The organism is Mycobacterium sp., from assembly GCF_965277065.1.
Taxonomy (GTDB): Bacteria; Actinomycetota; Actinomycetes; order Mycobacteriales; family Mycobacteriaceae; genus Mycobacterium.
The window spans coordinates 1-57,671 of sequence record NZ_CBDIBT010000012.1 but is presented as its reverse complement, the minus strand read 5'-3'; the positions used below and the strand labels follow the sequence as shown (position 1 = coordinate 57,671).

At 64.5% G+C, this 57,671-nt stretch carries 46 protein-coding genes and 2 pseudogenes; 14 read left to right on the top strand and 34 right to left on the bottom strand.

Features of this window, described 5'->3' with window-relative positions; genetic code table 11:
* Window positions 1-901: 901 nt before the first annotated feature.
* On the top strand, window positions 902-1,231 hold the full coding sequence (locus tag ACQY5A_RS01995; protein WP_428338699.1) for a hypothetical protein: 330 nt from the start codon (window positions 902-904) through the stop codon (window positions 1,229-1,231).
* A gap of 8 nt (window positions 1,232-1,239) precedes the next feature.
* Window positions 1,240-1,545, top strand: coding sequence for a hypothetical protein (locus tag ACQY5A_RS01990; RefSeq protein WP_428338698.1), 306 nt, complete (start codon window positions 1,240-1,242; stop codon window positions 1,543-1,545).
* A gap of 1,234 nt (window positions 1,546-2,779) precedes the next feature.
* Here ACQY5A_RS01990 and ACQY5A_RS01985 read toward each other — a convergent pair.
* The 29 genes and pseudogenes from ACQY5A_RS01985 to ACQY5A_RS01845 form a co-directional block, all read right to left on the bottom strand.
* Complete coding sequence (locus tag ACQY5A_RS01985; RefSeq protein WP_428338697.1) at window positions 2,780-3,646, bottom strand: hypothetical protein; 867 nt, start codon at window positions 3,644-3,646, stop codon at window positions 2,780-2,782.
* Window positions 3,647-3,836: 190 nt separating this feature from the next.
* Complete coding sequence (locus ACQY5A_RS01980) at window positions 3,837-4,466, bottom strand: hypothetical protein (protein WP_428338696.1); 630 nt, start codon at window positions 4,464-4,466, stop codon at window positions 3,837-3,839.
* A 3-nt stretch (window positions 4,467-4,469) separates the two neighbouring features.
* Window positions 4,470-8,612, bottom strand: coding sequence for a LamG-like jellyroll fold domain-containing protein (locus tag ACQY5A_RS01975; protein WP_428338695.1), 4,143 nt, complete (start codon window positions 8,610-8,612; stop codon window positions 4,470-4,472).
* The gene (locus ACQY5A_RS01970) at window positions 8,609-9,925 is read right to left on the bottom strand and encodes a baseplate J/gp47 family protein (protein ID WP_428338694.1); all 1,317 of its coding nucleotides are present in this window, start codon (window positions 9,923-9,925) and stop codon (window positions 8,609-8,611) included. The genes ACQY5A_RS01975 and ACQY5A_RS01970 overlap by 4 nt, the downstream gene beginning before the upstream one ends.
* 62 nt (window positions 9,926-9,987) lie before the next feature.
* Complete coding sequence (locus ACQY5A_RS01965; protein ID WP_428338693.1) at window positions 9,988-10,464, bottom strand: hypothetical protein; 477 nt, start codon at window positions 10,462-10,464, stop codon at window positions 9,988-9,990.
* A complete protein-coding gene (locus ACQY5A_RS01960) occupies window positions 10,464-10,838 on the bottom strand; it encodes a hypothetical protein (protein ID WP_428338692.1) in 375 nt (124 codons plus the stop codon). The genes ACQY5A_RS01965 and ACQY5A_RS01960 overlap by 1 nt, the downstream gene beginning before the upstream one ends.
* Window positions 10,835-12,610 carry a hypothetical protein gene (locus tag ACQY5A_RS01955; RefSeq protein ID WP_428338691.1) on the bottom strand — a complete coding sequence of 592 codons (1,776 nt, stop codon included), beginning with the start codon at window positions 12,608-12,610 and terminating at the stop codon, window positions 10,835-10,837. The genes ACQY5A_RS01960 and ACQY5A_RS01955 overlap by 4 nt, the downstream gene beginning before the upstream one ends.
* The gene (locus ACQY5A_RS01950) at window positions 12,601-13,023 is read right to left on the bottom strand and encodes a hypothetical protein (RefSeq protein ID WP_428338690.1); all 423 of its coding nucleotides are present in this window, start codon (window positions 13,021-13,023) and stop codon (window positions 12,601-12,603) included. The genes ACQY5A_RS01955 and ACQY5A_RS01950 overlap by 10 nt, the downstream gene beginning before the upstream one ends.
* The gene (locus tag ACQY5A_RS01945; RefSeq protein ID WP_428338689.1) at window positions 13,020-13,529 is read right to left on the bottom strand and encodes a hypothetical protein; all 510 of its coding nucleotides are present in this window, start codon (window positions 13,527-13,529) and stop codon (window positions 13,020-13,022) included. Before ACQY5A_RS01945 ends, ACQY5A_RS01950 begins: the two co-directional genes overlap by 4 nt.
* A gap of 105 nt (window positions 13,530-13,634) precedes the next feature.
* Entirely contained in the window at window positions 13,635-16,157 is a 2,523-nt protein-coding gene (locus ACQY5A_RS01940) for a hypothetical protein (RefSeq protein ID WP_428338688.1), read from the bottom strand.
* A gap of 655 nt (window positions 16,158-16,812) precedes the next feature.
* Window positions 16,813-19,389, bottom strand: coding sequence for a hypothetical protein (locus tag ACQY5A_RS01935; RefSeq protein ID WP_428338687.1), 2,577 nt, complete (start codon window positions 19,387-19,389; stop codon window positions 16,813-16,815).
* A gap of 26 nt (window positions 19,390-19,415) precedes the next feature.
* A complete protein-coding gene (locus tag ACQY5A_RS01930; protein ID WP_428338686.1) occupies window positions 19,416-19,598 on the bottom strand; it encodes a hypothetical protein in 183 nt (60 codons plus the stop codon).
* Window positions 19,599-19,602: 4 nt separating this feature from the next.
* Window positions 19,603-20,013 (bottom strand): hypothetical protein, encoded by a 411-nt coding sequence (locus tag ACQY5A_RS01925; RefSeq protein ID WP_428338685.1) that lies wholly within the window; start codon window positions 20,011-20,013, stop codon window positions 19,603-19,605.
* A 17-nt stretch (window positions 20,014-20,030) separates the two neighbouring features.
* On the bottom strand, window positions 20,031-21,341 hold the full coding sequence (locus ACQY5A_RS01920; protein ID WP_428338684.1) for a hypothetical protein: 1,311 nt from the start codon (window positions 21,339-21,341) through the stop codon (window positions 20,031-20,033).
* A 208-nt stretch (window positions 21,342-21,549) separates the two neighbouring features.
* Window positions 21,550-22,284 carry a hypothetical protein gene (locus ACQY5A_RS01915; RefSeq protein WP_428338683.1) on the bottom strand — a complete coding sequence of 245 codons (735 nt, stop codon included), beginning with the start codon at window positions 22,282-22,284 and terminating at the stop codon, window positions 21,550-21,552.
* Between the two features lie 709 nt (window positions 22,285-22,993).
* Window positions 22,994-23,320: a hypothetical protein gene (locus ACQY5A_RS01910; protein WP_428338682.1), complete on the bottom strand. Its 327-nt coding sequence runs from the start codon at window positions 23,318-23,320 to the stop codon at window positions 22,994-22,996.
* A 171-nt stretch (window positions 23,321-23,491) separates the two neighbouring features.
* Window positions 23,492-24,205: a helix-turn-helix domain-containing protein gene (locus ACQY5A_RS01905; protein WP_428338681.1), complete on the bottom strand. Its 714-nt coding sequence runs from the start codon at window positions 24,203-24,205 to the stop codon at window positions 23,492-23,494.
* 1,147 nt (window positions 24,206-25,352) lie between these two features.
* Complete coding sequence (locus ACQY5A_RS01900) at window positions 25,353-27,422, bottom strand: hypothetical protein (protein ID WP_428338680.1); 2,070 nt, start codon at window positions 27,420-27,422, stop codon at window positions 25,353-25,355.
* Window positions 27,423-27,593: 171 nt separating this feature from the next.
* Window positions 27,594-28,073: a WD40 repeat domain-containing protein gene (locus ACQY5A_RS01895; protein WP_428338679.1), complete on the bottom strand. Its 480-nt coding sequence runs from the start codon at window positions 28,071-28,073 to the stop codon at window positions 27,594-27,596.
* Window positions 28,036-29,694, bottom strand: coding sequence for a WD40 repeat domain-containing protein (locus tag ACQY5A_RS01890; protein WP_428338678.1), 1,659 nt, complete (start codon window positions 29,692-29,694; stop codon window positions 28,036-28,038). Before ACQY5A_RS01890 ends, ACQY5A_RS01895 begins: the two co-directional genes overlap by 38 nt.
* 203 nt (window positions 29,695-29,897) lie before the next feature.
* Window positions 29,898-29,984, bottom strand: a pseudogene (locus tag ACQY5A_RS01885) (hypothetical protein); the annotation flags it as partial.
* Between the two features lie 157 nt (window positions 29,985-30,141).
* Window positions 30,142-31,053 carry a hypothetical protein gene (locus ACQY5A_RS01880; protein ID WP_428338677.1) on the bottom strand — a complete coding sequence of 304 codons (912 nt, stop codon included), beginning with the start codon at window positions 31,051-31,053 and terminating at the stop codon, window positions 30,142-30,144.
* A 261-nt stretch (window positions 31,054-31,314) separates the two neighbouring features.
* Window positions 31,315-31,692, bottom strand: a complete 378-nt coding sequence (locus ACQY5A_RS01875; RefSeq protein WP_428338676.1) for a hypothetical protein — start codon at window positions 31,690-31,692, stop codon at window positions 31,315-31,317.
* A gap of 49 nt (window positions 31,693-31,741) precedes the next feature.
* A complete protein-coding gene (locus ACQY5A_RS01870; RefSeq protein WP_428338675.1) occupies window positions 31,742-33,634 on the bottom strand; it encodes a phospholipase D-like domain-containing protein in 1,893 nt (630 codons plus the stop codon).
* Window positions 33,635-33,849: 215 nt separating this feature from the next.
* Window positions 33,850-35,994, bottom strand: coding sequence for a glycogen debranching protein GlgX (gene glgX, locus ACQY5A_RS01865; protein WP_428338674.1), 2,145 nt, complete (start codon window positions 35,992-35,994; stop codon window positions 33,850-33,852).
* Window positions 35,995-36,244: 250 nt separating this feature from the next.
* Window positions 36,245-37,576: a serine-threonine protein kinase gene (locus ACQY5A_RS01860; RefSeq protein WP_428338673.1), complete on the bottom strand. Its 1,332-nt coding sequence runs from the start codon at window positions 37,574-37,576 to the stop codon at window positions 36,245-36,247.
* 23 nt (window positions 37,577-37,599) lie between these two features.
* Window positions 37,600-39,537 (bottom strand): S8 family peptidase, encoded by a 1,938-nt coding sequence (locus tag ACQY5A_RS01855; RefSeq protein WP_428338672.1) that lies wholly within the window; start codon window positions 39,535-39,537, stop codon window positions 37,600-37,602.
* Window positions 39,538-40,084: 547 nt separating this feature from the next.
* Window positions 40,085-40,273 carry a hypothetical protein gene (locus ACQY5A_RS01850; protein WP_428338671.1) on the bottom strand — a complete coding sequence of 63 codons (189 nt, stop codon included), beginning with the start codon at window positions 40,271-40,273 and terminating at the stop codon, window positions 40,085-40,087.
* A 96-nt stretch (window positions 40,274-40,369) separates the two neighbouring features.
* Window positions 40,370-40,534, bottom strand: coding sequence for a hypothetical protein (locus tag ACQY5A_RS01845; protein WP_428338670.1), 165 nt, complete (start codon window positions 40,532-40,534; stop codon window positions 40,370-40,372).
* 309 nt (window positions 40,535-40,843) lie between these two features.
* Between ACQY5A_RS01845 and ACQY5A_RS01840 the strand changes: the two genes are divergently transcribed.
* The 4 genes from ACQY5A_RS01840 (at window position 40,844) to ACQY5A_RS01825 (ending at window position 46,060) form a co-directional block, all read left to right on the top strand.
* Window positions 40,844-41,734 carry a site-specific integrase gene (locus ACQY5A_RS01840; RefSeq protein ID WP_428338669.1) on the top strand — a complete coding sequence of 297 codons (891 nt, stop codon included), beginning with the start codon at window positions 40,844-40,846 and terminating at the stop codon, window positions 41,732-41,734.
* 262 nt (window positions 41,735-41,996) lie between these two features.
* Window positions 41,997-42,164, top strand: coding sequence for a hypothetical protein (locus ACQY5A_RS01835; RefSeq protein ID WP_428338668.1), 168 nt, complete (start codon window positions 41,997-41,999; stop codon window positions 42,162-42,164).
* On the top strand, window positions 42,161-44,716 hold the full coding sequence (locus tag ACQY5A_RS01830; protein WP_428338667.1) for an AAA family ATPase: 2,556 nt from the start codon (window positions 42,161-42,163) through the stop codon (window positions 44,714-44,716). The genes ACQY5A_RS01835 and ACQY5A_RS01830 overlap by 4 nt, the downstream gene beginning before the upstream one ends.
* A gap of 39 nt (window positions 44,717-44,755) precedes the next feature.
* A complete protein-coding gene (locus tag ACQY5A_RS01825) occupies window positions 44,756-46,060 on the top strand; it encodes a serine/threonine protein kinase (RefSeq protein WP_428338666.1) in 1,305 nt (434 codons plus the stop codon).
* 175 nt (window positions 46,061-46,235) lie between these two features.
* Here ACQY5A_RS01825 and ACQY5A_RS01820 read toward each other — a convergent pair whose 3' ends face one another.
* Both ACQY5A_RS01820 and ACQY5A_RS01815 read right to left on the bottom strand, forming a co-directional pair.
* Window positions 46,236-46,880, bottom strand: a complete 645-nt coding sequence (locus tag ACQY5A_RS01820; protein ID WP_428338665.1) for an RES domain-containing protein — start codon at window positions 46,878-46,880, stop codon at window positions 46,236-46,238.
* Window positions 46,881-46,886: 6 nt separating this feature from the next.
* Entirely contained in the window at window positions 46,887-47,834 is a 948-nt protein-coding gene (locus ACQY5A_RS01815; RefSeq protein ID WP_428338664.1) for a hypothetical protein, read from the bottom strand.
* A 688-nt stretch (window positions 47,835-48,522) separates the two neighbouring features.
* Between ACQY5A_RS01815 and ACQY5A_RS01810 the strand changes: the two genes are divergently transcribed.
* The 3 genes from ACQY5A_RS01810 to ACQY5A_RS01800 all read left to right on the top strand — a co-directional run bounded on the left by ACQY5A_RS01810 (window position 48,523) and on the right by ACQY5A_RS01800 (window position 50,131).
* Window positions 48,523-48,879, top strand: a complete 357-nt coding sequence (locus ACQY5A_RS01810) for a type II toxin-antitoxin system prevent-host-death family antitoxin (RefSeq protein WP_428338707.1) — start codon at window positions 48,523-48,525, stop codon at window positions 48,877-48,879.
* A gap of 13 nt (window positions 48,880-48,892) precedes the next feature.
* A complete protein-coding gene (locus tag ACQY5A_RS01805) occupies window positions 48,893-49,546 on the top strand; it encodes a zeta toxin family protein (RefSeq protein ID WP_428338663.1) in 654 nt (217 codons plus the stop codon).
* Between the two features lie 162 nt (window positions 49,547-49,708).
* Complete coding sequence (locus tag ACQY5A_RS01800) at window positions 49,709-50,131, top strand: hypothetical protein (protein ID WP_428338662.1); 423 nt, start codon at window positions 49,709-49,711, stop codon at window positions 50,129-50,131.
* Here the strand turns inward: ACQY5A_RS01800 and ACQY5A_RS01795 are convergent.
* Together ACQY5A_RS01795 and ACQY5A_RS01790 are read right to left on the bottom strand one after the other, a co-directional pair.
* A complete protein-coding gene (locus ACQY5A_RS01795; protein ID WP_428338661.1) occupies window positions 50,125-51,558 on the bottom strand; it encodes a hypothetical protein in 1,434 nt (477 codons plus the stop codon). The two genes, ACQY5A_RS01800 and ACQY5A_RS01795, sit on opposite strands and share 7 nt — an antisense overlap.
* Window positions 51,555-51,818 carry a hypothetical protein gene (locus ACQY5A_RS01790; RefSeq protein ID WP_428338660.1) on the bottom strand — a complete coding sequence of 88 codons (264 nt, stop codon included), beginning with the start codon at window positions 51,816-51,818 and terminating at the stop codon, window positions 51,555-51,557. The genes ACQY5A_RS01795 and ACQY5A_RS01790 overlap by 4 nt, the downstream gene beginning before the upstream one ends.
* Window positions 51,819-52,247: 429 nt before the next feature.
* Here ACQY5A_RS01790 and ACQY5A_RS01785 point away from each other — a divergent pair.
* The 5 genes and pseudogenes from ACQY5A_RS01785 to ACQY5A_RS01765 all read left to right on the top strand — a co-directional run bounded on the left by ACQY5A_RS01785 (window position 52,248) and on the right by ACQY5A_RS01765 (window position 57,214).
* Window positions 52,248-53,639: pseudogene (locus ACQY5A_RS01785) on the top strand (peptidase).
* A gap of 191 nt (window positions 53,640-53,830) precedes the next feature.
* Entirely contained in the window at window positions 53,831-54,277 is a 447-nt protein-coding gene (locus ACQY5A_RS01780) for a DUF4333 domain-containing protein (RefSeq protein WP_428338659.1), read from the top strand.
* A gap of 220 nt (window positions 54,278-54,497) precedes the next feature.
* A complete protein-coding gene (locus ACQY5A_RS01775) occupies window positions 54,498-56,330 on the top strand; it encodes a serine/threonine-protein kinase PknH/PknJ (RefSeq protein WP_428338658.1) in 1,833 nt (610 codons plus the stop codon).
* Window positions 56,331-56,568: 238 nt separating this feature from the next.
* The gene (locus tag ACQY5A_RS01770; protein ID WP_428338708.1) at window positions 56,569-56,859 is read left to right on the top strand and encodes a hypothetical protein; all 291 of its coding nucleotides are present in this window, start codon (window positions 56,569-56,571) and stop codon (window positions 56,857-56,859) included.
* A complete protein-coding gene (locus ACQY5A_RS01765) occupies window positions 56,801-57,214 on the top strand; it encodes a hypothetical protein (protein ID WP_428338657.1) in 414 nt (137 codons plus the stop codon). The genes ACQY5A_RS01770 and ACQY5A_RS01765 overlap by 59 nt, the downstream gene beginning before the upstream one ends.
* 206 nt (window positions 57,215-57,420) lie before the next feature.
* On the opposite strand, the gene ACQY5A_RS01760 is transcribed toward ACQY5A_RS01765, so the two are convergent.
* A partial coding sequence (locus ACQY5A_RS01760) for a hypothetical protein (RefSeq protein ID WP_428338656.1) occupies window positions 57,421-57,671 on the bottom strand: 251 nt, incomplete at its 5' end.

The following is a 57,671-nucleotide window of genomic DNA, read 5'->3' as shown; positions in this document are numbered from 1 at the left end:
GAATTGTCCTCGCGTTGCGCGTCCGCCCACGAGATTAACCCCAACAACGAAGTGTGGACCGTGACATGAAAACCCTTAGTTGCATGAGGGAGTCTCCCACTATCAAATTGAACTGGGCTTATCACCCGCTACTTCGTTACCGTATCTCGCTGCGGTATGGGGAAGCGAGTTAACGATGAATTCGGCCATCGCGGCTAAGTCCTCGGATAATTTCATGACAGCGCTTCTTCGACACAGAAGCCAGATGAGCAGCCTTTTTGCTGCCGAATCAGTCCAAACGCCGCTGGCCTGCCCTCCGCTGATCACCTTCCATACATCGCCGCCTCGCTACTGGTCTTGACGGAGGCGAGCCTGCTTGAGCACCATGATCTGGCTCCCCCGCCGCGATGAATACTTCTAGGTAGGGGTGCGTGTGGCTGTCACTATGCGCTTATGGCTTCGGTGGCCGGCCGCGCATGAATAATCAACACCAGTCGACTCGCTTAGCCTTGCCAGCGGCCGCCTCAGCAGGTGAAAATGAGAGCCTGGCCATTATTCATGTGGTCTGCCGGCGTGCTCACCCAATGGCGTCGGGAGGGCCACGTGGCCATAAAGACCATCGCCTTTGGCGGCTTGGGCAGCCGCGCATGCGGCCTGAGCCAACGCAGGTGCGATAGTCACCACATGATTTTTGTTGCTTAGCCGTTGTTTGCGCCACAACAACGGCCCTGAAGTATGAGCTCAGCAGTGCGCGAGGTGAACGCGACGCTAATTGATCGTTTACAACGAGCTCCGCCAGGTTGATTTCGAGCGAACGGACATCGGAAAAATGCGATACCGGGGAAACGCCGCGCTGTATTCGTCTGCCTGCTAGCGTCAACTCCTATGTCCGAGTTTTTCGCTACCGCCTGCAGGGAGAGATATGGCATTCGCCGATGACTTTGCAGCACAGCTGACCCAGCGCGGAATCCAGACTGCCGCAAGCGCTTTACCGTCGGATTCTGGCACCGTCGGTACGGAGCTGCAGAAGGCCAATGACTGGTTCTTCAGCTTGGATGCCGCCGTCCGGGAAGGGTTTGATGAAGGGTCGGCGCAGGAGCCCGTGTGCTCGGTGTTGGCTTCACCTGAGCTGAACGTCACCCCGGACCTCGGTGGCCTTTTCGAGGCATTCGACGCCACTTCCGGCAAAACATTTTCCGAGAGGCTGTCCATCGCCCAGGAAGCCTTTAGCGCTGCTCAAGGCCAAGTGTAGGAGTACCGGTGTCAGTCGATGACTTTGGCAACTGTTTCGCCAACAAGATTGGAACGACGGTCGACGCAATCATTGACGACCTCAAGAAGTTGGGTGCCGACGGAATACAGGCGGTAGTCAACTGGTGGAATAACTTGGACGCCAACTCGAGGGGGCTGGTGACGGTACTTGCACCTTTCGCAACGACCACTCTGGGCGTCATTTTGACTAAAGCCCTCAACGCTACAACTGCGGGTGCGTTGATCGCGTTTCTCGGCGGCGCCTCATGGGCGTTGCTCATGAAATCTTTTGCCGATTGTGTTGGCCAGCTCTGAATTGATCGGATCGCCAACACAGAGGCATCGGTAGCGCGCATGGTCGGCGTTTGAAGTGTGTTGGCAGCCGAATTTTGTACAAATCTCGACGACGACTGCGAGCGAACATCACCAAAGCCTGCTGGATCGTAGTGGCCTTCGCAAAATGAATCGGACACGTGGGTCCTCAGCGGAGGAGAATGCGGTGTCTAGTGCAGTGAACTGGATTTCAAGTTAGGTCTCTGTCGCCCTGCGGAGTCATAGCTTGCGTACACGTTCGCCAGTACAGGCGCAACCACGCTGGCAGGGTCGCCCTCGATCACATGCAAGTACGGCCTGAAATTGCCGTACACCAAGACGAGATACTGTCGTCAGCGAGCAGTCCATCCAATTACCCTTCTTATGTTTTCAAGCGACTGTTTGCGAGCGATCGTAGGCGTCGTTAGGGAGTGACTTGTCCAACCAGATTTGACGGGTGAGTGATCTGGTCAGAGGACGAACTGAGGCCACTCTCACTCGTCCCAATGTTTGCCGGTATATCTGGATTGCCTGCAAGAAGTTCAGCGAATCGCGCACACCCAGGTTAGAGCAGTATGCGCCAAGGAAGAGTTTGGGCACGAGCTCCGCCAATCAGCGGACCGGGTGCCGGGGTCCAGAATCCGGCGCAGCTCTAATTGGCGGACAACAGTTTAAGCCAGCCCCCCCTGATCAGAACTACTTGCCGGGGTGATCGCCCGTGGAGATTATCGGGGATTGGACCACGGCACTAACTGTCGGGAACCGCAACACCGTTGGCAACCAGCCCGAGAAGGATGGCTCTGGCGATGATGAACGCATACCGCGATATATTCAACGATTGCCCGTATTTGGGTTGAAAGCCGGACTCCGAAGTGGTCGCGGCTTCCGCACGACTGATCTCGCCGACCGAGCGGTCTGTCCGGCACCCGGTGGTCGGTCGTTCCCAGAGCCCAAGCGCCCGGTAAGCGCATCCATGTATCGGTGAGGCCGTCGTCGCCCACGGACCACCCTACGTCGGCCTCCGCGAGCCGACCATCTCGCCGAGGGCTGCCGTGACCTGGCCAGGCAGGAGTTGCGGTGGAAGGTCTCCCGGGCGAGCCGATGGGCCTGCGCCTCGGCGATGCGGACAGTTCAGGCCGTCGACTACCTGTTGCCAGCGCGACATCCTCGCCAAACGCGGCAGTGCGGCAGATGGCCGGTCCGTCCGTCAGAGGCGCGCCGCGCGCGATGCGACAGGCTATCGCGGTTTACCGGTGACCAGCACGTACACCCGCGCCGCGCCATACCGGACGTTGGCCTTGATGTCCGTGGTCACGATGTCGAACGCGTAAGCCTCGCCGGGCTTTTGGCCCTTCGCCTCCAGCGTCACGTACAGGTGTGCACGCGCGCCCGGCTCCACGTGGACACTTGTGTGGTTCCCACGACCTTCGCGTTCATGGACGATATCCAGATGAGCGAGCGGGTCGCCGTCGGGCCGTCGGAGTTCGGTGAGCGCATGAATGCGGGCAGCCTGTTCGAGTACCGGCACACGCTGAAGCGCACCATCCGCACCCTCCCGTAGTTCGGCACGCAGGACCTCGACGCGCGCGTCCAGCGGGCGCTCTCGGGTCGCGGCCACCATGAAGGGAAATCGGATCTGCTGTCCGGCCCCGACCGTGACGATCTGGACGTTGCGCTGCCCGTACCTTCGGTCGCAGGTGGGATCGAGAAAGCCAGAAACCACAGGTCCACCATCGGCCGGGGCGTTGGCGGTTGGGTCGTTGTAGACGTTGACCGCCACACAGACATGGCCGCCGTTGATGTTGGTCTGGGAGACGGTCGGCGTCCACATCGGTGCACCCGTCAGCACCAGCACGTTCCCGGGCTGCAGGTCGGTGGCGTCGTCAGCCCCGCTGAACTGGACGGGGTTGTGACTGGAATCCAGGATCGCCGATCCCGGGCCGACGCCGCCCGCCGTATAGTCCGACACCCACCCATCGAGGTGCAACGGCGCGGCCCGAACACTCGAGTCGGTATTGCGGACCCTGACCAATAGCGTGTATCCAGTGCCCACGTCCACGTGGCCGTCCCACGGGATGTCCCAGCTGGCGTTCGCGGGGTTCATCAGACCGGCCACATCATTTGGCGCGGCGAGGCGGACGTTGGGGCTGGTCCAATACGCGTCGGCTGCCGGTAGCGGCCGGACACCGTTATCAGCGGGTTGGTCTTGCCAAGCAACTAAAATGCCCGGCGTCTCTCCGGAAGGGTTATTGCAGGTCATTATTTCTTCTCCTCACTCATGAGCGGTGGATGCCTCACCGGGCTTGGTAGAGCACCTGGAAGCCGGTGAGGAAGACGTTGTCGGCGGCCCCGGCATTATCTAGGCGCGCGAGGATGAAGTAGGACGAATCGGGGTCGATGAAATCGCGACCGGAGCCGCCGACGGGATTCTTCGTGATGTCGAATGGGGCCTGCTGGGCGTTGATAGTGATGCGCACGACGGGTGCCTGACCCTGGCCGTCGAGGCCCTGACCCATCAAGTCGAGGAGGATCGAACCCGTTCCCGCATTGTTACCGAGAGCCCGAAACGCCGTGATCTGGGCACCCGCTGGCAGCGCCACGGCCACGGCGCCGTGAGCGCTGGTGGCGGTCGACGGCTTGCGAGCAACGCCGGGGCTCGAGGTATCCCAGCCCGTCGGGCCCGCCGCGGCGAGCACCGGCGCGATGCTGACCGTCCGTGCGATTCCTGTGCCGAGCGCTGAAACTTGCTGCTCCAGCGTCCCGAGCTGAGTGCCGACTTGATTGAAAACGCCTGAGACGACGTCGAATTCGGCCTCCACGCTATGAAAGCGTCCGTTGAAGCCGTTGTCGCCGCCCGCTTGAACCCGGTCGACGTTGTCGACCCAGTCGGTGTGGGCGAAGGTTCGCGTGTAGGAGATGGTCATGATTCAGTCCTCACGAGGTCGGATCGGTGGGCCCGGCTGAAGTACGCCGGGGTTGCGGAAAACGGGGAAGGTGTAACCGGGAAAGAGGTCGCCGAGCTCCGCCAGCTCGACCACATGGGTCCTTAGACGGTCCGTTCTCACCTCCACCCCGATTGGGTGAAACCAATTGAGGACGTTCATCACTAGGTCGTACTGGTCTTTCCGGATGGTCACGCGGGCCTGGCCTTCCAGACTCGGGTTTAGGCGCACCGCGAATTGGTAGGGCAGGTTCCCGTCACCCCGCAGATAACTGGCCCGGATCAGTGCCGCGCCCGGCGCCAAACCGCGGACGCGGGTGTGGGGTCGGACAAGGGAAGCCAGTTCAACCCGGCCCCGGCTGAGCGGAACGGTGGACCAGGACAACTGTTCCCCGCCGCCGGCGCCGAGAACAAGCGAGTATGCCACTCGCGGAGGCCGCGGCGGCACGCCGGCCAAGGGGTCGGGGTCGCCAAGGGTAATCGTCCCGGCGTCCGCGGAGGCCGCCAACAGGCAGGTCTGATACGGGGCCGACGACGGGCTCACCGCCAGCGCGCTTGAGGTGCCGCCCGGGTTGAAGATCTGAGGCTTCAATGTGTCGGTGGCCAGGTCGACCACGTGCACACGCCCCGTCTGGTCGGCCGTTTGACCGACAGTCGCCACATACAGGTACTTCTGATCGGCCGCCACGGTCAGCCGGACCGGCTGGGTCTGCCTGGGGAAGCCGGTTATCACTGCCACCTGGGTGTTATTGCCGGTCGTGTATGCCCGGATCGTGCCGCTTTGGTTGCCAGGGTCATCGGCGGCACAGGCCACGTAGAGTTTTTTGCCGTCCGGTGTGACCACTGCGCTGCTCGGTTTCGCCCCCGTGGCGAAAGGCGCCCCGGTCAGCGTGAGGTTGGCCCGGTTGACCTGGCAGATCCGGTTGTCGACGGTGGCCACGTAGAGCGCGGTGCCGCCGGGAATCGGGGCGATGCAGGTCGGGATGGCGGGCAAGACAAGGCTGCCCACCTGGCCGTTGCTCTGCGTGTCGTAGGCGCCCAACGTTATCGACGTCGGAACCGTGGTCCCGGCGCAGCCGACGAAGAGGCGATCGCCGTCGGCAGCGAGCGTGATCGGACGCGCTCCCGCGGCGAAGGACGTGGCTGTAGCCAAGGTGGTGGGGTCAAGCACCGCGATCACCCCCAGCTCACGATGAACGACGTACAGGTGGCCGCCGGCGACGGCGATCGCCACTGGATCCGGCAGGACCGCCGCCGAAGAGTCGGCGACGATCTGGGGAAAGGCGTTGGCCGGGCTGGCGGTGAGCGTGAAGGAGCTAATCCGGCTGCTGCTCTGCTCGGCGACGTAGGCCCGAGCGCCATCGGACGAGAAGCAGACTCCAATAGGTGCGGCTTGCGGCTCGACCGCTATGGGAATAGACGTCCCCACCTGGACCTCGCGCACTCCGTGCACGCCAATCAGCTCTCCCGCGGCCACCGCCGCTTGCACGATCTGGGGCGGGCCAGGCTCGATGCGCAGATAGTCGAATCCCGCCGCGAAGGCCCGCGCTGCCAGGGCGGAGGCGGAAAGACTCGAATGGCTCAGCCAAAGCGCCCGGCCCTGTTTAATAAGGCCGATGCCCGCGGGATCGTAAGCCTTGACCACCGAGAGGGTCCCTGGAGTGGCAGACAACAGCTTGATGAGCCGACTCAGCGCGTCGGCGGCACCCCGCTGCATGCGCCGGTTACCCGGTGCCGCCCCGTAACTGACTGCGGTGGAGAGGTTGTCGAACGACGTTGTCTGCAGGTACAGCTCGTCGAAGTCGGGGCTGGGCGCCCCTGCCGCGTCGGCCTCAGTGACGTTTCTGCGACCGTCGCCGCCGATCGTCTGGCCAGCGGCCAGACTGGTGTCGGCCAGCCCTATTCTGATCCGCCTGCTGCCTCCGGCGGTGTGTTGTTTACGGATCACCTCCAGATGCACCGAGACGTTGCCGGCCGCCAGCGCGTGCAGCTTGGGCCGGGGGCTGACCGCCAATGTGGCGTCCCCGAATCCACAGCGGACCAGTGACCAGCTCCCCTGCGCGTCGGCGACCCTGGACGAGCCTGGCGAAAGGATGTCGGGGTCGACGCCAAGATTCAGGTCGTTTCCCTCGACCACATCGGGCGGCTGGGGATCCTGGCCGGTCGGCAGCGGAGTGATGCTGAACACCTCGCCCACGGGTTGGGCCACCCGCGCCTGGCCGGTGCCTAGGTTGCGGGCCCAGCCGAACCCGGCCGCGTGGGCGTGGACAGCCAGGTCGCCGGGGCTGATGTGGTCGTGGATAAGTAGTAGAGCCCGGCCAACCCGTCGCAGGTCGGTGGCGGACGGGTCGTAGGCGCCGAGAACGGTGAGCGTGCCCGACACGCCAGCTATTCGGTCGAGCAGCGCGTCGAGGGCCTGGCTGACGACTCGCTGCATCATCCGGTTGCTGTCGGTGCCGTTGAAGCTGAGATGGGCTTGGTCAGGGTGGCGGCGCAGCCAGGCAGGGTCGAAGTCGTCGTCGGCCGCGCTGCCCACCGCCTGGGCCTCGGTGCTGCGCAAGTCACCGTCGGAGCTGACGCCCTGTCCTGGCTGCAGGCGTGCCGGAAGCACCCGCAGCGGCAGCGTCCCTATCACCGTCGGCTGCACAGTCTCATCCACGATAAACGGATGGGGGTCGTTGGCGACCGGACCCGCCAACTCGTTGATCGCCGCCTGGATTGCGTCGGGCGTCGGCAGCACCCAGCGCTGAAAGACCCGCAGGCGGCGCCGGTACCGGTCGTCACCCTCACCGACCACCGGGTTGAAGGTGTCCCGCGCCACCGCAGAGATGCGCACCTCATCGACCAGCCCGACGAATTGGGCGTCGGTGGGCGCCGCAGTCGCCAGCTCGAGCCCGTAGCCGATGCGGATCGGCTCGGAATTGCTCAGCGCGCCCAGGGTGTCCAGCGTCTGGCGAGCCACTTCCACCCCGTCCAGGTATAGCCGTGCCAGCGTGACGGCGGGCGGTCCGGCCCGGCGCTCAACGACCCCGGCCACGTGGTGGAAGATCCCGTCTCCGAGGTCGGCGTCGCAGAACAACTCGAGGTCGACCTCCTGGGCGCCGTCGGACAGGGACAAGCGCAGGTTGCGGTCGAAGCCCCGGAACGAGCCGATGGTCAGCGCCCAGCCGGGGTCGCCGACGGTATTGAGCGTCACTCGCTTCGCGATTACCGCGCCGGTGGCGGTAACCGCCCGGTCGGGCTTGATAATCGCCTCCACCGTGAAAGAGGAGCCCGCGGGAAGAGCGAAATCGGTGTGGTCCTTGATGAGCACGTAGCTTTGCGGAACTTCAAACCGGAAGGCCTGGCTGAACCGCCCGGGCTGAGCGCTGTGCCCCGGTTCGGCGCTGACCCCGCCCACCACCAGCTGACCGGGATGGCCGCCGGTCGGCTGGTAGCGGCTGCGTTCGTCGGACAACATGGGTACTGGCGACTGGGGCGTTGGCGGCAAGTCATCGAAGTGGTAAAGGGCCACGGTGTCGGGGTCCCACGTGTAAGGCGTGGGCGGAAAGCGGGGAACGCCCAGATCTCGACCAAGCAGGTCGAGACTGAACCCATGGGCGGCGGCGGCGTTGCGCTGGGCGGCGACGTCGACCATCTGGGCGGCCAGTTCTTCGTATTCCCAGCCCACCACCCACAGCAGCTTGGCCAGATTACCGAGCAGGACGGTGATGCCCCAGTCGGCGGCGTTGGGCGAGGCGGGGAGTTGGGGCTGAAAGCGGGTCAGGCGTAGCTGGCTGGTGATCCCGGACGCGGGCCCGGGGATCGGGATGGCGACGCCGCGGCCAGCCGACCACCCAGCCGGGATCGCGACATCCGCTGGCGCCTCGGCCGCGTTAGGGCCGGACTTGAACCAAACCCGGACTGTGAGCGGATCCGCCGTGGTGAAACCGGGTGTCAGCAGGTACCGAGGCGAGTCTGGCAGTAGACCGCCGTAAAGGTCGGCGTAGGCCTGAAAGTCGTACGCAGCGACGGAGGTACTGCCGTCACCGGCCTTATCGCCAAAGCCGAGTTCCAGTCGCTCCATGCCCCGGTTGTAAACCGGGGTCAGGCCCCGACTCATGACATCCAGGAATTCCACCGCCCTCATTGGTTCACCACTTGGATGTCACTGAGGGTCGAGTCGACGGTGAAGATGGCGATCTCGTCGGGACCCAACGTCAGGTTCTCGCCAACGGCTAACTCGACTGATTGGTCGAAGAACCCCCCGGAGAAGTTGATTCCTCCGAAGGCTGGCGGGCAGCGCCGCAGGTGCAGGTTCTGCACGTCGACCACCCCCGACGCACTCCGGGCCAGCAGCATGGCGTCGGAGTACCGGACTTGCCGACCCAACTGTAGGTTGTTGACGCGGGTGTGCAGGGAGTCAATCATCTGGCCCTTGATTGCGTCCGGGTCGTGACCGGGCTGCACCACCAATGTGGCCCGCAGGCCGACGTCGACCTGGTTGGCTTCGACGATGTTGGGGAAAATGGACACTGGCCGCCACTGTTTGACCACATCCAGCACGCCGTCGTAAACCCCGGCGATGCTGCCCGCGCTGGTGAGCCAGGGCCATCCTGGTTCGACCGCGACCACCACGTCGAAGTAGTACGGGGAACCGACCTGGCGCTCCAGCGCGAATGCGCGCTGCCCGAACAGGAACATATTGAAGTAGCTCTGGGAGACGTCCACTCCGCCCAGTGGGTCAAAGATGGTGGCGTCACGCACCCCGTCCAGGTCGAGGATCGCGGCCAGGAGAGCATCCTGGGTCCACAACGCGCGGGGCAGTCCGATCAGGCGAGCCCGAAAGTCGGAGTCGGCCTCCAGGAGTTCGCCGCCGCTGATCGCCTGAATGTTCGCGGCCTTGATGGTGGCCGCGCCCAGATTCAGGTGGAGGGTGGCCCAAGCGGGGTCCAGTTCGAGCGAATGATTAGCGGCCAGGTTCGACCCTGGGCCCCGCTGCACTGCTTGCACACCCACCGTGGCCACGGTATGGGCACCCATGGTGACCGGGTCGGTGGTGCGGAACAGGACGGGCGTACCGGCCACCACACGGATCACCGCGCCCTCCGGCAGGACGTAACTGCGTCCGGGTGGGTTGTTCGATAAGGTGAGCGTCACCTTGCCGGCGGCTTGCAGGTTGCGGCGGGCGATGCCCAGGTCGGTGCCCAACAGGTCCAGGCTTGGGCCGGTGGCTGTGGTGACGAAGTTCGCGTAGTACTGCCCCTCCAAGCTGCGCCACAGTTCCTGTGCTTCCCAAGCGACGGCGTCGATCACCTTGCGCAGGGCGCTTCCTGAGCTGAGGTCCAGGTTCACGTCGTCGCCGAACATGATCCGGGCGCGGGCCTGCTGGTCGGCGATGATGCGGTCGATCCCTTTGATGACGAATCCCTCTTGGGTTACGCCGAATTGTTGATCAGTCATTGGACCCTCTCGGCGTCGAGACGGGGTGACGGCCGTCAGGCCGGTGGTCGCAACCGCATAGTTCAGCCAAGGGTGGCCCCGGCTTCGATGGTCAGCGTGTCGTTGCTGATGGTGTCGATGACTACATAGACGGTGTATTCGCGGCTGGCCCGGGCCCGGGCGATGATCTGCTGCTGAGAAAGGGCGTCGATGGAGTGCAGTTCGAAGTAGCGAGGGTCGTCCCGGAAAAAGATTTCTCGGACGTCGCGGACGCGGCGGTCGCCGGTGACCGCCTTGACCAGCTGCATCTTGACGTATTCCTTGCGGGTGTGAATGTCGTAGGCGTACGCACCTACTGAGAGCTGGTCGAAACCGAAGCCGACGTTGATCCGGTCGGAGCCGACTTGCGTCTGGACCGCCAGCTGCAGGGCCTGGGACAAAGCGTGCTGTTCCCGCACGATGTCAAGGTCGCCTGTTCCCGGGTCGAAAACCAGGTCCCCGACGTTGAGCATCAAGCTCAGGCCCAGGCTGGGGGCGCCGCTATTGCCGGGAGTGGCCATTACATCGCCTCCAGTTTGGCCTGGCCGGCGCTGACGACGTTCCAGGTGCCGGGGGCGGCCGGAAGTAGCGCGGGCACGGTGGGTCCATTGGCCGAGTCGAGCAGCACCGGCAGATTGCCCACCGACAGTTTGGTGGATTGGCCGGCGGTGGCGGCCGAGGTCACACAGGGGGCCGGCTGGGGGGCGGGCGGCGGGGTGGTGGTGGTCTTGTTTGTGCACGGGGGGTGGGCGGCAGCGAAACTGAGGCCCGCCTCCATGCCGAAGGTGATCGCGCCGTTGCCGTCGACGCTGAGGCGTGCGTCCCCGGAGCCGAGTGTGAGCTGCCCTCCGTGGCTGCATCCGATGATGGCGCCCTCGACCAGCACGAAGCTCATGAGATCGACACCTTCCCGCTCCCCACCGTCAGGGTCGCCCCGCCGCACGCAAGGCTGACGCTCGTCCCTTTACCCTGCACCGCGACGTTGCCCTGGGCGTCGATCTGAATGGTGGTGCCCGAGGAGTGGCTGATCAGCAGGACATCGGCGTCTCCTTCGGTGGGTCGCTCCCCCACGGCTGAGCAGCTGTCCTTGCCCACCACCACCTTGAGTCCGACCGCCTCGATCACCCGGAGCCCCTTCGCGGAGACCAGGTCATTGACCCCCTTACCAGTTGGCAGCTTAGGGTCGCCGGACACCTCGGTCGGCAGGCAAAGCCACCAGTCGCCGTCGTTCGACTTGGGCCGATCCATCTTCGGTGCATTGTTGGCCCAGAGGAAGCCGGCGACAACTGCGTTGTTGCGCGAACTCTGGCCCTGGTTGAGGAGCGCCCGCATGCCTTCATATACGGGCACCGTGAGGCCGACCTTGTGCCAGGCGAAGGGGGCGGCGAGGGGTTTGCTGGACAGGACCGACTTGCTCACCTTCACGTCCAGGTCGACGCAGGGCGTGGACACGCCGGGGTTCCGCTCCTGGCCGAAGTAGAGGTCGGCCACCCGGTCGACGGGATTCGCCGTCTTCACCCGCCCCACATCCACTGAGGGAAGGGTTGCCTGGGCCTCCTTGATCGTCTTGACGATCAGATCCGCCACGGCCGGCGCGGTCGCCACCCGCGCCTTTTCGGTTGCCGCTCGGTTATTACCACCGGGGTCGAAGGTCGCTGCCCGCCCAGTGCAGACATAGCCCCTGACGGGAGAGAACGTGTGGGTGACCTTCAAGATCCGGAAGGCCTTGAACGGGTTGTCGTAGCCGTCGACGCTGGCGATCACCGGCTGCCCGGCCCGGAATGTGGCCGAGCCAAGGACGGTGAAATCGAAGCAGTCGACCACGGTCTGATCGGCCGGCTCGGTAATCACCCGCTGCTTGGCGGGGCTGCCGACAACGTACGGCTTGAACTCAGCCAGCCGCGCACTTTCCAGGTCCTTGGTGCGAATGAGCGCACTCTCGGCGGTCAGCAGTGATAGCACAACCGACGGATTGGGTGGAATTGTCGGCATACTCGTGTTCGCCGGCTCGACGATGGCGACACCGAATTGGGCGCCCCCATCTTGCACGAGGATCTCGGCATCGAGATAGTCAGCGAAGTTCTTCAGCAGGGCAAAGAGATTCGGTGCCTCGAGGTTGTAAGGCTTTGCGGGTGTCCCGTCTTCCGCGGCTGTACCGAAGGACCACGTCGTGGGCGTCACCTCGCCGACCGGCTTCAGGTTTACCAGGCCCAGGATCTGTTCGACCACGCCGGTCGGCGTCGCGGCCGGCTCAGCGATCAGGGCCAGCTTTGTGTCGGGGTCATATTTCGTTAGCAGTGCATAGGCCGCTTCTTCGTAGCCAAGCAACTTCAGGCCCAACGGGGGGAACCGGGTGCCGCCCTTCATGCTGTGGACACGGCCCTTGATCACGCGCTTCTGGCTTCCGGGATCATCAAGGTAGCCCAGCTTGATCTCCACTTCGACGCCGGACGGCGACCCGGTGCCAGAGTTCGCCAGCTTGTCCGCGATGGCCCTGTTCACATCCAGCGGCAGGTTCTTGAATTCGATGTTGAAGCTGGCCGGCGTGCCGATGTCGTATTCGACCTTGATCTCCGCGTCGTCGAGGTAGTCGCCGGAGTAGACGTCATTGGAGATCTTGGTCTTCAGCTCGGTGAAGTCGACCTGGTACCACAGGATCACGCCCATCGCTGCGCCACCCCGATCGTGATCTGCGAGCCGTAGTGCCCGAACCCGTTGAGGTTGCCTCGCGCGACCTTCGCCTGGACAACCTTGACTGCCAGCGCGCCGCCGTAGTGGATTAAGCCGGGTTCGGGCACCAATTTGCGCAGCAGGATGACCTGCGGGCCGGCCGGCGACGGAGCCGTCACCCTCAGCACCAGGTAGCCGACCGGGGAGAGCGGCTCGGCGGGGGCCTTGAAGGTGGACGGGTCGTATGTGGACAGGTCGTACATGGTCTCTGGTGGGTCGTCGTCGGGGACCGTGAGATTCGCGTAGAGGGCGAAATCGTAGCTTCCCGCGCCCACCGGGCAGGTGAACACCTGCGGCAGGCCCTCATCGGGGACTACGGGTAGCTGAAAGAACTGGAGATCCGCACTCACACTCCACCGCCCAGCTGCCGCTTGAGGGAAACCATGTTGCTGCTGCTGGGGATGGCCGCGGTGGCCCCGGCCAGCGCCATGTCCAAGGCCTCCCCAACGATCGCGCTCAGGCTGGAGCGAGGAACGTACTCCAGGGTGATGCTGACGTCGATCGCGTCGCGCTTCTGATTGCTCTGAGTGAACCGCATGCTGGTGATCTGCATGTCAACGCTGATGGTAAACCCGGAGACAACCGGCAGACCCGCCAGCTTCATGCCCGGCGCGGCCGCGGCAGCGAGGGCACGCGAGGTCAGGGCCATCGCCTCGAGCCCCTTCTTGACGATCAGCCGGGTAGAGCCCAATAGCACTGCTTCGATGGCGATGGTCTTGGTGGTGGGAGATACCAGTTGGGCCAGCGTGCTGCCCGCGATCCGAGCCACTTTGTAACCCTCGTTGAGGGTCATCGAGGTGACGGTGAAGAGCGGTACCACTCCAATCAGGACCGGGACGTTCACCCCAGCAGGCATCGGAAACCTCCGATCGAAACCGCCAGGGCCCCGCTCGCGGTGGGCCGCGCCGGCTTGGGGGGGATGGCGAGGCAAGCGTGGCGCTGGCTGTTCGAGGGCATCTGCTCAGGCTCCGTCGAGCGAGGTCGTTGAAGAGGGCGGTGGGTGGCGCTCTTTATCCACGGTCAGCCAGGCACCCGGCTCGTCCCGTTCCAGGGCGTCGAGAAGGCGACGCAGATCGGCGGCTTTCGCCGGACCGGTCAAACGCTTCTGAAGCTCGTGGATGGCTCGCAGATAAGTGTCCACGGCCTCGGCCTTCCCGCCGACCCGCCGATAGATGGCGGCGAACGTCTCCGCACCGACCTGAGTCAAGGTGTCCATGCGCGGAGCGCTGGCCGCCAGCAGCTCGAGCATGGGAGCGCGCGTTTCGGGTGTTAGCCGGTGCAGCGGGATGCGCTGCAGGGTGGCGGCAAACCTCGCGACCTCGCCGGCGGGGAGGGCGGCGACCACGCGACGGGACGCCTCGACCTCCAGTCCGTCCGGGCCCGCCAGACGCTGGAACAGCGCGAGAGATTCCTCGCTGAGCCCGCCGCTCTTGTCGGCCAGCGTCTTGAGCACCTCAGTTTTCGCCGCGGCGTCCTCGAGGGCGGCGTGCAGCTCGGGACCGTGGAACTCCAGCAGCTGACCCAGCCGCTGCACGTCGCCTTCGGGAAGGTGGGAGAGCAACTCGGCCGTCTCTTCGACGCTCCCGAAGGTCGCACTCCGATCGTTGAGCAGCGCCGCCAGTCGGGCCGCGCTATCGGCCTGGGCCTCGGCGTCCACCGCTTCGCCCGACCGGGCGTGGGTGCGTCCCGCTTTAGGCAGGGTCAGGGCTACCCCAGGCTCCACGACCGCGTCGGCCTCAGCGAACAGCGAGGCGACCTCCCAGAGCAGGCGCCACCTGATTCGCCCGAGCACGTACTCGTCCACGCCAAGTCGATCCGCACCGCGGAGAGCAGCCCGAGTTTTGTTGTCAACCCTGGCCAGCGTCCGGGCGATCTGCACGGCGGCCGCCTGATAGCCGGCGTTGGCCAGCCAAATGTTGACGATGAGCTCAGCCATTGCGTCGATGCCCAGCATCACCGTGTCGGGATCATCGAAAATACTCTGCAGGGTCGCTCCCAGCTCCGCCCCAACGCGGATCAAACCCATCGCCGCATCATGGGCCTCGACCAGCATCTCGGATGGAGGCACCGGCTTGGCCCCAGGCTCCGCGACGATCTGGGTCAGGTAACCGGGCGGGGCCTCGCTGACCATCCCCATGCTGTCAAGCAGCTCGATGAGGCCCTCGAAGGTAACTACTGCGTTGCGGTCCTGGGCGAATGATTCGCCCAGGGTGACAAGAAGGTCGTAAAGTCCGTAGTCGACGTCCTTGATGAACTGGTCGTAGCGTCCCGCCCGCTTCAGCTCGTCGATGACGGCGTCGATCTCGCTGTCGCTGCGCAGCGACGTGAAGATCGCGACGACGGCCTGCTTTCGCATCTGCCACGTCCAGGCTGCGAGCAAAACCTCGAGGTATTTGACCTTATGGTCCCACGGAACCAGCGCGAAGACGTTGGCGTCGAAGCGGCTCAAGTAATCGGCGGCTTTCCCGAGGCTAGTGTCGTCGCCGGCGAAGTATTGCTCCACGAGCCTGTCGACGTCGTTGAAGAGCAGCTCGCGAGCGTCAGTGGCAGCGGGGATTTGCACGCCCTGTCGAGCCGCTGTCTCGACGTCGTCCAGCGACTGCCGAGTAGGCGGCGCGTCGGGGTAGACGATGCGACGGTCCTCGGTCACCAAGCCGCGCAGTGTGTAGCTGCCGATTCCGTAGCTATCTGACGGCAGCAGGAGCGAGGGCACGTCGATGACGTCACCCTCGGCGGTCTCTTTCTGCGCGCCTTCCCATCCATGCACGGCGGCGTTGCCCAGGTCGGCGGAGTCGACGCTGGGCTCGGTTCCGAGCGTCAAATACTGGGTCGCGTTGCCTTGCCCCGGACCCTGCAGGATGGCGAAAGACGAGGCCTTGAACAGGTTTAGGCCGAACTGGTAGGCGGTGCTGAACGAGCTGGAGACGGCGTGATGCGGTGAACTCAGGTACACGTTGCGGTTGCCCGGCGTGACGGCGATCAGCGTGGCTTCCAGGCCGCTCGGGCCAACCCGGATACCCTCAGCCTGGGTGGTCGGCGTGGGGTGTTCTGGCTGTTCGATCCCGGTGGGCTCGCCCCGATCCTCCCACCAGGGAACCACCTGGGCTCCGACCGCGGGCCCGACCTGAGTGACCTTGAACGGCTCAGCGACCGCACCCATTTGGCCGGCTGCGATCAGGTGTTGGGTCCGCTGTGCCGCGGTGGCCGGGATGTTTTCCAGCAGTCCGGTCTCCGTGAGCTCCCCCCGATCGTCATCGCTGGGTTCGAAGTAGCCGCGATCGGCAGGTCCGACCCAGGCGAGGTCGGGCCATTCGCCGATCTCGCCGGACCGGCGAACCGTCAGATCTTGGAGTTGCCGCGCCGCTGACTTCGCAAGAGCCCGCCGCACGGCATGCTGAAGCGCCGTTTCGATCCGGCCGCGGTCTTCTTCAGAGGCGGGGCCCTCGAAGGTCACGCCGTGTGGGGGGTGAATCGTCACCGCCATCCGCCCGCCCCCTTGCCCGCTGCCTCCTGCACGCAAGGCGGGAGTCGCACGCGTGGAGTTGTGTCGCTCATGCGCTGGTGATCCTGCATTCAGGGGTACGACCTATTGCTGCGAGGAGTGCGCCCGCCACGCCATCCTGGGTGAATTTGGTCTCCGCCGTCCGTCACTTCGACCAGGGGCCAATTGCCCGTCACCGGGCCGGCCCACAAGTGCGTTCGCACAAACGAGGCAACGGTCGTCGACGCCAACCGGGAGCGTTGTCACCCGCTCCGCCAAATCCACACGGGGCCCGGTTGGTCGAAGCGCGACAATGACCAGCCGGGCGCCCGGCCCGCCACCGAGCTACGTATACGCATCGCGTGGCCATGAATCCTCCTCCGAAGCTCGGCGTATACCATTTCGCGTCGATCGGGCCGGTTCGGACAAGCGTGTGGTCCGCTGAGCGGACCACACGCAGCCGCCGGCGTGCGTCAAGCGGCGATCTAATCGACAACCTGGTGACGGTGAAATGTGTTACGGCCGAGAAGGAATCGCCAGCGAGCTACGCCACTGACGGTCGAACCACTCAACTACTTGCCTATTTGGGGAACGCTTCGGCAGACGCGGGGCGCGGCGGACCGAAGATCCGATGTTGTTAGTTCTGCCGGCTCGCCGATCATTGTGCAGTCCTAATGATCGCGTTGAGTACGTCGGCCGCCTTCTGTGAGCGGATGACGACCTGTGTCGATTCCTGTCCCGTTGTGATACCGATAAAAACGTCGTCCCCGAGGGGCGCGACAATCACATCCGCGTCGGACTTGCCTACCGACCCCAGGAATTGCTCGAACACGATGCCGCGCCGGTCGGCGCCGAGCTTCTGGAGATAGATTCGTCGGGTTGGCATTCCCGGGATGGGAACACTGAACGGCGGCTCCTCTAAAAATGCGTCCCAAGCTGCGCGATCCTGCCCTCCGCGCCGGATGTCCACGACGTCTCCAAGGTCCTCGAGTGCGACGTCCCAACCGTGCGTGTAGGTCATCCCGTGGAGGCCACGCTCGTCGACGTTCGGAATCACGCTGCGTTGCTTGCTCCGCATGTGGGCGTATTCCTCCGCCAGCTCCCTGTCCTCCGTGAGATAGAAGCCCTGGCTCAGGTCTTGGTGCTCGCCCCCCGCATGAGCGACGTTGATTCTGCCCTCGGTAAAGCCCGGTTGATCTGTGCCATGGAACAGCAAGAGCTTGTCTGGCGGAGGCTGCGTATCGATAGCCGCAGTCGGTATTTCGGCGCTGTCGCCGCCCTCTATCCCCTCTGTTGCGTCTCGCGCCCCGGGTGTTGGAACTTCGTCCGTTTGCGGTGCTACGACTTCACCAGTTTGGGCGGCCGCCGCGCCCGTCTCGGCCCGCCCCAGTGTGGTCGCTTCGCCGGCCACACCGGTTTCGAACTGTCCAAAACCCCTCGCAGTACTCGAGATTGAGTGCGCAATCGGCACACCGCCCGCAACGAGACCGACGGTTCCCCATAGGATGCCCACCTTGCTCGGCTCAGTCGTTCGCAGGCCGAGCTCAAACGCATCATCCTGGGCACCGTAGTCCTTCACGGCCTCGCGGAATCCCTGAAAACCTTCGATCGCGCCGTAGATTTCACCGATCACGGGTACGAAAATCAGCAGCATCTTCCCCAGCTCGAGCAGCTTCTCAAAGAGAGAACTGCCGTCCGACGAGCCCCACCCTCTCTTGATGATTTCGGCGTGGATCGATTCGCCGAGCCCAAGCTCGACCAACGTGTTTGCAACCACGACGTCGAAGTTGAAGACGACGTTCGGTTTTTCATCAAGGTTCTCGCGGACAAACTTTATCCGCTCGATCTGCTGGTAGATGCTGCCCCGCAACCTCTCGCCGAGGTCGTCCGGGGTTGTCGAGTTATGCGCCGATTCGAGAATGTCGGGATAGCTCAATGCGGGATCGCGTGCCAAAACCTCGGAATCGTTGTTGGCTAACGCCGAGAAAAGCGACTCCCGCTCCCGCCGAATGTGCATTCGTTCGCGTACCGTCTCCAACGCAACCTCGGCATATCGCAGCATCTCGAGCGTTATCTCAACTGCTCGGACCTGGAACCTGTCGCGAAACGCTCCGGCGGCTTCGTCCAGTTCCGAGGAGCGAGCGTATGCCTCCCCTTCAACGTCATCGCGTGATCCTCGACCTTCTCCGCGAATTGATTCGTACGCGGAGTCGAGACCGCCGAATTCGTCCATTCGTCCGACCTTTTCGATCGCGTGGTCCAATGCGCGCTGATCCTCCACGAACCGGGAAACCCACGCAGACAGCCCCTGCCAGTCACTCTGGGGCAGACCGATGCGCTGCAGTCGCTTCCAGTCGCGTTCGCTGATACCGGCGAGAATCTCTTGCACCTTCTGCATCCAGTACATCTGCTCAGGGTCGATTTCCTGATGTGGGGCCGCCGTGGGTAAGCCCGCGATTGTGACAAAGCGCCGCAGGTCCGCAGAGAACGGATCGTCATCGGGCTCACCCCCCGTGGCGATCGGATGCCGCTCCCGCAGTAGGGCGTCGTACTCCGATTTCCAGAGTTCACGGTAGGCGGCGTCGCGCGGATCGGTTTTCGAAAGAGTCCGATACTCGCCGATCTTCGCCCAGAATCGCTGATCGGCCTCGGCGCTGATTTCGGCAAGTTCGCCGGGTTCCAGAGCCACGTCGGAGATGCTGCCTACCGGCGTCTCCGCGGCGCGGTGAGCGAGCCTGGATTCGACCCAGAAGGGAATGGGATGGTTAACCCATTCGGGTCCGACGCCATAGGTCGATGCCCAGCCGTAGCAGCGAAGAGTGCCCGAATCGATCACCCGCTTGGCCTCGTCCCGTTCGAGGCCGAGGCCTTGCATGACCGCCAGGAAACAAAACTCTGCGGCGCTGACCGGTTCGTTGACGGTCACATGGATCAGGAATCGCTGACCCGGCGCCGCCGCCGCACCTGCGCTGGCAACTGGCTTCCTCGTTCCGGCCGGGCGGCGGGCAATCTCGTCGGCGCCCGCAAGGCCCGTGCTCGCCTCACCCCGCTGGTTCCCTGGCACGACGCCCGTGCCGGCGCGAGCACCCGGGTGCCGGTAGAGCTCTGTTTCCGCGCTCGCGATGCGCTCAGCCACCGCCCGCTCCACCTCGGCAGCGAGCTGGTAAAGCGCCTCCGCGCCAAGGTGCCCGGTGACGTGGACTGTGATCGGGAAGTGGCAGTGAACGGCGGCCATCAGACTCGCACCGCTGCACGGTCGTCTTAGGTGAGGGCCGAATACAGGCTGGACATGATGCTTGCCTCGATTTCGCTTGTGACGTCGTCGCTGTGTTCTCCGACAACGACCACGTGAACGGGGAAGTGGTAATGCACGTCCCGGCCTTCAGCGGTAACGAGCACCGCCTCCGACCCAGGCGTGGGCTCCTGGTTCTCGTCCTCGGCCATGACGTCAGACCGTGGTTTCCATGTCAAGGCAGATGCAATTGAAGCTCGCGTTGGGAGATTGGTCAGGCTGGATGGTGTTGTTCACCGAGGTGATGTAGCAGTCGCGGAATGCGACTTTTTGGAAGGTCCAGTCGGTGCCGCTGGCCTCGGATATTGCCACACTAAAAGACGTGTGTTTGAGGGCGATGTCGGTCAGGGTCGCTACCACCGGGCCGATCGCCTTGACCTGCATGGTGAAGGTGAAGGTTTGGGGCTGAACGATGTGGGCGACGTTGTCGGCCTCCAGCGAGTGCAGGGTCTGGACGGGCGTGGTGAAGGTGGGGTTGAAATTTTCGATGGGCGTCACCACCGTGGTGCCGACCATGACTGTGAGCCGGGTATCCCACTTGAGGGTGTCGGGTGCGGTTGATGGCATGAGCTCTCCTGTGCCTGCTACTTGAAGACCAGATCGATATGGAGCCGGTGGATTGCGCCGGCATAAGTGACGTTGATGGCCATATCAATTTTCCGGGAGGCCTGGGCGTCCTGGATCTCTTGCAGTTCGGCCGCGCTCAATGAGGCCGGGTCCTTACTAAGCAAGACCAGCAGACGGATGAAAACGGAATAATCCTCTATCACCGCCTGCGCCATCAGCGGCGAGAGGACCGCTTCAACCAGCGTTTCGATGGCCCGCAACCCGGAACGGCTTACGCGCAAGTTGCCCATGGCCTGAATGAGCTCGGCCTTCACGCGGAAGTTGATGTCGTCCAGGGTGCGCACGACGTCGATATATTTTTTGTTCCCCTGACCCGGGTTGGCGGTGTATCCCTCTCCGAGATAGACGCCGCTCCCGGGGATCAGGACGGGACTGGTGACCCAGTTGATGAAAGCGCTGTCGAGGGTGTCGATTTCGCTGTCGGAGAAACCGCGAGAAGGGTCCTGGTTGATGTTGATCGGCTTGAGGAGCACCGAGATGTGCGGTTGGACACCAGCGATCACACCCGCCGCCGCAGCGGCCACGTCCTCACTGGACCGGTGGGCGATCAGGAACATGCGTTCGTTCGCCACGGTGCCGGTGTTGAGGGCGGCCTGCGCGGAGGCGGTCAAGGACGAGTCGAGCATCGCGACGCCGATCCGCTCCTTGCCGTCGCCTCCGGTGTTGGACACCGTACTGACGTGGGTGGCGAGCTTGTCCACTGTCTGCGCGGTGGAGCTGTTCAGCGGTGTGTTGGCCAGTGCCACGATCTGGACGTCGAGCTTCGCGACTGCGGTCAATGCCGTGTCCCAATCGGGCGTGGTGGCGTCCACCTGAACACCCCAGACCCTCGTCGGCGGTGGGGACTGTCGGAACGCCATCGCGATCGCGTCGCCGAGGTCGCTGTGCTCGCCCGGGAGGCCACTTAAGGCGACGCCTGTCCCGGCGCCCGTCGACGCGGCGCTCAGTTCGACGCTCCCAGCGTTGGTGACCTTGACGATGGTCGTGCCGCTCAGGATCCCCGTACCGGTTACCGCACGGCCGACGTCTGAGGTAGCGAAACCGTTCGCCGCGGAGGTGACCGTGGTGCTACCGCTTTTTATGACTGCGTCCGCGACCGAGCGGGTGAGGTAGGCGGCGATGGGTGAGGCCGGGTCGGTGAACTCGTGCGGCCCCGACGCACCCGACGCGCCTACGCCCTTCCCGACGATGGCAATGTCACCGAAGGCTCTCGTCGCCGGAACAAAAAGGTCGCTTTTTGCCGTGACATCGATGTACTTGACAGGCATCGGTCATTTCCTTCCGTGGAATTTCCTGACCAGGCGAGACCGAAGCCGTTCCAGCTCGAGCAGGTCGTGTTGGGGCGGCGGGGAGAGCTCTACAGCAGGTTCAGCATCGTCTGCGGCGGACGCTGTCGCGGACGGGCTGACGTCGCCCTGCTCTCCGGCTTTGTCTGGAGTTTTGTCTGCCATGGTCAGCCTCCTGGTTGAAATCGGTTCAGATTGTGACGAACGCTGCAGCGAAGCTGTCGGCCGCGAAGAGGGTCGACACCTGGTCCTGGGAGATCCCGTTAGGTACGAACAAGCTGGTGGGAAACACACCCAGCCAAGCACTGGAGGACAGAACATCTCCTCCCTCGTAAGTGTCGGGATGAGAACGCAGCGCATCGAGGGCTTGGCGGCCCTGAACCATGCGGCGCAGAGCGCTCTCGATGTCGAGGGTGGGGAAAAACAGTACCGAGACGCGCAGGGCGTAAGTCCGTTTGACGGCGGGGTCGTCGGCGTTGAAGGCGGGCGGTTCGGCGTACTGGAGCTGGAACTTCTTGCCGAAGTCCCGCGGTGAAGACCCCGCGACATCGCTTGAGCTGACGGCGGCCAGGACGGGGGATGTGGCGGCGACTCGGACGTTGACGGTTGTATCCAGAGCCATGTCGACCCAGCTGGTTTGGGCGGGGATTGGCAAGCCGAAGCTGTAGTTCGCACGTTCGGGCGAAGGGCTGACCTTCTCCCACGTCCCGCGTACTGTGGCCGAGTCGACGGCCGGCACCTGGAAACTCTGGGACATCACGGTGACGCCGTCGACCGACTTCACGGTCAAAAGACCGGGGTCGTAGACCTGAGCTAGCAGCGCTCTCACCTGCTGCCGATTGGCGTCCGACGGAGGGACGAGAAGCTGGTTCAGCTGAACCGGTTCAAGATAACGGAACATCAGCTGGTCGCTGATGCTAGACATCGTCCGCGTCGCAAACGGTCGCTTCGGGCAAGTAACAGAATTTCCCGACGTCTCTGGCCGCAATGTAGCACCGGACTGAGCGCTGAAGCCGTTTAGCGTTGACCGTCCAGGCCGGGCTTATCGGCGCGTTCCGCTGCACCGGACGGAAGCCAAGTCGGCGCCAGCATGAAGACCGGATGCATGCTGTCGAGCTATTCGTCCGCCACTGCCCCGGCATGCATGTCCTTCCTTTAACTGGTGAAACCATTGGGCGTCTACACACTGGCTTGGGCAACAGTGCGGTCCGCTGAGTGGACCGGTCTCGTCGACGCCCGGCATGTCCCGCCGGCATGCTCGCTGCGCGTCGCGCCTCGCGTGCCAGCGACTAGCTGTCGCCGGGACTGACCAGGGATGCAACACATCTGTTCCGGGTGCTCACCACCTGGAAGTGTTGACGTCGCTGGAAGGGTGATGACGACAGACAGTCACGCGGCCCTGCTCAGCCGCCGGTTGCACGGACTCAGCAGCCAAGGTATGCCGGCGTGTAGCGCGGCCGGCAACGGACCGAGTTCCGCTGCGCGATGTGACGTATCGGCGGCCACATGACGAGGGCGAAATGTTTCGCGGCCAATGCAGCTCGGTCGAAGTTGTGAAAGGCTCGATGTTTCGCGCGCCAGCAAGCTCGAGACCGACACATTACCCGCGACGTCGCTGACAACGGCCCGCGGTTTCAGACGCCGGTACCCATAACGACGACGGTGTTACTCCATAGCAGGCCGTCGTCAGCGGCGGAGTCGGTCCGGTGGTCAGTGACAGCGATGTACTTGGTCCCGCTGATTGCGGCTTCGGGGAACGGTGCACACAGGCATCCGTTGGCATCGCTGACATAAGTGAGGTAGTCCACAATGTCTTCGCTGATGATGCGGAGGGTGACCGATTGGTTCGGCAGCAATCCGGTACCGGTGATCAAGATCTGCCCGCTGGCGGCACTGATGACCGGGCTGGCTGGTTGACGCGGCGGCGCATTCGCGTGTTCCCCCGTCGCGTCAGCAGGCATGCGCATCTCCGATCATGGTCGTCTCTACAACGCACGAAGAACAGCGAGACCAGCCCCTTAGTCACCCGATACCTACTTTGTGATGTGGGCAACTGGCGGGTCCGATGAGTGGACCGACGCACAGCCTCCGCCAGGCGCAGCGCGGCTGGGCGCCGGCAACCACCTATCCTGTTATTCGGCCCTCGCCCGCTGAAGTGAAGCCTCAATCCGAGCCGCGGTGCGCGACACTAGGGCGGCCAGTCCCACCGGTAGATCATTCGTGTGGACCGTGACGGTGACTGCGCCGGCGCAGATCGCATTCGGCCACCACACGGGCGCCGAGACACAACACACGCCAGCAACCGCTTCCTGGCGGTCGGCGACGGTCGCGCCCGGATCGCTGAGGGACGTCTTTAGGTTGTGCCATTCACGTGGCGTCCAGCAGTTGGGAAGCGCGACATCACAGGCGCGCTGGACCGCGTAAAGGATACGTCCAGTGGCGGTGCGGGCAACCGATTCTGCGTCGGCGGGGTCGGGAAGATGCGCGTGACCATGGGGCCCGGCAGCGCAGATAAACCGGAGCCGATGTTCGTGCAGAATCCTCAGCGACGCGATGGCGCGGGATTGCACGGCAAGGGCATGTACCGGCGCCTGCGCGGCAAGCCTTAGTAGCGGATTGGGTTGCCAGCGCTGCCCGATGCGCAACATCCGCGGCCCAACGTAATAGCGGCACTCAACACACTGCACCGCACCGAGTGCGACGAGTTGTTCAGCGAGCCGATGAGCGGACGTTTTGGCTAGCCCGGTCACGCGCGCCAGCGCGGTCAGGCCAAGCCCGTTGTCGGCGTGAGCAAGAGCGTCCAGCACAGCGAATGCGCCGTCGAGCACACCCCGCCCCGAAGCCACCTCCGGCGCCGCCCAGACCTGTACCGGAGCGGCGGATTCAAGACTCGGGTCAGGATCAACACTCGGTGAAGACGCGGATCTCGAGATATTCATATTCGCACTCGTTCGAGAAGAATTGCACAATACAACGTCGAGGTGGGCGCCGACTGCGGTTACCCTGTACCGCCGGCCTGTTGAAGCGGACGAAACATTGGCGCCATAGAGAACTAACTGCAATAACGGCCAAGAGCAGAACAGTCGTGAAGACTCCCCGCCGGAAAGTCACAACTATGTGCATGAGTGTGGCTATCGCATCACTCCCCGGCTTGCTGGTAAACCTTGAGGTGAAACTACACCAATTGCAATGCAGCAGAGAAAAATTCAGCCAGAACTTTCGTATCCATAATGCTGCCGTCACCCGTGGAGTTCGGCAAAGCGGCGGCAGCCCGTTAACCGGGCCCTTCCGGTTTAGCATCCGCGACCAGCGCTTCAAACAGTTCCGGCGACTAAATTCTAGGTGTCGGCGCACCGGTATCCTGCGGCAGCATCCAGCAGATCTTTGTGTGCGGCATTGTCACGACCTGTGGATTCAGCGGTCTCGGGCGACCTCGTTGTTGCGTATTTCTGTCGGTTCCGAGCGGGTGATGTTGACGGGCCGTTGGAGCGGTCCGTCTTGGCGGAAGATGGCGCCGACGCGGACCACGACGATCCCCAAATGCGGTACGTCGACCGCGCGACCCGGGGATGGGTGCGGCGCCAATCAGGTTGTAGGCCGCGGCGATACCGTGCCCTGGGCGAATCAATGCCTTTCGTGACCCTCGATAAAACTTCGACAGCACATAGAGGTCCTGAACTATCTTGTCTGGCGCCGAGGTCGACCTAAACGCCTTGACCGCGCTTGAGCACCGCCGATGTCCTCCGCGGTCTAGATCTGTTCAGCACGGCCGGGCGTATTGACTTGTGCAGTGCGACAAGGATGTTGGCCTCTTTGTGAATCAGCAGCCTCGTTCGCGGGCGATTGGAAAACCTCCTGGACCACCCTTCCAGAACCCGAAGCAACATTCCGGATCAGCACCGGGGCAGTCTTGCCGAGGCGGCGACAATCGCGCAGCACATCCGCCCAAGACTCGGTCGACTTGGTGCGTAACCGAAGACGCTGGCTACTGGGTCATTCGGGTAGTGCATAGAGGCGGGCCGTTTTGTCCTCGCTCGCGGTGGCCAGCATCAACCCCGCGTGATCGACACTGACGGCATGCACGGCGCCGTCGTGGCCGTAGCTGGCCAACGGCGCACCCGTGCTGGTGTCGAACACCCGCGCAGTGTGATCGGCACTACCGGTCACCAGCAGCGTGCCCGCCCGATACGCTAACGCCTCCACCGCCCCGTTGTGACCTAACAACCGGTGCAGCTCATGCCCCGAATCGCTCGCCACAATCAGGGCCGTGGAGTCGGCGCTGCCCAGCGCCAGCTGAGCACCGTCGGGGCTGAATGCCACCGCACGCACCGGCCCAAGACCGTCGACCCGCCACACCGGCGTGTCGCTATCGGTGCCGAACACCCGCGCCGACCCGCCCTCACAGCCGGTGGCCAGCCGCGTGCCATCAGCACTAAACGCCACCGCACGCACCGCGTTGTTAGGACCATGAGAGAAGCTGCGCAGCAGGTTGCCACTGGCCACCTCGGTCAACAACACAATGCCGTCATCCCCGCCGCTAGCCAACCGGGTGCCATCAGGACTGAACACCGCCGCCCGCACCGGCCCAGCATGAGAGAAACTGTGCAGCAGGTTGCCGCTGGCCACCTCGGTCAAATGCACAATGCCGTCATCCCCGCCACTAGCCAACGATTGCCCATCGGCGTCGACGCACACCACGTTGACCGCCCCGTCATGCGGCACCCGCACCCGCGCAACCGCCGGGGTGCCCACATCGAAGATCCGCGCAAAGTGATCAGCACTGGCCGTCGCCACCGACGGCTGACCAGGAATCCACACCGCCGAGTTGACCGGGCCGTCATGAGCGAACGTGACCAGCTGGCTACCCGCGGCCGCATCGAACACCCGCGCGGTGCTATCGCGGCTACCGGTCAACACCTGGGACCCATCGGGGCTAAACGCCACCGCACGAACCGGCCCATCGTGGAGCAACCTGAACCGCTCCCGCACCGGCAACTGCAACACCGTGGCGGTATTACCGGCGGCCACCGCCGCCGTCGCACCGGTGGGCCCAAACACCGCAGCCCCGATGCCATCGGCGGTGTCCTGCAACAGTGTGAACTGCTCAACCCCGGTAGCCACATCCCAAACCCGGGCATCGGTAGTGTTTTCTGCGCTGAGGGCCCAGCGGGAATCGGGGCTGAACCCGAACACCCCTGAGAATCCGTTGGGTAATTCGTTAAGCAGGGCGAAGGTGTCGGCTCTGAGCACGTCGATCGTCGGGTTGATTCCGTTGATGGTGACGCTGACTACACCGATCAACGTATCGTCTGGACTGAACCGTATCGATAAGACTTCGCGGAGGTTGCCGTGCTGCGGCACCGTCGGATTCGGAAGTACGCGCACCGCGTTGGTGGCTAGGTCCACGATGCCAATTTCGTCGTCGGTGCCGAACGCCAGCAAACCACGATCACCGGAAAACGACACCGCACGCACGGGGGCCGACCGTTCGACGTTTCGGCGTACCGCGCCTGAGGCGGCCTCGAGCAGCAGGATTTGATTGCCCGCCGCTTGTGTGTTGCCGCGGGTGGCGACCGCGACGGTGGCGGCATCCCCGCTCAACGAGGCGTCAGTGAATGTTTGGTTGGCCGGTACGGCGAACACCCACTGCTGGGTGCCGGTGTGCGGGTCGCGTGACTCCACTGCGGCACTGTTGGAAAGTACAGCGCGTGTGCCGTCAGCACTGAAGGTGCATCGTGTGTCAAAGTGTCCCTCCACTTTCCACGACTGGGTACCGGTCGCGGGATCGAACGTAAAAACGCTACCGGAGGGCAGCTCAGAGACGTGAGTTTGAGGTCGGTAACCGGTCGCGGCAACAAGACTGCCGTTGGGCGCGAATGAAACGTGTTGGAGCGGTTGATTGGCGGTCAGCGTGCTCACCAACGACCCGTCGGCTACCGCGCGGATCTGCACGGTGTGATCGTCGCTGGCGGTGGCCAGCCGTCGCCCGTCGGGGCTGTAAGCAAGCGTATTGATACGTGCAGCGTGGCTGAATTTGGCGATCACCCGCGGGGCAGGGGACATCTGTCTGGCTCACTCTTCGGTGCGGATTATGGCCAGCTCGGCTGGCGCTCGGTGGGTGTTTCTGTCGGCATTCAATGTGACGACGCTTCAAGGTTTCGGGTGGTGTTCGTGACCGGCACCTGTGGCCGGCAGCGCACCCGTCAGGGCTAACGCCACCGGGCGCGCCACCGGTCACTTGGGTAGTGCATAGAGGCGGGCCGTTTTGTCCTCGCTTGCGGTGGCCAGCATCAACCCTAGGTGATCGACACTGACGGCATTTACCGCGCCGTCGTGACTGTAGCTGGCCAACGGCGCACCGGTGCTGGCGTCAAACGCCTGCGCAGTGTGATCGGCACTTCCAGTCACCAGCAGCGTGCCCGCCCGGTACGCTAACGCCTCCACCGCCCCGGTGTGACCTTTCAACCGCTGCGTCTCAGTCCCCGTACCGCTGGCCACAATTCGCGCCGTGCCGTCGCCCCAGCCGATCGCCAGCTGCGCACCGTCAGGGCTGAACACCACCGCACGCACCGGCGTCGTTGTACTTTCCTGATGCGACACCAGCGCGCCGCTATCGGTGCTGAACACCCGCACCGACCCGTCAGCACAGCCGGTGGCCAACCATGTGCCATCAGCGCTAGGACGCCACCGCGCCCACCGCCTTCCCCTGAGCATTGACAAGGTCCTGCAACGTCGCCCCGCTGGCAGTGTCGAACAGGTGTGCGAATCCCTCATCGCCGGTGGCCAACAGCACCCGCCCATCCGGCAGCGTCCCGAAGGCCACCGCATGCACCTGCTGCGCATGAGAGAAACTGTGCAGCAGGTTGCCGCTGGCCACCTCGGTCAAATGGACAATGCCGTCATCCCCGCCACTAGCCAACCATCGTCCATCGGCGCTGACGCACACCACGTTGACCGCCCCGTCGTGCGGCACCCGCACCCGCGCAACCGCCGGGGTGCCCACATCGAAGATCCGCGCAAAGTGATCAGCACTGGCCGTCGCCACCGACGGCTGACCAGGAATCCACACCGCCGAGTTGACCGGGCCGTCATGAGCGAACGTGACCAGCTGGCTACCCGCGGCCGCATCGAACACCCGCGCGGTGCTATCGCGGCTACCGGTCAACACCTGGGACCCATCGGGGCTAAACGCCACCGCACGAACCGGCCCATCGTGGAGCAACCTGAAACGCTCCCGCACCGGCAACTGCAACACCGTGGCGGTATTACCGGCGGCCACCGCCGCCGTCGCACCGGTGGGCCCAAACACCGCAGCCCCGATGCCATCGGCGGTGTCCTGCAACAGTGTGAACTGCTCAACCCCGGTAGCCACATCCCAAACCCGCACATCGAGGGCGCGCCCGCGGTTGAGAGGGTTCGGATCGAAACCCGTGGGTTCGACGCTGAGGGCCCAGCGGGAATCGGGGCTGAAATCGAATACCGACGAGAAACTAGAAATCCCTTGGAGCAATTCGAGAGACTCGGCATTGAGCACTTCGATCCCCAAGTTCATTCCGAACGGGTGGCTGGCACTGACCACGCCAATCAACGTGTTGTCCGGACTGAACCGAATCGACAAGACGTCTCGAAGGTTCCCATGCTGCGGCACTGCCGGATTGGGGAGTACCCGCACCGCGTCGGTGGCCAGACCCACGATACCAACTACGTCGTCGGCGCCGAACGCGAGCAGATTGTGATCACCGGCAAACGAGACCGCACGGACACTGGTCTGCCGTTCCACACTGCGAACCACAGAGCCCGAGGACGCGTCCAGCAGTACGACCTGCCCGCCGGCCTCGCCACCGATTACGTTGCTGGTACGGCTGATACCGACTGCGACCGTCTGTCCGTCGAAACTCCACGCAGCGCCTTGGAGCAACTGGCCGGCCGACGCGTGAAAAAGCCACTGCTGGGCGCCCTTACGCGCATCACAGGCCCGCACCATCGACTCGTCGGAGAGCACAACGCGGGTGCTGTCCGGGCTGAAAACACAGCTCGTCACCGGTACCAGATTCCACAGCGGGTTGCCTGTGGCCGGATCGAACACGATCACCTTCGGAGGGCCAGCCCGAGAAGCTGTCGCCGCGGCGAGCGTGCCGTTCGGTGAGAAAGAGACGCCTTGGAGCGGAACATCAGCGGTCAGGGTGCTCACTAGCGACCCGTCGGCTACCGCGCGGATCTGCACGGAGCGGTCGTCGCTGGCGGTGGCCAACCGTTGCCCGTCGGGGCTGTACGCAAGCGCGTGGATCGTTGCAGCATGTTTGAATGTTGAGATCACCCGCGGGGTTGGGGACATCTGCTCCGCCTTCGTCGTGGCAGGCGTCGCCTACCGAGATAGCAGTGGCGTGACCGCAAGCAAACCAGATGCTGGTCACTTAGCACGGCGAATCGCTCAGGCAAATAGCCGGGAGATAAGTTTGCCGCACGGATTGGTACGCCGAGCAACGCGAAGACATCAGGTTGAGGGTGACCAGTAGCGACACCGGTTCAGCGTCCGCGGGGACTGCGGATCACGTCGGCCACCGGGACAGCAACCTGCTCGGCGTAGCCGCCCAGCAGTCTGAACGCCGAAACCCGGCCGTCTACGCTGCTACCTGTACTTACCACCGACGACTCTCGCTGCGAAGCCCTTCTACGGGTCCGGCTCCGGAGAGTTCGGACTCACCCGGGCCGTTCAGTGAGGAAAGCCCGAATCGGACGCCGAACTTTCCAAGACCCGCCAGTCTGATAGCAGCGTCAGGCGTCACAATGTTGCCACCGAGAGACTCAACAGCGCAGGCGAGGAGTTCGAGTTGCTCGAGGGCCCGACGGGCGTCGGCGTGTTCCATCGGCCGCCGACATCGTTGAGGGCGAGCGCGGACCACCAGAGCCTCTGGTCACCGGTGACGCCCCGCCACACCAGAATGTAGCCGAATCGCCACACGGTGATAGCCGGCCCGGCGATGGTCCTGATGCCGCCGTCTTGGGGTATGGCCTCGCGGGGGGTCTCCCAGTTCAGGCCATCGTTGGACCTCGACCAAAAGATTCGTTCATCACCGGGTACACCCTTCCAGGCCATCAAGTAGGTGCCTCCGCGCCAGCACAAGGACGGCGCGTCCCCGGTGAGCATGCCACCTTGCCGTGGATTCATGGGTTGCGTCTGCCCGGTCGTGGTCGCGCCCTCGATTTGGACGCCGTTATCCGTTTTCCACGCCAGCACGACGCGGCCGCCACCGGCCGCCACCGCCGGGCTGTGACTGGTGCGGCCCACCGTCACGATCGGGCTCCAGCCTGCCCCTGTATGTTGCGACGAGGCGAGCGCTCCATCAGGTTGGCGCCACGCCAAGGTGAGCTGACCAGCGTCGCTGCTGGTCACCGCGGGCCGTGTTGTCGTTTGAAACGATGACGGCACCGCTGGTCCAGGGCCGAGGCCGGCGGGATCAAGTCTTGCGAGTTGTACCGCCGACGGTGACCGCGGCCCCATGAGTGCCGCAAAGTTGGGGCTGGCCAGCGCGGGCGCGGCGAAGCTCTCGCCGTACACCCGAACGCTTGACCAGCCCGCAGGCGCAGCGCCGTCGAAGGTAGTCATCTCGGCGCGGAAGATCCGGGTGTCGCCGTCGACGCCGTGCCAGGCCAACACGACCGAGTTCAAGTTCTGGATGTTCGTCATCGTCACTGCCCTACCTATCGAGTGCTGCCGTTCACCAGGGTCGTCGGCTTCCCCGCGCCCTGTGCCAGTAGTCCGCTACTCAAATCTGCTGCAGCCCGAGTCGAGGAACATCCTCGCGGTCGACGCCCCGGCTCGGCCGTCCGCTGATTGTCAACCGTGCATCTTCGTGACCGTCAGCCGATCAGTGGGCCAAGGGCGCTTACCCGTACCGGACGGCGGTCATCACTCGAGCCGGAATGGGCGTTCGCATCCGATCCGACTTCGCGGTCAGCTCCGGGAAGCGAGGATGACCGGGATGTCGGTGTTTTCGTCGGTGTGGTAGCTGGCGCAGACCCGGTGGTAGCCGTCGGCGATTTGCAGCGCACACCCGCTCTCTAGGTCGCCGCGCACCGCCAGGATCGGTGAAAGTGGTTTACGCTGCTTGACTTTGGCCAGATCGGCCGCGACGTGCGGGTTGTCGATGGGCAGCAGCGCAAGCTGCGCGGCCCGCAGCAGATCTTTGGCCTTCTTGTGCACGAGTGTTCCGCCGCGCAGCCTGTCAACTAATACCGTCACTGTGTGCGGCTCGGCCAGTAGGTCCAGATAGTCTGCGGCGGCAGGGAAGTCGTGGTCTTCCGGCTTGTCTAGCCAGGTCACCGAATGCATGTTTGACCCTCTTTCTGTTTGTTCGTAGGTTCTCACTCGTTGGTCGCTGCTAGGCGTCGCCGGATCGGCCGGCGCCGGGCGTCGTGGCCGCCGGGACGGCCGGGCCGTCGCCGAACAGTCGCCGATCCATGTAATGCAGATCGTTGGGGTCGAAGTACTTGTCGGTCCACTGATCGGTGGTGCCCAAGAACCAACCGGCGGCTACGGCAGCCTCTTGGCGATTCGCCTGGGGCGGGCTCGCCGGCGCCCCGTTCGTTTGAGCGTTCTTACCGACACTGTCCAGGAAGTTGTAGTGATCGACCAACAGCAGCGCCTCGATGGTGAACGCGGTGGCCACATCGGCGTCGTGAATGGCCAGCAGGTTGTCGCCGTTGGCCTGTTCGCCCCCCAGCGCCAGGTTCGAGGATCCGCAGTAGACCACCGGATCATCGCCGTTGAAGCCACAAACGACGAATTTGTGGTGGATTTCGTGGCCGGCGATGGTGGGCACCTGGTCGAACGGCGGCGGAAGCACCGTGGTGCCCGGCTTGCCGGTGACCAGCACACCGGTTTTCGCGCCGACCGGATACAACGACACCCCTCCTGGTGCGTCCGATATGCCGAGGCTAAATGTATTCGGGTCGCTGTGCACGGCGTTCAGGGCGGTGTAGACCGGGTTGGCGCTGGTTCCGTTGAGCTCCATGACGGCGAAGAACACCGTCCCGACCGGCGTGCTCGTGGTCGCACCTTCGCTGGTGATGCGATCGACCAGACCTGTCAGGATCGTCTGGGCGACCGGCGCGGAATGCGGGGAGAACGTGATCGAGGTGCTTGGCACGCCCTGATCGTTCCCGCCGAACGTGAATGGCGCGGCGGCCCATTGGGACGCGGCGAACGGCGCGGCCTTGACGTCAGTATTCCAGGCTTCGGTGAACACGTTGGCGTAGGTGGCGGCGACCTGGCGGTCGTCGAACACCAAGACGTGGTTAGCGTTGACGTACAGTCCGGTCACCGAGAAGTTTGTGGAACCGGTCAGCACCGAACGCGGCCCGTTCTGGTCGGAGACGACCAAAACCTTGTCATGGGCGTAGCGGCCGAAATGACCGCGCTTGATCGCCGAGTCGCCGCCGGGTTGCGCCTTGAACGTCGCCTCGAACTGGTCCTCGGGTGTGGGTTTGGCGGTGTCGTGGTGCAGCGCCGCATCGTCGAGGATGATCCGGACCCGGTTGGCTTTTCCCAACTCGAGCAGCAGCGCGCACACATCGGGCTCGTTGAGGTCGTAGGCGAACACATCCAGAGTCAACGACGGATCGGCAGCCACCTCGTGCAGGATTTCGAACACTCGCTGGCGGGCGGTGAACCCCAACCAGTCGTACTCCTGGGCGTAGGTGGAGCTCTGCCCTGCGGCGTTGGTCGCGGCGGTCGCCGAGGTGTCAAAGAGTAGATCGTCCCCGGCCGGACGAATGTGCGCGGTCGGGCCGAAATGCCGGACGAACGACTGGGATTGGACATAGCCGCGGGTGAAGGCGAGGCGCAGCGCACCCTTGGCGAAGGGGCCGACGTCGATGTTCACCGACACGCTGGTCGAGGGGTCCAGCGCCTGCAACGCGCCGGCGGCGGTGAAATACCGTGGCGTCACCGCGTAGGTGTAGGTGCCGAACGCCGGCGTTCCACCCTGGTGCACCAGGCCGGGGACGTGGACCCAACGGAACTTGTGGATCGGTGCGTTCACGCTGGAAAAGGGGGTCTCCCCGGCGACCTGGGCGTGCGCGGAAGACTCCGCCAGACGCAGGTTGTTGTCGACGAAGTAAAAATCGCTTCCCGGCGGATGCACCTGAATCGTGAAGCCCGCCAGCCCGGTTCGCGCCGAGTCGGCAACAAGGTCAAACGCCAGCAGCGTCTTGGCGTCACCGCCATAAGCACTGACCTCGACAACGGTGTTGTTCGCGCGCACAACCGACATGAGCTAGTTCCCTTCCGCGACGCGGTGAGCCCGCGATCGGGCCTCCGACAAATCATGAGCTCTTCCCCGATATCGTGCACCCGCCTGGCGAAAAATACGTGAGTAGCGCGCTACTCGATTCGCAAGCCGTCCGCGGTGCCGACACGTCAGGCCTACAACACGATGTGCCTGGCCTCGGGGGGCATTGGACACAGTTCGGCAGCGCCGAACGGCGGCTATTTGGCCAGCAGGACGACCGTGGTGCGGGCATTCGCGAGGTAATGGCCTGCGGGCTCGATGGGCACTTCGGTGCCGACGGCAGCGAAATCCTCGCCGGCCGGCAGGCCGGTGTCGATGGCCCGATACCAGGCAGTGCCCTGCGGTAGCGGCGGAAGACTGAAGTCCTGCGATTCGTAGTGGGCGTTCAGGATGATATAGAGACGGGTCGCGGCGATATCCGCGCGGTCTCCGGCCGCGTCGAGCTGATAGCACAGCGTGCGCAGCTCGGCGTTGTTCCAGTCCGGAGGTCCCAAATCGGGACTAAACCAGGTCAGATCCGCGATACCGTCGTGGTCGAGGTCTTTGCCTTGGAAGAACTTGCGCTGCTGCAGAATTGGGAAACGTCGGGTGAACGCGATCAGCTTGCCGAAGAAGTCGACGAGATCGTGATTGCGCTGCGCCTGATCCCAGTCGTGCCAGCTGACCTCGTTGTCCTGACAGTAGGCGTTGTTGTTGCCGCGCTGGGTGCGGGCGAACTCGTCGCCTCCCAGAATCATCGGCGTGCCCGCGGCGAGTAAGAGGTAGCAGGCGAAGTTTTTCATCTGCTGCCGACGCAGGGCGAGTACCGTTGGATCATCGGTGTCGCCTTCGGCGCCGCAGTTCCACGAATTGTTGTTGGTGGAGCCGTCCTGGTTGCCTTCCCCGTTGAGCTGATTGTGTTTTTCGTTGTAGCCGACGAGGTCGTAGAGGGTGAATCCGTCATGGCAGGTGACGAAGTTGATGCTGTTGGAGGCCGACCGCCCGTCGTCACCGTACAGATCGGCCGATCCGGTCAGCCGCGCCGCCAGATCAGGCACCAGCCCGGCATCCCCTTTGCCGAACTTGCGGACGGTGTCGCGGAATTTGCCGTTCCATTCCGACCAGTCGACGGGAAAGTTGCCGACCTGAAAGGTTCCGGTGTCCCAGGGTTCGGCGATCAGGATGGTGCGGTGCCGGTTGAGCACCGGATCCTGGGCAGCCGCATCGAAAAACGGTGCCGACGACGTGAATCCGCCGCTGTCGTCACGGCCGAGCACGGAGGCCAGATCGAAGCGGAAGCCGTCCACTCTCATCACCTCGACCCAGTAGCGCAGCGAATCCATGGCCAGCCTGATTACTGCCGGGCTGTCGAAGCGCAGGCTGTTGCCGCAACCCGAGTAGTTCATGTAGTAGCGCCAGGATGCGTCGGCCGGCCCGGTGAGGCTGTAATAGGAGGGGTTGTCCAGGCCGCGAAACGACAGGGTCGGCCCCATCTCGTTGCCTTCGCCGGTGTGGTTGTAGACCACGTCGAGAATCACCTTGATGCCGGCGCGGTGCAGCTCGCGGACCAGGGTCTTGAATTCGGTGACCTGGCAGCCCGGGGAACGGCCCGTCGCATACGAGGATTCGGGGGCGAAAAACCCGATCGAGTTGTATCCCCAGTAGTTGGTTAACCCTTCGTCGCACAGAAAGTCATCAACGTAGTGCTCATGAACCGGAAGGAGTTCGACGGCGTTGACGCCCAGCCGGGTCAGGTGGGGAATCTTCTCGATGAATCCCAGGTAGGTGCCCGGGGGCTCGACCCCCGACGAGGGGTGCGCGGTAAAGCCCTTCAGATGGGTCTCATAGATGATCAGTTCTGCCAGATCCAGGGTCGGCGACGTCGTCTCCTGCCAGTCGAAGGCGTCGTCGATCACGACGGCCTTGGGGACAACCGCCGTGTCGTCGCGGGCATCGGCGACCAAATCCTGTCCCCCGGCGTTGGGATCGTAGCCAAGCAAAAGGTTATCGGCGTTGCGGAACTTTCCGGCCACGGCCTTGGCGTACGGATCAAGTAGCAACTTGGCCGCGTTGAACCGCAAACCCAACCCCGGCGCGTAGTCGCCGCCCATCTTGTAGTTGTAGAGCTGCCCAGGGCGCAGGCCGTGGACAAAGACGTGCCACACATCCCTGTCGCGGTGCGTCATCTCGATGATGTCGGTCGCGGCCCCGTCGGGAGTGTCGAACAGCAGTACGTAGGCCGCTGCGGCGGTTTTCGACTGGACGGCGAAGTTAACGCCTTGGGCCGACACGGTCGCGCCCAGGGGAAAATGGGCGCCGTCGCCGAGGACTTTCGTCGTCTTTTGTGCGAGTGGTTCGGGCACATGTCCTCCCCGCGGTCAGTCCTCGGCTAAATGCGCATCGTGCCATTGCGCGTCAAACCTAACCCGCGTATGTGGCAGCGAAGCGTCCGCGCCGTGAAGGTCGTTGACGACAGCAGCTAGCCGCGAGGGCGTGCTGTGACCGTGACAAGTAGCATCTGCAAGCCCCGAGGCGGCTCCGTCGAGCACCCCGGCCCACCCTTGCCTGCTGGTCGACTGCGCGGAGCTGCATCGGAACAGTGAACAGCGGCAATTACTTTCGCAGTCCGCCAGCGGCGGCGGCGACCCACGCGAGCTGAGGATAGAAGATGTCACTGTGTGCGCCGGACGGCGAATCACCCTGCGCAACCACCGCTGACGAATCAAGATTGAGAATCTGTCCCGTCTGGAATGGATACGTGGTGCCGACGGCCCCCAGTTCTTGGGTGGCGGCGTTGTAGGCGCCGTTGGAGCCCATCGCACGCCACCGTGCCAGCGGGTCATCAGCACCGGCCGCGTCATCGTCGGCGGCCGCGGATGCCAGGGGGTAGAAGACCCCCAGAGCCTTATCGTGACTGGAATAGCAAACTGCCATGGGTCCATCGATACGGGCGAGCCGCCTGGCCAGTGCACCGGCCCCTGTCCGGAAGGGCAGGGGGTCGGTGAAGGCGAACCGCGAATAGGCGCCCTCCAACAGCGTGACCGACTTGATCGGCGACGGTTGTGCGTCGGGCAGCCCGGCCAACGCGAAGGACACCACCCGGGCGCCGAAGCTGTGCCCGATGAGATGCACTCGCAGTCCGGGCACCGCATCGGCGAGCCGGCCGATCACCGGCCCCAGGCCGTGCTGGCCGATCGTGCCGGCGCGGTTCTTCATTTGCCAATAGGTGAGCTGGCGCAGCGCCTCCTTGGCGCCGTTGAGGATCTTATCGCCCAGCTCGCCGAGTCCGGCGGCCCCTCCGCCGCCGCCGAAGTCCACCCCGGCTTCGGCCAGCCGGTCCGCGAACCGGGTGAACACCTCGGCGGGAACCTGGTCAGGTCCAAGCATCCCGGGCACGGTAGACGGATCGGCTTCGCCGTCGTTGAATCCCGACGCGGTGGCCGAGCTGAAGTGCTGCATCGCGGTGAACAGTTGGGACAGTCGAGCCTCGGTCGGTTCTTGAGTGAACAGGCCCGCGATGGTGTCCAGCTGTGCCGCCCCGCTGGGAAACATGTCTTTGAGATCGGCGAGCTGCGCACGATCGATGGTCGGCGGACCGACAGCGACGGAGGCTGTCTCACCGAGAGCGGCGGCGCCGACCAAAGCCGGTGCCGGCGCGAAGTTCGGAATGGGTTCATCGCGCCATAGCTCCGAGGGCCAACGGATGCCGACAAAACCGATTTTGCGGCCGGAATCCACTTGGTCCGCCAACAGGGCGAACCAGCGTTGGTACAGCGCGGACGCGGTCGCCTCGTTATTATTCCAGCCGTGGGAGAACATCACTACGTCGGTGAGCGCGGAGTTCTTGACGCCGTCGGTCAGGGCGCTCACCGTCGCCGGATCGGGGTTGCCGTCGGCGTCGAAAATCAGTCGCCACAGCGGGCGCCCGGCAATGAAATCGGTCATGGGTAGGCCTTTCAGACGCAGTTCTAAACGGATTGCAGTGCGCGCATGAGGTCGACGAGGCCACCTCCCTGGAACGCGGGATCTCGGCCCAGCGACGTCGCCGAGGCGACCATGATGCGCTTGACTTCCTCGGGGTTGCCGATCATTTCCTTCCGCACAGACAACAATGCGGCGATGGCCCCGGACACATGCGGTGCGGCCATGCTTGTGCCGCTTTCCTCGACATACACGGCGGCACCGTCGATGCCCTCGGGGTGTGCTTCTTTGACGGCGAGCAGGTTCTTGCCCGCCGCGGCTGACGTGATGCGCTCCCCCGGAGCAACAAGGTCGGGTTTGGCGCGGCCGTCTCCGGTCGGGCCGCGGGAGGAAAAGTAAGAGACGCCAAATGTGTGCGGAGAATCCCGGTGGGTAGAGCCGACGGTAATCGCGCGCTCGGCGTTGCCGGGGTCGTTGATGGTGACCGCGGCACTGAAATGGGTTATGTCGCTGGCGAACTCGGGGTTCAGGGTGACATATCCGGTGTTGCCCGCGGCCACGACCACCACGACCCCGGAGCGCACCAGCCTGTCCACCTCGGTACACAGGGGGCTCTGCCCGCAGGCGTACCAGTCCGCGGCGAATTCGTAGCCCAGACTCAGGTTGACGCCGTGGATGAGCGGAACCTTGCTGCTTGAGGCGTTCTGTTCGCGGATGTAGGCCAGAGCGCGTATGACGCGGCTGACGCGGGTGGTCCACGTTCCTTCGGCGAGCACCTTCAGGCTGACCAACTTGGCGTGGGGCGCCATGCCGGCGAGTTTGTCGATGTCCTGCACCTCGCGGGGCTGCAGGACCGGAAAGTCGCCGTCGGGCGATCCGGCGTTGAAGCGCTTCTCCGTCGCGATCACTGCGCGATCAGCGGATTGCCACTTCTCCAGTCCTCCCGCGATGATGCCGGCCACATGGGTGCCGTGGCCGTCTTGGTCGATCAGGGCGAGCGTGGGATCGTCGCTGTCGCAAGTGAAGTCGCGATGAAGCGATTTCACCGTGTCGTCGGTCAGCGTCTGATACCCCAGGAAGTGCGGGTGATCAGCCTGAATACCGGAATCCACAACGGCCCAGACGATTCCATCGCCGAACGCGTTGAAGGATCGTTGCGCAGGCTGGGCCTTGATCGTCGACGACGACACATCGACGTGGCGATGAGTGTCGAAGTCGGGCCAGATGCGGTAGATCGCCCGCATCGGCCGGTCGCCGCCGGCGGTGTCCGCCGACACCACGCCCTCAAGCTGATCGCTGGTTAGTTCGCCGACCCCGTACTGATCGGCGAGCAGCACCGGCTCCTCGAAGCCGCCGACGAGTCGCCACAGATGCTCTACCCGCTGCATGGCCGCAGCGGGTCCCGAGTTGAATCGTGCGTTGAGCTCGATCATCACCGGCCATCGTGCTGGCGCGGCATCAGGTCCACGAGGCCGAGGATCATTGGCGATCTTCTGCCGCAGGGGCGGCGTCAACACCCCGGCGATCACCAGATCATTTATAGGACGGCGGTTGTCGGGAGGCGCTATCGACTTCTGTGTAACGGGCGATGCACCGGGCGTGTCGGCTCTTTCGCAGGCGGCGGCCACACCGCTTTGACCGTCAGCGGTCAACCGCAGCGTCGGGGTGACGTCCGCGGCGCGGGTATCCGTGGCGGTGCGGCCGCGTTTCGCCGACCCCGTCCTCGTGACGAGCTTGGCGGTGATCAGGCTGCTCACCGCATCGTCGACCCGCTGCTGCCAGTGCGGCTTGCCCTCTTTGTAGAGTCGATCACCCTCGTCGAACTGCGGTGCGAAGCGTGCAGCCACCATTTCCCGCACGACCTGCGGCGTCGCCGGAATCGTCATCGATGCCAGCGCACCCAGCGCGCAGTGCGCACGGTCGACCCAGGCTTCCTCGCCTGCGCTCATCGCTTCCACCCGATGTTGACCACTCAGAACCGCCACTTACGCACCTGTATTCAATACCAGCTGCGCTCGCGCGGATCTGCCGTATCACAATTTGCAGCCGCGTTCGCCAGCAATCGACGGGCACGAGCCACGCGGCGGCGCTAGTGGTCGATCGATCGTCGGTGTCGGTTGCGTCGGTGCACCGTTTTCTTTTATATGGTCCGCGACGCTCCGCAATTCGCCGACCATCGTCAGCTCCCCGGCGGCCGCTCCGGCTGCCGATCCAGCTTCACCGCAACCTACCCGTGCTAACACAACCAAGGCGATCGGCGGTTTGCTCTGCGCACCGACAAGGCCGCGTCGCGCAACCCGCACCGCGGCTGGTTCAGGATACTAGAGGCGCCGGCCAACAGCTCGACGCTTGTACTGGTCAAACCGCCAAGCCGGCACTGGCCACCGCCGGGGCCGCGGCATCGGTCGAGCGCTTACTTGGCTGACCCGGCCACGGTCGAGGCAGCGCGAACACGGTGCGCCAGAACATCGTCAACGCGGTACCCATCAGTTAGGACTGCGCGCGAGCATCTTGTCGTCGGGAGTCGCTTCGTCAGTCGATGGGCCCACCGACTGGGAGGTGCGGCAGCACGAAGTTGAAACCCTGCGCGTGATGCCCGCCGCCGGCCGGGCAGTGTCCCTTGTCGGGATAGCCGTCATAAAACAAGCCGTGACAGCGATTACAGAAACGCCACTGCGCTTGCGCCCCATTGGTTTCCGGCAGGTCGTGGTTGAGCAACATGTCGTCGGAATCTTGGCGATGGCTGCTCCCGGCTGGGCAGTGTCCTTTGTCGGGGTAGCCGTCATAGAACACCCCAAAGCGGGTGCCACAGAGTCGCTAGTGCGGTTGACCCACCCGTGTTTCGGGCTTGTTCACTGGCAGTTCGAACCGGTAGCCTTCGGCGTGATGCCCGTGGCCGGACGGACATACTCCCTTCTTGTCCGAGCCGTCGTAGAACATGCCGTGGCACTTATCGCAGTAGCGGCATTCAACAGTGGACATAAATAGCCCTCCAATCGTCGGAGCCCGCGACTTCGAGGCCAACCTATCGCAGGCGTGAGGAATCACCGGCCGATACGGCTATTTTGAAAGAATCTCGACCATGTCATCCGTATCGAGACCATTAGCGGAGCCGTCGCTCATGCAGGCAGCGTAGCGCCCGCATCAAAACAGGCGCGGCGGCCACGCGATGTTTCGTCACGGTCACACATCTCCCCTGGCAGATATCTCTGGAAAGTCACAGCTAGGCAACCGTTTTCGCCTACTGGATGGATAGGATATATTACCCATCTTATTCTGATACCGGAGCAGGTGTCCGACAATCGCGATGGTGCTCGCCCGGGGTCGGCCGACGGCCCGGATGCCGGTGAGGCCGATCCGTTCCCGGAGTGGTTCACTGCGTTCCTGCGCGACCGTCAGACCCGCAAACCTTCCGCGCACACCATGAAGGCCTACCGCCAGGACTTCATCGCCATCGCCAGTCTGATCGCCGACGGTGATCCGGCTGGCTTGAATATAGTTGACATAACTAGGGATTCGATGCGGGCGGCGTTCGCCGCTTACGCTCACGATCACGAAGCCGCGTTTATCCAGCGCTGCTGGTCGACCTGGAATGTGTTGTGCACCTTCCTCTATACCGGCGAACAGCTAGCCGCCAACCCTATGCAGTTGGTCGGTCGGCCTAAGCTGGCCAAGAGCCTGCCCAAAGCGCTCCCCCGCACCGCGGTCGAAGCGCTGCTAGAGTTCGTGGCTCAGGATTACGGCTCCAAGCGGCAAACCGATTGGGTCCAAATTGATCTCGCGATCATCCTGACCGCGTTGTTAGCCGGGCTGCGCGCCGAGGAGCTCCGAGGGGCCAATGTCAGCGACATCCGCACGACCGATGATGGCGCAGCTGTCATCTACGTCAAGGGTAAGGGCGGGAAGGAGCGCAGCGTCCCTATCGAAGCCGAACTCCTCGCGGTCATTCAGACTTATCTCGAAAGCCGCGCTATCCGCTTTCCGCAAGCCGAGAAGCACAGAATGACAGCAGGATCCGGTCTGGCTCGATGGTCTGCACGCTCCCCACTGTTCGTCGGCCGCGACGGCGAACGTATTACCCAGGGAACGCTGCAATCACGCATCAAGCGAGCGTTCAAGCGCGCCGGCCCCGACGCCCAGCCCGTGCCTGGCGCACTTGTGCACGAATTGCGCCACACCTAAGCCACCGAACTCGCCGACTCCGACGTCAACGTCTACACACTCATGAAGCTGCTGAGGCATGAATCGATGACTACCTCACAGCGATATATCACCGCCGCCGGTACCGAGACACGAAGCGCAGTAGCGCGAAATCCGCTGTAGGGGTTAATCCCTGCTCAACCAAGCTGAGAACGCGAATCGCCTCGCTGACGGTCACCCGAACGGTCGACGAAGTGCACGGGTTACGAAAAAGCCCGGGTGATAGCGGCTAGGCTGCCGTTCAATGAGCGAGCTGCTGCCCAATCTTGACGCCTTGCTGACCCACCTAGTCGGCGACACCGGCGGCGCGCGCGATGCCCGGACTCTCGCGGAAGCCGTCGCCGAGTCCACCACCGAGGATGATCTCGACCAGGCGCTCGACGCGGTGATCGCCACCTGGCGGACACTTTGACTGGCGGCACGACCGGGCCTCGCTTGGTCTCGCTGGAGATCCGCGGCTTCCGCGCCTTCGGCACTGAAGCCCGCACGTTGCAGCTCGATGCGCCGCTGGTGGTCGTTCACGCTGGTAATAGCCAAGGCAAGACCAGCCTCACTGAGGCTATCGAGTTTCTCATCAGCGGGCGAAGCAGCCGCCGCGAGATGCTGGGCGGTTCCAAGGCCGAGTATCACGACAGTCTGCGCAACGCGCACCTACCGGCCGCTGACACCGATGTGTACGTCCAAGCCCTGGTGCGGGACGCCGCCGGCACTACCCACGAGGTCCGCCGCGAGCTGCTGTCCGACTTCTCCCAGGGTGCCGAATGCGATAGTCGTCTCCTAGTCGACGGTGTGAAAGCCAACAACCTCGACCACGTGGGCCTGCCGTTGGCCGACCCCCCGGTCCGCGCGCCGGTGCTGTTGCAGCACACGTTGCGCCACGTGCTGTCGACCGAGCCAAAACAGCGGGTCGGCTATTTCAAGGCTTTACTCGAGCTGACTGATCTGGACTTGTTCCGGGAACGTGTACGCGCTGCACGTGGCCGCATCGACGCCGAACAACCAGGGAGTGCTTTCCGCCTGCTTAAAGCCTTGACCGGGACACCTGCCGGCTCGTCGGGTGAGAGCATTGCCGCCCTGGCCAAGAAACCCATCACCACCGAGGCGGCCAAGACCGCTATAGATTCAGCGCTCCTGACAGCAGGGCGCGCGGTGCTCGCGCTCGGTGGCGCTGAAGTCGATGACGTCGATGACGTCGATGCGCTGCGTCACGCGCTCGTAGCCGCGCTGGAAGACCAACGCGAGCAGGTATTTCCGTTATCAGCGTTCGCAACCGGACCGCTGGGAACAGTTCCCGAGTTTCCGAACCTCGATGAGTATCGCGCGGCGTTGGACGAGCTGGATCACCAGGCCGCCCAGCACACGCCGTTATTCGAAGCGGTTCTGGGCATTGAGGAATACGGCACGCTCGAGCAACCTGTCGACTGCCCGGTCTGCGGCACCAGCGATGCCCTGACCCCTAACCGGATCGGGGAGCTTCGGGACTACCTGCGCCGCACCCAGTCCCTCAGTTCGGCCGCACGATCGACGACCGCAGCGTTGGCCGAAATGCGGCATGGTCTTGACCGACTCGTCACGGCCGCTTCGGCCAGCGTGCCCGCGGCGGCCCGTTGGACCGTCGAACAAGTCACCCTTGCCAGCGACAATCTCCGTGGGCTCGGCATCGATGCCGCTTTGGCTGCTGGCGCCCGAACGCAGGCCACCGACATCGCGGTGGCCGCAACCGCGCTCACCACAGCCTGCGCGGCGCTGCGGGGCGCGCTTGAACAAGCCGGAGATGCCGTGGCTGGCCGCCACCCCGTGGCGACTGACCTCGAGATCGGGTACCGCAATGTTGTTGCCGCCGCGGACAACCTCAGCACGGCTGTCACGGAATACAACCGCTCAGCGACCGTGCTACGCACGGCCGTCGACGCGGCCTCTCGGGAGCGTGTGGCCGTCTCGGGACTTCGCGAGGTCGCCAACCTGGTGCGGTGCCGGAACGAGCTGATCACCGATGTGGTCAGCGAGGGCACGCGGCAACAGATCATCCGACGCCTCAACACAGCCGAGAAAGCGCTCAATGCGGCCGCCGGTGCCGTTCTGGACACCAAATTCACCCAGATGAGCGACACCATCACCAAATGGTGGGCCACCATCCGTCCCGACGAGCTTGTGGGGTTCGGCGGCATCAAGCGCCGCGCTGGCGGCGCCTTATTCGTCAACCTCGTCGCCGCGCTCCGCATTGCCGCGACCAGCACCCCCGTCGAACGCGAAGCCCTTGGCGTCTACAGCGATTCCCAGCTGAACGCTCTGGGCCTGTCAATCTTTTTGGCGCGCACCGAGCTACTTGGAACGCGGATTGTGGTGCTCGACGACCCCATTCCCGGCAGCGACTCTGATCATCGCCTTTCGTTCATCCAAACCACTCTGGGCCAGTTGCTCGCTTCAGACACCCAAGTCATTCTGACAACTTTTGACAGCAAGTTCGCGAAACTGACCCAGGCCAACCACGGTGGCGGCAACGACTACTTGGGTTACAAGCTCGACCTCATCAACATCCTTGACGGCACAGAGCCCACGCAGACGTGTGACGTTTTCGGTCAGCTCATGCTCGAAGCCCAGGAAAGCCTCTACGCTCCGACTGCCCGAGGTCGACGGCCTGCGTGCAACGTAATGCGCACCGCCGCGGAGCGGCTCGCCAAACAGATCGTGGCCTCCGGTCAAACCCACGCCGGCATAGCAACGACGGTCGAGGACATCGAAGCGAAGGCTTCGACTCTGGGCGCCCTCCTACCCCTAGTTTTGCCGCTCGTGGTGGACGGCAACGCCGAACGCGGGCTATGGCGGACCTTTCCCCAGGTACTCAACCCTGGCAGCCACGACGATGACGTTCCGTCAACCGCAGACCTCAAGGTGGTGTTCGGCAATTTGAACAAAATCGCGCGAGATCATCGAAAGCATTGGCCGGGCGGCCTTTTAGAGTGAAGAGCCTTCTGGACTGGACTGGCTCTCAGGAGGAATCGGATGGCCAAGCGATGGGAAGACCGCTGGATCCGCGTGCGCGCTGCGCCCATACAGGGCGGACAAGGGGACTCGTTCATCGGCAGACCGATCGACGGTGACGGTAAACCGAGCGTATTCATCAAGACACTGCATAAGACCCGGGTGAACGACCGCCGCGCCCGCGGCAGATTCAAGCGTGAAGTAACCGCCTACGAGACTCTGGCCGGCCTCGGGCCGCCGACCCTCATAGACCACAATGCCGAAATCTGGCTAGAACGCGGCACCCCCATGTACATGGGCATGGAACTCGTCGACGGAGTGGATCTCAGGACCTATAGGGTGCGGCGCAACGATGCCCCAGATGTCAACGCAGCCTTGGAGTGTGCGCGTGAGCTTGCCGAAGCTCTCACTCGATGCCATGAGAACAACGTCATTCACCGCGACATCAAGCCAGCCAACGTTGTATTGCGGGGCCGCGATTTGGTCAATCCAGTGCTGGTGGACTTTGGCCTATCGTTTAATAATGCTGCCGAGGACGACCTAACCCGGGTCAACGAAGAGATCGGAAATCGATTCCTTCGCCTACCAGAGCACGCTCGACCGGGTAGCCAGGATCCTGCAAGTGACGTCACTCAGCTGGCCGGGATATTCCTCTACACCATTACTGGACACGAACCTCGAGTCTTGACAGACGAGTCCGGGCGCATGCCACATCAGCGGCCAGAAACCCGCGCGGTCCTGGCCGCGGTTCTCGATGAACGCCAAATCCTCCGGATCTCGTCCGCCTTCGACAGGGCGTTCCAAAACGACCTTTCGCGGCGGTACCAAACAGGCCTAGAGCTTATCTCGGCATTAGAGAAAGCCATGCAACCCCATAAAGGCAGCGGCGACCTTGACGACCTCCTCGCGAAGGTCGACGAGGTCGTTGTTAGTCAAGGGATTTCAGATTTAGCAAGACGCCGGGAGGCGCTTGCTGCACTTATATCGTCGATCGCCCGGACCAACCAGGACTTCGCGAACGGGCGCGGCCTTCGCGTGCTGCAATCAGCGAACGAAGAACAGGTGACCGCCGACGAAGAATGGCACCAGACCCGCATAGCGGTAACTCTGCATGGCAACGTCATCCAAACAAATCTCATGCCGTTGTATCGCGTGGAACGCCGCGGTCCCGAATACCTCCTAATGATCGACGGCGAAGAGGTATGGCGCGGCGGCACATCGGCTGATCAAGACTTTCAAAAAGCCGTACAAGCGGCCGCAGCTACCTACTTCTTGAACTCTCAAAACGATCCCGGCAATTACGTTGTACGTCCGACCGATCACTGACTGGCGATGCCTGCATTTCGAGAACAAGCCGCCCATCGCCTCTGTGCGGCCCGGTCGTTCGCGCGCAGACTGCCGAAGCCTTTCCATTGATAACCGGGAATCACTGGCTAAATCTTGGTCGCCCCGGTAACCACTCGCTGACATTTCGAACCCTTTGAGAGTGCGCCTGCCGCGGTCAGGGCATCCGACCGGCGTACTTGAGGCCGAACCCGAGGTCGAGGGTGTCAACGACGAGCCTAGCGGCCGCTGGATCTTTCAGGATTTCGACTTCGCTTTGAACACTGACCGCCGGCGTGGCAGCGCGTGCAATCAGCATCAGGGCGACTTTGGACTCGCAATTGCGGCACGGGTAGGCCAGCGCGCGTGCAGCCGGGGTATTCAGCAGGATCTCGGTGCCCGCGGTGCGGGTGGCGCTGTAGGCACTGGAGTCGCGGCACAGGAAGGACGAATCCAGGTTCAGTTTGGCGGCGTGTGACCCGTAGGCAGCGGCCGCGGGAATGTCTTCGTTGAGGGTGAGGACCGCGAGCATCTTGTTGGACAACCACAATCTCGGCACCAGGCGGGATGCGGGAATGGGTTGGTTGCGCAATATGCCTTCGGCGACGGCGCCGAGAAGTGTTGGCGCTACATAGAGATAGCCACCCAGCACGGGGTCGGTGGGCTCGAAACGACCTTGGGCGGTGTCGTGCAGCGGCTTGGGTCTGGGATTGAACGAGTTTGCCGCGTAAGTAGCGCCGGCAGCGCGAATCCGATAGAGCGTGCTTCCTTTGGTGATGGGTTCCAGATCGGCAGCGGTGCCGTTGTAGACGTTGGTCGCCACCGACTTTCAGTCCATACCTTGCTGACTGCGGTCGATAGCGAAATCGACGACGTCCTCGCCTAATTCGTGTTGTTGCAGCAGGTCCACCGGGCGCCGGCCGCCGAGACCTTCGTCTTCAGAAAACCACCAGTCCAGGGCACCCCAGGGGTCGGCATCGCTTTCCAGTCTGCGGTTGGCATGCGCGACGACCGGGCGAATCTCGTGCTTCGCAGGATCGACCTGAAATTTCGGATACCGGTAGCGGTTGCCTATCTTGACCCCCAGCAGCTCGTTGGCCCGTCGACGATTCTGCGCGATCGTGCGGTGGGGTTTGCCTGTGGGAGAAAGGATGGTGCTCGCCTCGGTCGAACTGAAGGTGTCATCCAGGCTCAACGGCAGCCTGTACCGAAAGGGGCCGGTCGCGGTTTGGACCGCCACGTCCTCGTGGGCGGGGGCGGCCTGCGTGTCGCGGAACTCAATCAGCAACCGGAGCTGCGCGCGGGCTGTCTCAATCATGCTGTCCAGCAATGCAACTGACGACGACCGACCTTCCTCCGCTGCCACTGCGTGGTGGGCAATATCCCCGCGCGGACCGTGAAGGACCATTGCTCTACTGAAGGGGCTGTTGTCGTGGGCGAGGAGGTTTCGGACCTTAGTAAGCAACTCGTCCACGTTCGCAAGGTGTGCGGTCTTCAGTTGAGCTGCCTGACCCGGCTCCAGGATCGCGCTCAGCTCTGTGGTGACGACCGGGCCCTCCCCGATCAGGTGTTTAACATCGGCCTGTATCCGGCGGAGCGACGCGTCGCGATCACCGACGCCTGGGCGGTCGGCGGACGCGGGCCCGCGCACGACCAAGCCCACCAGCGCGCTACCCGATTGATCGTCGGGTTGCTCGCCAGTGCGCTCGGGGTCCGGCTGGACGAAATACAGGCCCCCGCTATCGAGATCTTTAAACCGCTCTGGCTGCAGCTTCACGGCATCTCCCAAACTACGATAACTACGGTGCTGACGAACAGTGTAGTTAACGTAGTTACGATGCGCCAGCGTAGGCCTGCCTACGTGTGATCGCGCATCGGACGAACTCGTTTACCGGGCGACCCGACGCTCACACTCCCGAGACCGCTGCTTTTGGAGACTACGGCTCTACCCGTCGGGCTGCGTCTGTTAATCCGCTTCAACGCGGCGGAATTGCGGGCACAGTCGAGGGGCGTGACTATCGTGTACGCCGCGAGGGTTTCGAACCCAGTCCCCAGATGAAGAGCCTGGTGCTATCCCAACTCAGCTAACGGCGCGCAGGTCAGTGGGCCGCCTGGGACACGAACCCGGAACTCATGGGTAAAAGCCAAGAGCGATACGCGATTCACCAACGGCCCCACTACGTGTGTACGTCCTGCAGGAGTCGAACCTGCGTGCCCGTCAAGGGCACCGGAGTCTGAATCCGGCGTCCTCTGTTCCACACCCTCGCGACGGCCGCGCGGAGTTCGTGGATCCGACCGGTTTCGACGTCGCGCTCGCAAGCAGGTTTGGGCGGCTGGACGAACCGGTCGGATGTATCTGCGACGCGGCGAGTGAACGGTGACATACTGAACTGGCCAGAATGTCCGAATCGCACATAATGGGCAAAAGGTCTAAACTGTTGGATGTAGGCACGAGTGAGGAGACCATCATGACCGTTTCGTTCCGCAACCGCGACGGCAAGCTGGTCGATGTCCCCGCGGTCACCGCCAGCCGCCTCAAAAACGAGTTCGGCAGCGTCTTTGAGCAGGCCGCAGCGGATGGCGCGGTGGTGATCACCAAGCACGACACCCCCAGGGCAGTGCTGCTGTCGTACGCGGAGTTCGAGGCTCTGACCGCCTCAGCCACACCCGCCCTCGACGACCTCGGTGAGCGCTTCAGCGCGCTGCTGGCCACCATGCAGACGGCCGAAGCCAAGGCTGGAGTCGCCGCGGCATTCGATGCCTCTCCGGAGGAGATGGGCGCCGCCGCGGTGAAGGCGGCGCGCACCGCGCAGTCGCGGTAATCCAGCGCGACCCATGGTGGGCACGACCGCGACACCGGCTCAAGTACGTGTACTGGCAGGGATCAATGGCGCCGGGAAGAGCAGCGTCGTCGGTGCCACGATCCGCGATAAGGGTGGTGAGTACTACAACCCCGATGAGGCCGCCCGAGCGATCTTGGCGGCCAACCCCGGGCTGAGTCAGACCGAGGCCAACGCGGCGGCATGGGAGCAGGGCCGCACGCTGTTGCGGCGTGCGATCGACGAAGGGCTCGACTTCGCCTTCGAGACCACGCTGGGCGGCAACACCATTCCCGCGCTGTTAGCTGACGCCGCTGCCCGCGGTAGCGAGGTTCGCCTCTTCTTTGTGGGCCTGGATGGCGTCGAGGCGCACATCGAACGGGTGCGGCAGCGGGTCCGCGGCGGCGGCCATGACATTCCGGAGGCCGCGATCCGCCGCCGGTACCGACACAGCCGGATCAATCTGATCAACCTGCTATCGTTGCTCACCGAGCTACGGATGTATGACAACTCGGCGACCGCCGACCCGGCGACCGGGCAGGCGCCGACGCCTATGCTGGTGTTGCACATGCAGCGCGGCCGCATCGTGGGGCCGCCCGATCTGACCGCGACGCCGGCGTGGGCGCAGCCCATTGTCGCTGCCGCACTGGAGCAGTCGCAGAACATGTAACCGGGGCAACGGTTTTGGGGCGGTATCGGTGAGCGGCGCGAGTGGACAGTAATGTCGGCGCGATGAGGCGGGGGCCGATCGGCGCGGCGAGTGTCTGCGAGTCGCTGCGCAACCTCGTAACCTGCAGAGGACGAGCAGCCCCGATCGGAAAGAGATGGTCTCGTGTATCCAGCGGGTAGCAGTGCCTACGGGGCACCGAACCAACCCGGCGGGCCGCCGCCAGCGCCTCCGGTAGAACCGATCTTCCAGGTAAGGGTCACCAAACACCTCGGAGCCCTCGTTTTTTGGTACAACCAGTACCGCACCGTCACGGGCACCTACGCGCAGTGCGACGCCGCGATCACCCAGGCCCAGCAGCACAATCTGTTGCTCGGCTGGTGGAGTCTGGCGTCGCTGCTGGTGTGGAATCCGATCTCGCTGTGGCGAAACAGCTCAGCCCGAAAAACGTTGCGCCAGCAGGCCGCACAGGCTCAGCACTACGCGCAGTGGTGGAGCGCCAACCATGACGGAAGGCAGCACGCGCCGGGCTGGACGGGGCCGCAGGCGCCATCTGCTGCCACGCAGTACGGCTGGATCGGTCAGTGAACGCTGAATTCACGCGGCTTTGAGCTGGTGCGCGGTCGCGGCCTGGAGTTCGTCGAGAGTTTGCAGCGGCATCGCCGGCGACGGACCGGGGGCTGCCTTGGGCCCGCCTGAATGCGTTGTGCTGCTGACGACGAGGAAGCCCCGCACCTGGGTGACGCGGTATATCTCAATGCCTTCGTCGCAGCGGTCGTAAGCCTGTACCTTTTCCACGCGCATCCACCGGTGCGTGAACCGCACGGTGTCCTCGCCGTCGGCGAGCGCGGCATCGGTGGTGAGGTGTCGGTGGTGAGGTATCGGCGGTCCTCCCGGTCCGCGCACAGCTCGGGTTTATCGGTGGAATGCGCTGCGCAGGTGGCGATCTCGCGCCGCAGGTCAGCGAGATAGTCGATTCCGGGGTAGGCCCGGCCGATCGTCACCGTGGGCTGCCCCCACCGTGACGGGTCGGTGTCGCGCCGTTCAGCCACGCTGTCCCGGCGCGGCTCAGGTGGGTATTCGGTGTTTAGACAGCCGTTCCACGGCGGGTCCGCGTCCTGGCCCGACCGTGCGTCGACGATGACCCCTGCCGCCAGCGGCGGCAGCAGCGTCGAGATTTGACCCGGGCTCCAGTCGGCAAGCCGAGGCGGCAGCGCCGACCGCGGCCGGTGCCGGCCCACAGCGTCGATCAGCTGGGTGAGGGTGTCGCGGCGGGATGTCGCCGAGGGATCGTCGGTGCTGAACCATGCCTGCGCGATCACGCCGTTGGGCAGCACCGCGGCCGCCATCTGGGTGACGCGGCGCCACTGCCTGGCGATCTCACCGGACTGGTAGCGGGCCAGCGCGTCGGCGGATTCACCGAGCAACCAGGTCTGGATCCGTCCGTCCCCTCTGGTGGGGGCGACGGCCCAGATCGGACACTGGCGGGCCCAATCGGTCATCGCCCGCACGAGATCGACATCGGCGTCGGCAGCCATCCGCCGGACCTCGACCCACTCGGTGTCTTTCGCCGCACAGCGCGGGTCGCGCCGAACCCCGTACGCATCGGTCGCCGGCTGGTAACTCACGGCGAGTTCGGGACCGGTCCGCGCACCCAGCCGCGGCAGGATCTGGCAGTCGGCGGGCGACGACTCCGGCGCCGTGGTCGAACGCGGCCACGTGGCGAACGGCGGCTTGGGCGCCTCGACGAGGATGTCGTCGACGAATTCCTCGCTGAAGTCAGCCAGCCCAGGCACGCAGCGCGCCAACTGATTCGGGCCGCACTCCCCCGTTGGGCTGGGCCCGGGGGTCAGTGTTGCCGGACCCTTGGCGGCTTCCGGTGGGTGCGTCGTACACGCTCCGCTGATGAATACCAGGCCGGCGACGCAGGCACCCGCGGTCACGCGAACCAACGCCCGTCCCGCCGGCATCACTGCGCCCGCGCTACCGCGACGTCTCGCGCCGACCGTGATCACGCGACAGATCCCCGATCCGATACGGTTCCGCCGAAGATGGGAGGGGGTGGCCGACGTGGTCGTCTTCGATGTCGGGTCGCGCCTAGGCCCCACCGGATCGCGGACGGCGGTGAAGCCGGGCGCTCGATCGAGGTCGAGTCCGGGGAGATGATGGGGTCGGCCTGGCCATTGCGGATCTGCCGGGTGCGCCAGAAGGCGGCCACCAAGCCCATCATCGCCACCATCAGGGCAAGCCACGCGATGTCGGTGCGGCTGGGCACGGACTAAGTCTGGCACGCGGACCGCGCAGCCACAGACAACAGTCGGGCGACCGGCATTGGGGCCACGCTGTACCTCAAGATCGACGGAATCATCTATGCCGCCGATCGCCGGGCCGAGAGCGACACCTCGCGCTCGCAGCAGCTCCCGGCTGATGACGACCACGATTCCGCGTGAGGTCTCGCGACTGTGCCCCGCCCGAATGAGCCGCGGCGGCCGGGTCGGGGTGATTCCATAAGGGGGCGGGCTGAGCGACGACGGGTGAGCTAGCGTCGGGTGAACGGGGCGGGCGTGGCGGCCAAACACCGTCGGGGCGACCAGTATCGGAGGCGGGAGGGATCGGATGGGCTACCGCCGGCACGGTGCCTCGCTTCGGCGACCGCGGCACGGTCCTGACCGCCGCGGCCCTTGCCTTGGCGTGCCTGAGCCCGATGACGACTGCGTGTGACTCCGCGGTGATCCGCGGCCGGGCGGCGTCGATGATCTATGACCCCGACCGGGTCGGTGGCCTGCCACCAGCGACCGACCCAACGGCATCCGCGCCGGCGCGCCGGCAGCGGTAGGCGAGGTCGAAGGCGGCGACGGTGGCGACGGCGACCGGCTTGCCCTGTTGGCGGTCAACGACATTCAGAGCTTCTGGGCGTCGACCTACCCTGAGTCCTTCTCGGGCCAGTACACGCCGCTGGCCGCGGTGCGGTCCTATGATTCGGCCAATCCGGCCAGCCCGCGGGTGTGCGGCAAAACCGCCATCGCCCGGGACGCTAACGCCGCGTTCTGTGCCCGGGACGACTCGGTGTCCTGGGACCGCGGCGTTCTGATTCCCAGCGCGCGCAAGTACTTTGGCGACATCGCGGTCGCGGGGGTGCTGGCGCATGAAATCGGTCACGCGGTGCAGCGCCAGGCGCGCACCGTCCACACGTTCACCCGCACCATCGTGCGCGAGCAGCAGGCCGACTGCGTCGCCGGCGTCTACCTGCGCTGGGTGGCTCAGGGCGACTCCCCGCGGTTCACGATGAACACCACCGACGGGCTCGATCACGTCCTGGCCGGCGGGATCACGCTGCGCGATCCCGTCGACGAACCCGGTAATGCGCATGGTGCGCACGGCTCCGCGCTGGACCGGGTAGGCGCCTTCCAGGAAGGGTTCGACGGTGACGCCGGCACCTGCGCGGCCATCGACAAGGACGAAATCGCCCGCCGCCGTGCCGGTTTGCCGCAGTCGCTGCAGACCTACTCCTCCACCGACCGCGGCGAGATGGCTATCACCGAGGACGCCGTGCAACTGCTGATGGAGACCCTCAACCAGATCTTTCATCCCAGCCAGCCGCCTACCCTGGCCGCGAGCACACCCGTCACGTGCGCCGACGCCCGGCCCAGTCCGGCGGCCGCGTACTGCCCGGCGACCAACACCATCACCGTCGACCTGCCGGCACTGCGTCAGATGGGTGCCTACGCCGATCAAGAGAACCGCGAACTGCTGCAGGGCGATGACACCGCCTTCTCGGTGGTGACATCGCGCTACATGCTGGCCGTGCAGCACCAGCACGGCGTCGCGCCGACCGGGGAGCGGGCCGCGCTACGGACCGCGTGCCTGACCGGTGTCGCGCAGCGCGGCATGTCCGACCCGGTCGCGCTGCCGTCGGGGCGGCACCTTGGTGCTGTCCGCCGGCGATCTCGACGAGGCGATATCGGGGTTGTTGACCAATCATCTGGTGGCCAGCGACGTCGACGGCGACACCGTGCCCGCCGGGTTCACCCGTATCGTCGCGTTCCGGTCCGGGCTGATCGGCGATGCTGGCGGGTGTTACGGAAACTTCCCGTGAACCGCCCGCCACCGTCCGGCCAAGGCCCGCGACCCGGGCCCGAGCAGCCCTGGTATCTGCGCCCTCCGACCTCCGATGACCCCACCGCGATCGCCCGACCGCGATCACCCCGGCCTCGCACCCCGCCGAGCCCGCACCGGCCGCCGCCTCCCGCCCCGGGCCCGGGCCGATCTCCGAGCGGGCACCGCCCGATGCCACCGCCGCCGGTCGCCCCGTGGCATCAGCGCCCCGTCGCACCGTGGCCACCGGTCAAGCCGCACCTCCGGCCCCCGCCGGGCGGGGGCGCCGACACCGCAGCCCACGACCGGCGGATCCGTGGGCTCTTGATCGGCGCCGGAGCATTGGCGATCGTGATGTCAGTGGCCGTGATCATCCGCAGCGCAATCCAACTCGGTGACGGCGGTCGGGTCCTCGACGTCTCTAGGGTGCAGGCCGGGGTCGCGCAGATACTGTCGGATCCGGTCGGCGGCTACGGCGCCAACACCGTCGGCGACGTCAGCTGCAACCACGGCCGCAACCCGAGCGCCAGGAAGGGCACGAGTTTCGTGTGCGACGTCGCCGTTAACGGTGCGCAACGCCATGTCACGGTCGTGGTCACGGATGACGCCGGGACCTACGAAGTCGACCGTCCGCGATAGCAGTTTCCGCACCGAAGCGGATCGGTGGTCAACCAGGTTCATTGCCCTGTTCCGCGGAGGACGGCGAATGCCAGCCGCGCCACGAACGCCACCGTAGCGGGATGGCTGATCGTCACCGCGATCTTTAGTCGTCACCGCGATCTTTTAACGATCCGCCCGGACCGGCGACCTCCCCGTCCTTGACGTCGCGCCGATCACAGTCGTGGCATGCTGTCTGACCATGAGCGGGGTGGGCGATCGGGGGTGGGGTGTGCTGCCTGTGGGTTCGGTGGTGGCCGGCTACCGGGTCGAGCGGCTCCTGGGTGTGGGCGGCATGGGCGCGGTCTATGTGGTGGCCAACCCGGAGTTGCCGCGCCGGGATGCGTTAAAGGTGCTGAGCGCGGCGCTGTCGCACAACGAGGAATTTCAGACTCGGTTCGTCCGCGAGGCCGACGTGGCCTCGATGCTGGATCACCCCAACATCGTGTCGATCTACCGGCGGGGCCGCACCGATGACGGCCTGCTGTGGATTGCGATGCAGCTCGTCGACGGCACCGACGCCGACGCGGCACTCAAGAGCGGAACGATGACCCCGGCGCGGGCGGTGTATGTGGTCAGCGAGGTCGCGAAGGCGCTCGACTTCGCCCATGCCCATCAGGTGGTGCACCGCGACATCAAGCCGGCCAACTTCCTGCTGGCGGGGGTCGTTGGTGAGGAGCGGGTGCTGCTGGGCGATTTCGGAATCGCCCGCGGACTCGATGATGCGGGTCTGACCGCGACTGGCTCGTTGATGGCCACCGTCGCCTACACCGCTCCCGAAGTGCTCGCCGGCGGCACTTTCGATGCGCGCGCCGACCTGTATTCGTTGGGCTGCACGCTGTTTCGGTTGTTGACCGGCAAAACCCCGTATTTCACCGCAAACGGGCCGGCCGCGGTGATGATGGCCCACCTGCAGGCGCCGCCGCCGCGTCTGTCCGATGTCGTGGGCGGGCTGCCGCCGGCGCTGGACGGGGTGATCGCCAAGGCGATGGCGAAAGATCCCGCACAGCGGTTCGGCTCGGCACGTGAACTGGCCGATGCCGCCTCCTCGTTGGTGCACACAACCACCCGCTTGACGACCCGACCCTGGCAGCCGGTGCCGGCTGCTGCGGTCAGTGCGTATCGCGACGCCCCTCCCACCGGCCCGCAGTGGTGGCAGCAGACCGGCGGACACCCCACCCAGCAGGGGTTCGCCGCCGCGCCCACCCAGTGGGGCGCACCTGTCCTCTCCCCTCCCCCGGTCAGGCCGCGGCGGCGGCGCGGACTCATCCTGGGTGCGATGGCTGCCACGGTGCTGCTGGCCGGTGCCGCGGTGGGCGTGGTAACACTGGCGCACCATTCCAAGGGCAACCCCAAAGCCGCTCCGTCGCAAGCTGTGTCGACGACGTCAGCTCCGCCGCCTGCTGTGTCGACGTCGTCAACTCCGTCGCCGTCGCCGGTCGCACCGCTGCCGCCCAGCGCGCTCGACAACCTGCTGCCCACTCCCGAGGAGGTCGCACAAATCATGGGCGCCACGAAGCTGGCAATCTTTAAGGCGACCGACAAGATGACAGATGAAACGGGAGTCATCGACCGCAAGCAATGCCTCGGTGCGTTCGCCCCGGAGCAAGCGCCCGTGTACGTCGAGACCGGCGGATGGACCGCCGTGCGTGCGCAGGCGGTGCATGAGCCCGGCGACGTGCCGATCGCGTTCGAAGTGTTTCAGGCAGTCATCGAATTGCCGACGGCGGCGGTCGCGGAGAATTCGCTCACTGCCCAAACCGCGCAGTGGGCGTCATGTTCGGGCACGGAGTTCACGACGACGTATCCGAACAGCGTTCCTGTGCCATGGAAATTCGGACCGCTCACTGCAAAAGGCAACCTGCTCTCCATGATGCAGCTGCCGGTCAAGAACAACAACCCGGCCACGGGTCCCTGCCAACGGGCCGTGGCCGTCCAAAACAATATGGTCGCCGACGTGTGGGCCTGCCGGATCGGCATAAGCAACCAAGCCGTCGACCTCGCCAACGCCATCCTGGCGAAAATCCCGCACTAGCCTGCGGAACCGGTCGGCAGGCGCATGGATGCACGGGTCGGTCGCGGGCATGTTCCAGCGCACAGGCGCCGGCATGCTGTCGAGTTTGATGCCGGTGCCGGTACCTGGACGCCGGATACGATCAGCGGCGAGGAGTCGCAGTTCGGGCTGCGCGCGAGACGTGGCGGGAGGTAACGGCGGTCATGGTGGTTGAGGTAGTGCGAACCATCGCCGTCCCCGCGGCCGACATCGGTGGGCGATGAACTCGTCGGAGCGCCGCAACGCTGTCTATCGGTGGCGCTGGCCTTCCGCATTCGCTGCGGTGGCGCTCACCGTCGGGGTGATCGGGTGGTTGGGCGCGGGCGGACCGCAGATCGTCGTCTACCCCACTACCGACTTCGCTCGGCTGCCGGTCAGCGCCGCGGATCCTGTTCCGGCGGCAGCCCTCCTCGTGCGTATCGCTGCGGAAGGTCAACGGCTCCCCGCAGCTGATGGACGAACCGTGTGGCTCGCCGGCCAGTACGTATCGCGTCATCGGCCGGGTCGATAGGGAATCGCAATGCGTGCACGACGCCGACCTCACCCTGTCCTGGTCGGCGGGTGGCAAATCCGCCGCTACCTGCCTCGACTGCGACTGGGTAGCCGGCCAATGTCTGCACATCGCCGGCCAATCGGTCGCGAAGGTGGAGTGCACCAGCCGGGGCGCGGTGCAGCCGCAGGTGGCGATCATCGGCGCCGTCGACGTCTCGTACTGCCGGGAAGGTGGAATCGCACACCGGGTAAGGCATTTCACCATCTGCAACGTCGGCGAGCACACTCAACTCATCCTCACCGACGGCAGCGTGAAGAAGTACAGGGTCGCAACAGTCATCAAGCCCACATTGGAAGAAGGGCACAAAAAGTAGCCGCCATGCCGACCGGCATCGTCGGATACGGCCCTACTGAATGACCCCACGATCCATTGACCGTCGAATCAGATCGTGAAACACAGTCGGATACAGCCCGCTCGGGCTTACGTCAGTAGCAAGCCGCTCTGACCTTGAGTTTTGCTTCATCAGCCATACCCTTAGGTGTACTTAGGCAGGTTGCAAATGATGCTAGCGAATGCGCTTCACCCCTGTGGATCGCGGGTCGTCCGCTCGCCGGTGTCGGCGCGATGGTCCGCCGGTCGACTACACGTGTTTTCCAGGTGCGCCCGGTGATCACGCCGCGCACGGTGGTCGTCAGAGACACCGAACATCCCCGCCAACTCGGTGTAGCTGGCACCGTGGCGGCGCAGGGTCCGGATGTGACGAACCATCTCCTCGGTCAACTTCGCGTTGGGGTGCGCCTCGCCGAGGATGGTGGCGCCGTCCGGGGGGA

Excerpts from the sequence above, each read along its gene's own strand:
- ACQY5A_RS01825 (WP_428338666.1), top strand. The coding sequence starts at position 44,756 with ATGGCCAAGCGATGGGAAGACCGCTGGATCCGCGTGCGCGCTGCGCCC.
- ACQY5A_RS01895 (WP_428338679.1), bottom strand. The coding sequence starts at position 28,073 with ATGCTCAGGGGAAGGCGGTGGGCGCGGTGGCGTCCTAGCGCTGATGGC.
- ACQY5A_RS01910 (WP_428338682.1), bottom strand. The coding sequence starts at position 23,320 with ATGCCTGCTGACGCGACGGGGGAACACGCGAATGCGCCGCCGCGTCAA.
- ACQY5A_RS01980 (WP_428338696.1), bottom strand. The coding sequence starts at position 4,466 with ATGACCATCTCCTACACGCGAACCTTCGCCCACACCGACTGGGTCGAC.
- ACQY5A_RS01850 (WP_428338671.1), bottom strand. The coding sequence starts at position 40,273 with ATGTTGCTCAACCACGACCTGCCGGAAACCAATGGGGCGCAAGCGCAG.
- ACQY5A_RS01975 (WP_428338695.1), bottom strand. The coding sequence starts at position 8,612 with ATGAGGGCGGTGGAATTCCTGGATGTCATGAGTCGGGGCCTGACCCCG.
- ACQY5A_RS01985 (WP_428338697.1), bottom strand. The coding sequence starts at position 3,646 with ATGAACCCCGCGAACGCCAGCTGGGACATCCCGTGGGACGGCCACGTG.
- ACQY5A_RS01940 (WP_428338688.1), bottom strand. The coding sequence starts at position 16,157 with ATGGCGGTGACGATTCACCCCCCACACGGCGTGACCTTCGAGGGCCCC.
- ACQY5A_RS01770 (WP_428338708.1), top strand. The coding sequence starts at position 56,569 with ATGAACTCGTCGGAGCGCCGCAACGCTGTCTATCGGTGGCGCTGGCCT.
- ACQY5A_RS01860 (WP_428338673.1), bottom strand. The coding sequence starts at position 37,576 with ATGACCGATTTCATTGCCGGGCGCCCGCTGTGGCGACTGATTTTCGAC.
- ACQY5A_RS01775 (WP_428338658.1), top strand. The coding sequence starts at position 54,498 with ATGAGCGGGGTGGGCGATCGGGGGTGGGGTGTGCTGCCTGTGGGTTCG.
- ACQY5A_RS01765 (WP_428338657.1), top strand. The coding sequence starts at position 56,801 with ATGGACGAACCGTGTGGCTCGCCGGCCAGTACGTATCGCGTCATCGGC.
- ACQY5A_RS01960 (WP_428338692.1), bottom strand. The coding sequence starts at position 10,838 with ATGAGCTTCGTGCTGGTCGAGGGCGCCATCATCGGATGCAGCCACGGA.
- ACQY5A_RS01945 (WP_428338689.1), bottom strand. The coding sequence starts at position 13,529 with ATGCCTGCTGGGGTGAACGTCCCGGTCCTGATTGGAGTGGTACCGCTC.
- ACQY5A_RS01965 (WP_428338693.1), bottom strand. The coding sequence starts at position 10,464 with ATGGCCACTCCCGGCAATAGCGGCGCCCCCAGCCTGGGCCTGAGCTTG.
- ACQY5A_RS01915 (WP_428338683.1), bottom strand. The coding sequence starts at position 22,284 with ATGTCTAGCATCAGCGACCAGCTGATGTTCCGTTATCTTGAACCGGTT.
- ACQY5A_RS01845 (WP_428338670.1), bottom strand. The coding sequence starts at position 40,534 with ATGTCCACTGTTGAATGCCGCTACTGCGATAAGTGCCACGGCATGTTC.
- ACQY5A_RS01930 (WP_428338686.1), bottom strand. The coding sequence starts at position 19,598 with ATGGCCGAGGACGAGAACCAGGAGCCCACGCCTGGGTCGGAGGCGGTG.
- ACQY5A_RS01955 (WP_428338691.1), bottom strand. The coding sequence starts at position 12,610 with ATGGGCGTGATCCTGTGGTACCAGGTCGACTTCACCGAGCTGAAGACC.
- ACQY5A_RS01870 (WP_428338675.1), bottom strand. The coding sequence starts at position 33,634 with ATGTCGGTTGTGCGCGCGAACAACACCGTTGTCGAGGTCAGTGCTTAT.
- ACQY5A_RS01835 (WP_428338668.1), top strand. The coding sequence starts at position 41,997 with ATGAGCGAGCTGCTGCCCAATCTTGACGCCTTGCTGACCCACCTAGTC.
- ACQY5A_RS01875 (WP_428338676.1), bottom strand. The coding sequence starts at position 31,692 with ATGCATTCGGTGACCTGGCTAGACAAGCCGGAAGACCACGACTTCCCT.
- ACQY5A_RS01805 (WP_428338663.1), top strand. The coding sequence starts at position 48,893 with ATGGTGGGCACGACCGCGACACCGGCTCAAGTACGTGTACTGGCAGGG.
- ACQY5A_RS01920 (WP_428338684.1), bottom strand. The coding sequence starts at position 21,341 with ATGCCTGTCAAGTACATCGATGTCACGGCAAAAAGCGACCTTTTTGTT.
- ACQY5A_RS01970 (WP_428338694.1), bottom strand. The coding sequence starts at position 9,925 with ATGACTGATCAACAATTCGGCGTAACCCAAGAGGGATTCGTCATCAAA.
- ACQY5A_RS01900 (WP_428338680.1), bottom strand. The coding sequence starts at position 27,422 with ATGTCCCCTGCCCCGCGGGTGATCGCCAAATTCAGCCACGCTGCACGT.
- ACQY5A_RS01925 (WP_428338685.1), bottom strand. The coding sequence starts at position 20,013 with ATGCCATCAACCGCACCCGACACCCTCAAGTGGGATACCCGGCTCACA.
- ACQY5A_RS01995 (WP_428338699.1), top strand. The coding sequence starts at position 902 with ATGGCATTCGCCGATGACTTTGCAGCACAGCTGACCCAGCGCGGAATC.
- ACQY5A_RS01780 (WP_428338659.1), top strand. The coding sequence starts at position 53,831 with ATGCCACCGCCGCCGGTCGCCCCGTGGCATCAGCGCCCCGTCGCACCG.
- ACQY5A_RS01890 (WP_428338678.1), bottom strand. The coding sequence starts at position 29,694 with ATGTCCCCAACCCCGCGGGTGATCTCAACATTCAAACATGCTGCAACG.
- ACQY5A_RS01935 (WP_428338687.1), bottom strand. The coding sequence starts at position 19,389 with ATGGCCGCCGTTCACTGCCACTTCCCGATCACAGTCCACGTCACCGGG.